The 56,099-nt window shown below is 70.2% G+C and carries 50 protein-coding genes (2 of these 50 running past the window's edge); 16 read left to right on the forward strand and 34 right to left on the reverse strand.

Annotation, left to right across the window (positions count from 1 at the left end; translation table 11 throughout):
• Both ASF45_RS26010 and ASF45_RS26015 read right to left on the reverse strand, forming a co-directional pair.
• Positions 1-1,200, reverse strand: partial view of an MFS transporter gene (locus ASF45_RS26010; RefSeq protein ID WP_056670335.1) — the 5' portion only. The gene continues 396 nt to the left of window position 1, outside the view; 1,200 of the gene's 1,596 nt are visible here — the first part of the coding sequence; it begins with the start codon at positions 1,198-1,200; its stop codon lies off the left edge, out of view.
• A 53-nt stretch (positions 1,201-1,253) separates the two neighbouring features.
• The gene (locus tag ASF45_RS26015) at positions 1,254-1,676 is read right to left on the reverse strand and encodes a hypothetical protein (protein WP_056670337.1); all 423 of its coding nucleotides are present in this window, start codon (positions 1,674-1,676) and stop codon (positions 1,254-1,256) included.
• Positions 1,677-1,809: 133 nt separating this feature from the next.
• On the opposite strand from ASF45_RS26015, the gene ASF45_RS26020 reads away from it, so the two are divergent.
• Positions 1,810-2,634 carry a helix-turn-helix domain-containing protein gene (locus ASF45_RS26020; protein WP_056670911.1) on the forward strand — a complete coding sequence of 275 codons (825 nt, stop codon included), beginning with the start codon at positions 1,810-1,812 and terminating at the stop codon, positions 2,632-2,634.
• Here the strand turns inward: ASF45_RS26020 and ASF45_RS26025 are convergent, their stop codons facing one another.
• From ASF45_RS26025 to ASF45_RS26060, 8 genes are all read right to left on the reverse strand, one after another.
• Positions 2,635-3,072 carry a type II toxin-antitoxin system VapC family toxin gene (locus ASF45_RS26025; RefSeq protein WP_162244059.1) on the reverse strand — a complete coding sequence of 146 codons (438 nt, stop codon included), beginning with the start codon at positions 3,070-3,072 and terminating at the stop codon, positions 2,635-2,637.
• Positions 3,069-3,389: an Arc family DNA-binding protein gene (locus tag ASF45_RS26030; RefSeq protein WP_200932213.1), complete on the reverse strand. Its 321-nt coding sequence runs from the start codon at positions 3,387-3,389 to the stop codon at positions 3,069-3,071. The genes ASF45_RS26025 and ASF45_RS26030 overlap by 4 nt, the downstream gene beginning before the upstream one ends.
• 43 nt (positions 3,390-3,432) lie before the next feature.
• Complete coding sequence (locus ASF45_RS26035) at positions 3,433-4,851, reverse strand: efflux transporter outer membrane subunit (protein ID WP_056670346.1); 1,419 nt, start codon at positions 4,849-4,851, stop codon at positions 3,433-3,435.
• A gap of 2 nt (positions 4,852-4,853) precedes the next feature.
• A complete protein-coding gene (locus ASF45_RS26040; RefSeq protein ID WP_056670349.1) occupies positions 4,854-5,756 on the reverse strand; it encodes an HlyD family secretion protein in 903 nt (300 codons plus the stop codon).
• A complete protein-coding gene (locus ASF45_RS26045) occupies positions 5,753-5,971 on the reverse strand; it encodes a DUF1656 domain-containing protein (protein WP_056670352.1) in 219 nt (72 codons plus the stop codon). Before ASF45_RS26045 ends, ASF45_RS26040 begins: the two co-directional genes overlap by 4 nt.
• Complete coding sequence (locus tag ASF45_RS26050) at positions 5,968-8,016, reverse strand: FUSC family protein (protein ID WP_056670914.1); 2,049 nt, start codon at positions 8,014-8,016, stop codon at positions 5,968-5,970. Before ASF45_RS26050 ends, ASF45_RS26045 begins: the two co-directional genes overlap by 4 nt.
• On the reverse strand, positions 8,013-8,495 hold the full coding sequence (locus tag ASF45_RS26055; protein WP_369802177.1) for a MarR family winged helix-turn-helix transcriptional regulator: 483 nt from the start codon (positions 8,493-8,495) through the stop codon (positions 8,013-8,015). Before ASF45_RS26055 ends, ASF45_RS26050 begins: the two co-directional genes overlap by 4 nt.
• 285 nt (positions 8,496-8,780) lie before the next feature.
• Positions 8,781-9,848: a type II asparaginase gene (locus tag ASF45_RS26060; RefSeq protein WP_056670359.1), complete on the reverse strand. Its 1,068-nt coding sequence runs from the start codon at positions 9,846-9,848 to the stop codon at positions 8,781-8,783.
• A gap of 197 nt (positions 9,849-10,045) precedes the next feature.
• On the opposite strand from ASF45_RS26060, the gene ASF45_RS26065 reads away from it, so the two are divergent.
• The 3 genes from ASF45_RS26065 (at position 10,046) to ASF45_RS26075 (ending at position 13,863) form a co-directional block, all read left to right on the forward strand.
• Entirely contained in the window at positions 10,046-10,966 is a 921-nt protein-coding gene (locus ASF45_RS26065) for a heme-dependent oxidative N-demethylase subunit alpha family protein (RefSeq protein WP_162244060.1), read from the forward strand.
• A gap of 69 nt (positions 10,967-11,035) precedes the next feature.
• Complete coding sequence (locus ASF45_RS26070) at positions 11,036-11,359, forward strand: hypothetical protein (RefSeq protein WP_056670366.1); 324 nt, start codon at positions 11,036-11,038, stop codon at positions 11,357-11,359.
• 134 nt (positions 11,360-11,493) lie between these two features.
• Complete coding sequence (locus ASF45_RS26075) at positions 11,494-13,863, forward strand: glucose/quinate/shikimate family membrane-bound PQQ-dependent dehydrogenase (protein ID WP_056670370.1); 2,370 nt, start codon at positions 11,494-11,496, stop codon at positions 13,861-13,863.
• Between the two features lie 3 nt (positions 13,864-13,866).
• On the opposite strand, the gene ASF45_RS26080 is transcribed toward ASF45_RS26075, so the two are convergent.
• Positions 13,867-14,094, reverse strand: a complete 228-nt coding sequence (locus tag ASF45_RS26080; protein ID WP_056670917.1) for a hypothetical protein — start codon at positions 14,092-14,094, stop codon at positions 13,867-13,869.
• A 64-nt stretch (positions 14,095-14,158) separates the two neighbouring features.
• On the opposite strand from ASF45_RS26080, the gene ASF45_RS26085 reads away from it, so the two are divergent.
• Positions 14,159-14,464 (forward strand): DUF6172 family protein, encoded by a 306-nt coding sequence (locus tag ASF45_RS26085; RefSeq protein WP_056670373.1) that lies wholly within the window; start codon positions 14,159-14,161, stop codon positions 14,462-14,464.
• Positions 14,465-14,468: 4 nt separating this feature from the next.
• On the opposite strand, the gene ASF45_RS26090 is transcribed toward ASF45_RS26085, so the two are convergent.
• The 7 genes from ASF45_RS26090 to ASF45_RS26120 all read right to left on the reverse strand — a co-directional run bounded on the left by ASF45_RS26090 (position 14,469) and on the right by ASF45_RS26120 (position 26,348).
• Positions 14,469-15,605, reverse strand: coding sequence for an iron-containing alcohol dehydrogenase (locus ASF45_RS26090; protein ID WP_056670376.1), 1,137 nt, complete (start codon positions 15,603-15,605; stop codon positions 14,469-14,471).
• A gap of 94 nt (positions 15,606-15,699) precedes the next feature.
• The gene (locus ASF45_RS26095) at positions 15,700-16,740 is read right to left on the reverse strand and encodes a VWA domain-containing protein (protein ID WP_235581040.1); all 1,041 of its coding nucleotides are present in this window, start codon (positions 16,738-16,740) and stop codon (positions 15,700-15,702) included.
• Between the two features lie 164 nt (positions 16,741-16,904).
• Positions 16,905-18,992: an Ig-like domain-containing protein gene (locus ASF45_RS26100; RefSeq protein ID WP_056670379.1), complete on the reverse strand. Its 2,088-nt coding sequence runs from the start codon at positions 18,990-18,992 to the stop codon at positions 16,905-16,907.
• A 97-nt stretch (positions 18,993-19,089) separates the two neighbouring features.
• Entirely contained in the window at positions 19,090-20,088 is a 999-nt protein-coding gene (locus ASF45_RS26105) for a tripartite tricarboxylate transporter substrate binding protein (RefSeq protein ID WP_056670383.1), read from the reverse strand.
• 26 nt (positions 20,089-20,114) lie between these two features.
• Entirely contained in the window at positions 20,115-22,574 is a 2,460-nt protein-coding gene (locus ASF45_RS26110; protein WP_369802169.1) for a CoA transferase, read from the reverse strand.
• A complete protein-coding gene (locus ASF45_RS26115) occupies positions 22,571-25,879 on the reverse strand; it encodes a carboxyl transferase domain-containing protein (protein WP_056670387.1) in 3,309 nt (1,102 codons plus the stop codon). The genes ASF45_RS26110 and ASF45_RS26115 overlap by 4 nt, the downstream gene beginning before the upstream one ends.
• Before the next feature lie 34 nt (positions 25,880-25,913).
• Positions 25,914-26,348: a PaaI family thioesterase gene (locus tag ASF45_RS26120; RefSeq protein ID WP_056670390.1), complete on the reverse strand. Its 435-nt coding sequence runs from the start codon at positions 26,346-26,348 to the stop codon at positions 25,914-25,916.
• A 114-nt stretch (positions 26,349-26,462) separates the two neighbouring features.
• On the opposite strand from ASF45_RS26120, the gene ASF45_RS26125 reads away from it, so the two are divergent.
• Positions 26,463-28,100 carry a sigma-54-dependent Fis family transcriptional regulator gene (locus ASF45_RS26125; protein WP_056670394.1) on the forward strand — a complete coding sequence of 546 codons (1,638 nt, stop codon included), beginning with the start codon at positions 26,463-26,465 and terminating at the stop codon, positions 28,098-28,100.
• Here ASF45_RS26125 and ASF45_RS26130 read toward each other — a convergent pair.
• From ASF45_RS26130 to ASF45_RS26165, 8 genes are all read right to left on the reverse strand, one after another.
• A complete protein-coding gene (locus ASF45_RS26130) occupies positions 28,046-29,092 on the reverse strand; it encodes an amino acid ABC transporter permease (protein WP_056670397.1) in 1,047 nt (348 codons plus the stop codon). The two genes, ASF45_RS26125 and ASF45_RS26130, sit on opposite strands and share 55 nt — an antisense overlap.
• Before the next feature lie 14 nt (positions 29,093-29,106).
• Positions 29,107-30,096: an ABC transporter permease subunit gene (locus ASF45_RS26135; RefSeq protein ID WP_056670399.1), complete on the reverse strand. Its 990-nt coding sequence runs from the start codon at positions 30,094-30,096 to the stop codon at positions 29,107-29,109.
• A 268-nt stretch (positions 30,097-30,364) separates the two neighbouring features.
• Entirely contained in the window at positions 30,365-31,396 is a 1,032-nt protein-coding gene (locus tag ASF45_RS26140; RefSeq protein WP_056670402.1) for an amino acid ABC transporter substrate-binding protein, read from the reverse strand.
• A gap of 218 nt (positions 31,397-31,614) precedes the next feature.
• Positions 31,615-33,567 carry a PhoX family phosphatase gene (locus ASF45_RS26145; protein ID WP_056670926.1) on the reverse strand — a complete coding sequence of 651 codons (1,953 nt, stop codon included), beginning with the start codon at positions 33,565-33,567 and terminating at the stop codon, positions 31,615-31,617.
• 279 nt (positions 33,568-33,846) lie between these two features.
• Complete coding sequence (locus tag ASF45_RS26150; RefSeq protein ID WP_162244061.1) at positions 33,847-34,422, reverse strand: PEP-CTERM sorting domain-containing protein; 576 nt, start codon at positions 34,420-34,422, stop codon at positions 33,847-33,849.
• Between the two features lie 132 nt (positions 34,423-34,554).
• Positions 34,555-36,375: an IlvD/Edd family dehydratase gene (locus tag ASF45_RS26155; protein ID WP_235581041.1), complete on the reverse strand. Its 1,821-nt coding sequence runs from the start codon at positions 36,373-36,375 to the stop codon at positions 34,555-34,557.
• A gap of 17 nt (positions 36,376-36,392) precedes the next feature.
• Entirely contained in the window at positions 36,393-37,409 is a 1,017-nt protein-coding gene (gene denD, locus ASF45_RS26160; RefSeq protein WP_056670410.1) for a D-erythronate dehydrogenase, read from the reverse strand.
• A complete protein-coding gene (locus ASF45_RS26165) occupies positions 37,406-38,200 on the reverse strand; it encodes a FadR/GntR family transcriptional regulator (RefSeq protein WP_235581042.1) in 795 nt (264 codons plus the stop codon). The genes denD and ASF45_RS26165 overlap by 4 nt, the downstream gene beginning before the upstream one ends.
• Before the next feature lie 170 nt (positions 38,201-38,370).
• Here ASF45_RS26165 and ASF45_RS26170 point away from each other — a divergent pair, with 170 nt between their 5' ends.
• From ASF45_RS26170 to ASF45_RS26190, 5 genes are all read left to right on the forward strand, one after another.
• Positions 38,371-39,444, forward strand: coding sequence for an ABC transporter ATP-binding protein (locus ASF45_RS26170; RefSeq protein ID WP_056670416.1), 1,074 nt, complete (start codon positions 38,371-38,373; stop codon positions 39,442-39,444).
• Positions 39,445-39,474: 30 nt separating this feature from the next.
• Entirely contained in the window at positions 39,475-40,809 is a 1,335-nt protein-coding gene (locus ASF45_RS26175; protein ID WP_056670419.1) for an ABC transporter substrate-binding protein, read from the forward strand.
• A gap of 67 nt (positions 40,810-40,876) precedes the next feature.
• A complete protein-coding gene (locus ASF45_RS26180) occupies positions 40,877-41,776 on the forward strand; it encodes a carbohydrate ABC transporter permease (protein ID WP_056670422.1) in 900 nt (299 codons plus the stop codon).
• Positions 41,776-42,651, forward strand: coding sequence for a carbohydrate ABC transporter permease (locus ASF45_RS26185; protein WP_056670425.1), 876 nt, complete (start codon positions 41,776-41,778; stop codon positions 42,649-42,651). Before ASF45_RS26180 ends, ASF45_RS26185 begins: the two co-directional genes overlap by 1 nt.
• Before the next feature lie 136 nt (positions 42,652-42,787).
• A complete protein-coding gene (locus ASF45_RS26190) occupies positions 42,788-43,843 on the forward strand; it encodes a sensor domain-containing diguanylate cyclase (protein ID WP_056670428.1) in 1,056 nt (351 codons plus the stop codon).
• A 141-nt stretch (positions 43,844-43,984) separates the two neighbouring features.
• On the opposite strand, the gene ASF45_RS26195 is transcribed toward ASF45_RS26190, so the two are convergent.
• The 3 genes from ASF45_RS26195 to ASF45_RS26205 form a co-directional block, all read right to left on the reverse strand.
• On the reverse strand, positions 43,985-44,539 hold the full coding sequence (locus ASF45_RS26195; RefSeq protein WP_056670431.1) for a lipocalin family protein: 555 nt from the start codon (positions 44,537-44,539) through the stop codon (positions 43,985-43,987).
• A gap of 160 nt (positions 44,540-44,699) precedes the next feature.
• On the reverse strand, positions 44,700-45,395 hold the full coding sequence (locus ASF45_RS26200; protein ID WP_056670435.1) for a hypothetical protein: 696 nt from the start codon (positions 45,393-45,395) through the stop codon (positions 44,700-44,702).
• 9 nt (positions 45,396-45,404) lie between these two features.
• Positions 45,405-46,424, reverse strand: a complete 1,020-nt coding sequence (locus ASF45_RS26205; protein WP_056670438.1) for a TRAP transporter substrate-binding protein — start codon at positions 46,422-46,424, stop codon at positions 45,405-45,407.
• A 108-nt stretch (positions 46,425-46,532) separates the two neighbouring features.
• On the opposite strand from ASF45_RS26205, the gene ASF45_RS26210 reads away from it, so the two are divergent.
• Positions 46,533-47,369: an IclR family transcriptional regulator gene (locus ASF45_RS26210; RefSeq protein WP_056670442.1), complete on the forward strand. Its 837-nt coding sequence runs from the start codon at positions 46,533-46,535 to the stop codon at positions 47,367-47,369.
• Between the two features lie 180 nt (positions 47,370-47,549).
• On the opposite strand, the gene ASF45_RS26215 is transcribed toward ASF45_RS26210, so the two are convergent.
• The 4 genes from ASF45_RS26215 to ASF45_RS26230 all read right to left on the reverse strand — a co-directional run bounded on the left by ASF45_RS26215 (position 47,550) and on the right by ASF45_RS26230 (position 52,000).
• Entirely contained in the window at positions 47,550-48,911 is a 1,362-nt protein-coding gene (locus ASF45_RS26215; protein ID WP_063887801.1) for a phospholipase D-like domain-containing protein, read from the reverse strand.
• A gap of 24 nt (positions 48,912-48,935) precedes the next feature.
• Positions 48,936-50,042 carry a 5-methyltetrahydropteroyltriglutamate--homocysteine S-methyltransferase gene (locus tag ASF45_RS26220; RefSeq protein WP_056670448.1) on the reverse strand — a complete coding sequence of 369 codons (1,107 nt, stop codon included), beginning with the start codon at positions 50,040-50,042 and terminating at the stop codon, positions 48,936-48,938.
• Between the two features lie 132 nt (positions 50,043-50,174).
• Positions 50,175-51,071 (reverse strand): aldose 1-epimerase, encoded by an 897-nt coding sequence (locus ASF45_RS26225; protein WP_056670451.1) that lies wholly within the window; start codon positions 51,069-51,071, stop codon positions 50,175-50,177.
• Complete coding sequence (locus ASF45_RS26230) at positions 51,068-52,000, reverse strand: SMP-30/gluconolactonase/LRE family protein (RefSeq protein WP_056670453.1); 933 nt, start codon at positions 51,998-52,000, stop codon at positions 51,068-51,070. The genes ASF45_RS26225 and ASF45_RS26230 overlap by 4 nt, the downstream gene beginning before the upstream one ends.
• Before the next feature lie 88 nt (positions 52,001-52,088).
• On the opposite strand from ASF45_RS26230, the gene ASF45_RS26235 reads away from it, so the two are divergent.
• Positions 52,089-52,874 carry an SDR family NAD(P)-dependent oxidoreductase gene (locus ASF45_RS26235; protein WP_056670456.1) on the forward strand — a complete coding sequence of 262 codons (786 nt, stop codon included), beginning with the start codon at positions 52,089-52,091 and terminating at the stop codon, positions 52,872-52,874.
• On the opposite strand, the gene ASF45_RS26240 is transcribed toward ASF45_RS26235, so the two are convergent.
• Positions 52,875-53,822 (reverse strand): LysR family transcriptional regulator, encoded by a 948-nt coding sequence (locus ASF45_RS26240; RefSeq protein WP_056670459.1) that lies wholly within the window; start codon positions 53,820-53,822, stop codon positions 52,875-52,877.
• A gap of 157 nt (positions 53,823-53,979) precedes the next feature.
• Between ASF45_RS26240 and ASF45_RS26245 the strand changes: the two genes are divergently transcribed.
• The 3 genes in view from ASF45_RS26245 to mmsA are tightly spaced (at most 39 nt apart) and all read left to right on the forward strand, a layout consistent with a single transcriptional unit that may run on beyond the window.
• On the forward strand, positions 53,980-54,945 hold the full coding sequence (locus ASF45_RS26245) for an ABC transporter substrate-binding protein (protein WP_056670462.1): 966 nt from the start codon (positions 53,980-53,982) through the stop codon (positions 54,943-54,945).
• Positions 54,946-54,984: 39 nt separating this feature from the next.
• A complete protein-coding gene (chvE, locus tag ASF45_RS26250) occupies positions 54,985-56,049 on the forward strand; it encodes a multiple monosaccharide ABC transporter substrate-binding protein (protein ID WP_056670464.1) in 1,065 nt (354 codons plus the stop codon).
• A 22-nt stretch (positions 56,050-56,071) separates the two neighbouring features.
• Positions 56,072-56,099, forward strand: partial view of a multiple monosaccharide ABC transporter ATP-binding protein gene (gene mmsA / locus ASF45_RS26255; protein ID WP_056670466.1) — the start only. 1,520 nt of this gene lie beyond the right edge of the window; 28 of the gene's 1,548 nt are visible here — the first part of the coding sequence; the start codon lies at positions 56,072-56,074; its stop codon lies beyond the right edge, outside the window.

The raw sequence follows: 56,099 nt of genomic DNA on the forward strand, positions 1-56,099 counted from the left end.
GCCCAGCAGCAGGCCGGCGGCCATGGCCGCCGCGGCCGCCACCAGCGTGAAGGTCAGGCCCGTGATGTCGGCCATGGCGCCCCAGAAGGCCGAACCCAGCGCGAACGAGCCCAGCGCGCACAGCGTGTGCATGGCCACCGCGCGCGAGCGCACCCAGGGCGGCACGCTGGTCTGGGTGGCGGTGTTGAAGGTGGACATCACGGCCATCCAGGCCGCGCCGCCGGCCACCAGCGAGAGGTAGACCAGCGCCGGCCAGGGCGCGAAGGCCGCGATCAGGTTCACCAGGGCATAGACCACACAGCCGATGGCGACGAGTTTTTCCAGGCCCACGCGGTGGCGCAGCTGCCCCACGACCAGGCCGATCAGCACGGCGCCCGTGCCCAGGCAGCCCATCAGCATGCCGTAGCCGGTCGCGCCCAGGCCCAGCTTCTGCGCACCGATGGTGGGCAGCAGCGCCCACAGCGCAGACCCGGCACCGGCATAGGCCACGGTGCGCACCAGTTGGGCCAGCACGGTCTGCGAATGCCAGGCAAAGCGCAGCGCGGCCATCATGCCGCCCCACAGCCGTTCGGCCGGCAGGCGCGAGGGCGGGTGCGGCTTGGGCGGGTAGCGCCGGATCGCCAGCGCCATGACCACCACGGCGACCACGGCCAGCGCGAAATTCCAGGCGCCGCCCACCAGCGTGAACACCAGGCCGGCCAGGGCCGGGCCGACCGCGCGCGCCGCGTTGTAGGCAATGGACACGCAGGTGATGGCCTGGGGCAGGTCCGCGCGCGTGACCGAGTCGGCGATGGTGGAATTCCAGGCCGGCGACAGCAGCGCCGTGCAGCAGCCCGCCACGAAGATCATGAACAGCAAGGTGCCGGGCCCGCCGATGCCGGCCAGCAGCAGCACGGCCATCAGCGTGCCGGCAGCGGCCTGCACCACCAGCGCCGTCAGGATGAGCCGGCGCCGGTCCGTGATGTCGGCCATCACCCCGGCCGGCAAGGACAGCAGGAACATGGGCAGGAACACGGCCGTCTGCACCAGGGCCGCCAGGAAGGACGAGCCGGTCAGCTCGACCATCATCCAGGCGCCAGCCATGGTCTGCATGGCGTTGCCGATGAAGTAGATGCCGCCGCTGCTCCACAGGGCGCGGAACTGCGGGTAGCGCAACGTGGCCCAGATGGAGGGGTTGTGGGGCAGGGGCGTGGCGCTCATGGCGCGCAATTGTCCATATTTAAACCCCCTGCCCGCGGGGGATTGGCGCGATTTCAGGCCGAAGTGGCGAGGCCGGCGCGCGGCTGCCGCGTGGCGCGCAAGCCCATCCACTGGGCCTCGGCCAGCAGCACCACGGTCACGGCCTGGGCGACGACCCAGGCCGTGCCCAGCGCCGTGACTGGGAACAGGCCGCTGGCCAGCAGCGCGGTGCAGGCCGCGGCCCAGCCGAAGTTGCCGACGGCGACCAGGCCGATCAGGGTGCGCGGCGGCGTGGCGCGGCCGGCCATGGCCGCGGCCGCCGCGGCGTAGGCCAGCAGGAACAGGCCCGTGCCCAGCAGCAGGCCACCGGGCAGGCCGGTGAGCCGGGCCAGCGCGTCGGTGAAACCGATCTGCAGGGCGCCCGTGGCGGCGCACGAGGCTGTGTCGACCCACATCACGCGGGACAGGAAACGGGGCGAGGCGAAGAACGAGGACATGGCGTAACTCCTTTGGGTTGCACGCCCTGGGACCATCCCCTGGCGTTGGAACGCATGGTTCCGCAGGCGGTGCCGCGAAGCCATGACCTCGCAGGTCATGGGCACGCGCGGCCCTGGCGCCAGAATCGGCGCCATGCCCAGTCCATCCCATGCCCTGCGCCAGCCCGGCGCCCGCGATCCGTTCGGCCTGCACCTGCGCCACTGGCGCCAGCACCGGCGCATGAGCCAGCTGGACCTGGCCAACGAGGCCGAGATCTCCACGCGGCACCTGAGCTACGTGGAGACCGGCCGCGCCACGCCCAGCCGCGAGATGGTGCTGCGCCTGGCCGAGCGGCTGGAGGTGCCGCTGCGCGAGCGCAATGCCTTGCTGGTGGCGGCGGGCTTCGCGCCCATGTACCGCCAGCGCGGGCTGGACGATCCGGCCCTGGCGGCCGCGCGGCGTGCCGTGGACCTCGTGCTCAAGGGGCACGAACCCTATCCCGCGCTGGCGGTGGACCGGCACTGGCAGCTAATGGCGGCCAACGCCATCGTGCCTCTGCTGATGGCGGGCGCGGCGCCCGAGTTGCTGCAGCCGCCCGTCAACGTGCTGCGGCTCTCGCTGCACCCGCAAGGGCTGGCCAGCCGCATCGCCAACCTCGCGCAGTGGCGCGCCCACCTGCTGGAACGGCTGCAGCAACAGATCGCGGCCACGGGCGACGCCGTGCTGCAGGCGCTGCACGACGAGCTGGCAGCCTATCCGGTGGGCGACGCCGGCCATGCGGCCACGGCGGGAGGCGGGGAACTGTCCAGCGTGGTCGTGCCGTTCCAGCTGCGCACGGAGGCCGGCGTGCTGAGCTTCATCAGCACCACGACGATCTTCGGCACGCCCGTGGACGTGACCTTGCAGGAGCTGGCGGTGGAGTCGTTCTTTCCGGCCGATGCGGCGACGGCCCAGGCGCTCGCGGCGTTGAAAGCCTGATCAGTCCAGGCTGGCCAGATGGGTCTGGGCCGCTGCGCCCAGCTTCGCATCGAAGGTGGCCAAGGGGGCTTTGAGCTCTGCGGCCAGCCAGAGGTAGGCGGCGTCGTAAGCACTCAACTGGTAACGCACGGCCAGGTCCAGCACCGGCGCGGGTTGCACGTCGTGCAGCGTGAGCTGCAGCTGGGAGAAAGCACTCAGGCCGTCCTGGGCCACTTCTGTTTGGCCTTGCTTGTACTTCTTGAGCGCCACGCTGGCGATCTCCAAGTTCAGCAGGTGTGGCGCATGCAGGGTCCGGCCTTCCATGGCGACCTGCGCCTGCGCTTTCCACTCTTCCTGGAACACCCGGCCAGCGACGACGCTGCAGTCCACCACCAGCGGCGGCTGCACGAGGTAGTGGGCTGGCGGCTCCGCCACATAAGGCGGTGGTGGCGCGCTCACCGCGCGTCCCGCTCCGCCCGGATGATGTCCACGCCCCTGGATACCCCGGTAACCGGGTTCGGGTACTTGGCATCCAGTTCGGCCGCAATCTGAGCGACCGTCTTCCATCCCTGGACACGACCGCTTGTCGACACCGTGGCATGTGGCATGGCCACCGGCGTGGTGCCCATCACGGCGTTTTCAAGGATAGCCATCAGTTCGCCTTGCAGCGAGCGGTGGTTGCGCGCGGCACGCTGGCGTAGCGCCTCAGCCCAGACCTCGGGCACGTCCTTGACAGACAGATTTGGCATATTGGCTCCAAAATGGATCGGTTCCATTTTGGATCTTTGGACGGTGTGCGTCAAGCGAATGCAAGGGCCGCTACCACCCTCCGCCCAGCGCCAGGAATACGCCCACCTGGTCGTCCGCCAGCTGCGCGTCCGAGGCCGCGAGCGCCGCTTCGCTGGCCGCCATCACGCGTTCGGCGTCCAGCGCGTCGAGGTAGCCGGTCTTGCCGTTCTGGTAGAGCTGGCGCGCCTGCGCGGCCACGCTGGCGCTGTCGTCGCGCGCGGCCTGCAGGGCCGCATGGCGGTCGAGCTCGCGGGCGTAGACCACCAGCGCGGTCTCGGTCTCGCGCAGCGCCGTCAGCACAGTGCCATCGAAGCGGGCCAGGGCCGCGCGCGTGCCGGCCTCGGCCTGGGCGATGCGGGCCTGGGCCACGCCGGTGTTGGGCACGGTCCAGGAGATCAGCGGGCCCAGGCTCCAGCTGAAGGTGTCGCCGCGCGCGAAGCCCGATGCCGCGCCGACCGAGCCGGCCGACAGGCCCAGCGTGACCTTGGGGTACAGATCGCCGATGGCCACGCCGATGCGCGCCGTGGCCTCGGCCAAAGCGCGCTCGGCCTGGCGGATGTCGGGCCGGCGGCGCAGCAGCGCGGCGCCGTCGCCCACGGGGATCGCGCCCGCGACCTGCGGCGGCGTGGCGCAGCCGGCCACGTCGCGCGGAAAGTCCTGCGGCAAGGCGCCCGTCAGCGTGGCGAGCCGGTACAGCGCGCCCTGGCGCTCGGCCTGCAGCGGCGGCAAGGCCGCGTTCAGTTGCTGCAGCTGGGCGCGGGCGCGTGCGGCGTCGATGCTGCCGGCGCGGCCGGCCTGTTGCAGCCGCTCGGTCACGCCCAGGGCCTCGCGTTGCAGTTGCACCGACTTTTGCGCGGCCTGCAGCCGCAGCCCGCTGGTGCAGGCCTGCGCATAGGCGCGCGCCGTGGCGGCGGCCACGTTCACGCGCACGAGGTCCACGGCGGCCTGCGCGCCGGCCGTGCCGGCCTCGGCCGCCTCGATCGCGCGGCGGATCTGGCCGACCCAGTCGACCTGGTAGGACAGCGACGCATTGGCGCCGTAGTGCACGGCGTTGGGCGGCACCTGGTCCTTCTGCAGCAGCGACAGGCCCGAGACATGGCCGTACGAGGGGCCGCCGCTGAGGCCGATGCCGGGCCTGGTCGCGCCGCCGACCTCGGCCTCGACGGCCTGCATGCGCTCCAGGTTGGCCACGGCCTGGCGCAGGTCGGTGTTGTGCGTGAGCGCCTGGCCGACCAACCGGTCGACCACAGGGTCGTGCCACAGCCGCCACCAGTCCTGCGGCAGCGGTTCGGCCGAGAACGGCGCGGCCTGGGCGCCCGCGAAGGGCCCGGCGGCCGCCGGCTGGCTGGCCAGCGCCTCGGGCGGCTGGTGGTAGTCGGGGCCGACCGGCGCCGTGCTGCAGGCGGCCAGCGCCAAGGCGAGGGTGAGAGGGGCGAGGGCGCGGGCCATGCTCAGCTCCTGGGCGCGGCGGCGGCCTCGACCACCTGCACCGTCACGGTCTGTCCGGCCACCAGGTGGGTGCCTTCGGGCAGCGGGTCCAGGCGCACGCGCACGGGCACGCGCTGGGCCAGCCGCACCCAGTTGAAGGTGGGCGTCACGCTGGGCAGCAGGTTGGCGCTGGTCGAGCGGTCGCGGTCGGCGATGCCGGCGGCCAGGCTCTCCACCGTGCCGCCCAGCACGCCGCCGCTCATGGGCGTCACGCGCACGCGGTCGCCGATGTGGATGCGCGGCAGCTTGGTTTCCTCGAAGTAGCCCTCGACATACAGCGAGGCGGCATCGACCAGGGCCAACGCGGGCCGGCCGGCCGTGGCGTAGCTGCCCTGGCGCAGGTCCAGGTTGGTGATGAGGCCACCCACCGGCGCCCGCACCTCGGCGCGCGTGAGGTTGAGCTGCGCGGTGTCGCGCGTGACAGTGGCCTGCGCCACGCCGGCCTGGGCCTGCTCGACGCGCATGCGGGTCTGCTCGCGCACCTCCTGCGAGACCAGGTTGCCGAGCGCCTGGTTGCGGGCATCCTCCCGCCGGGCCTGCGACAGCGCGACCTGCTGCGCGCCGAGCGCGGCCTGGGCCTGGCGCAGCGCGAGCAGGAAGCGTGCACGGTCGACCTCGAACAGCAGCGTGCCGCCGGCCACGGCCTGGTTGTCGGCCACCGGCACGGCCGTGACCAGGCCGGAGACGTCGGGAGCGATCTGCACGATGTTGGCGCGCACGCGGCCATCGCGCGTCCAGGGCGCGACCTCGTAGTGGTCCCACAGCCGCAGGGCGGCCCAGACGGCGGCAGCCGTCACGAGCAGGGTCAGCAGTACGCGGGCGGTGCCCACGGTCCAGGGATGCTTGAAGAAGGGGGCGGTTTTCATGGTGAACCTGTTTGCAGAAGGTAGGCGGCCTGGCTGAGCCCGTAGAGCAGCAGCACGTACAGCGCCACGTCGAACAGCGCCGGATGCCAGATGTGGCGGTACAGGCCGGTGGCGGCCAAGAGGCGGCGCAGGCCCCACAGCACGCCCAGCGCGCCGAGTGCCAGCGGCATCAGCCAGGGCATGTACAGGCCGTAGAAACTCAGCTCGCCGATCATGGTGTGGCTCCTTGCGCGAGTGGCTCTGCGCGGGGGAAGAGGTTGCGCCGCAGGCCGACCAGCGCGGCCACGGCGGCGTGCCATTCGGGCGCTGGATGCGACGTGGGGTGCGGTGCGGCCAGCGTGGCCTGCAGCGTGTCGTCCAGCGCCGGCAGCAGGGCGGAGGGCACGGGCGCGGCCGGGCCGCGGCTGCGCGCGCCGAAGAACGCCGCGATGGCGCCCAGCAGCTGGGCCGTCGCCGCCGCGGGCAGATGGGCACGGGCCTGCTGCAGCGTGACGATGTCCTTGCCCACGCGCAGGTCGCGCAGCGCGTCGTTGGTGGTGGCGTCCTTGCGGCCGTCGGCGGTGGTGATGCGCAGCGCCAGGAGGCCGATGCGGTCGAGCACGCGCACCGTGTAGCCATCGTCTTGCGGTGCGCGCGGGGCGGCGGCCATCTCGCCGAGCTCGCGCCAGATCGCGCGCTGGATGCGGCGCGCGCTCCAGTCGGTGCCGACCGAGCGCATCAGGCCCGTGACGCGGGCCGCGGCCACGGCGCCCAGCGTCTGGGCCAGCGTGGCGTTCAGGAAGCCTACGATGTCGGCGTTGCCGGTGTCGTGCATGGCCAGCGTGCCGCCCAGTCCGCCCATCAGCATGGCCATGGCGGCCAGGAAGGTGGCCGGGCGCGCCATGTAGCACCCCAGCACCAGGAAGGCCGGCGCGCAGATCAGCACCAGCATGCCGAAGTCCTGCACCAGTGGCATCAGCACCAGCACATACAGCGCCGACAGCGGAATGGACCACAGCGTGTACTTGAGGAAAGCGTTGATCGCGGGCGCCGGGTCGTCCATGGTCGCGAAGAAGCAGCAGAGCACCGCGGCCATCATGGTGGCCACCGAGCCCGAAGGCCAGCCGGTCAGGATCCAGAACGCGCTGCAGAGGCAGACCACCAGCACTGCGGCCGCGCCCGACCACAGCGCCATGCCCACGTCGCGGTGCAGCACGCGGTGGCCCAGCGCCTGGTGGCGTGCCGGTGCGGCGCCCTGGAGGCCGGCGTCGATCTCCTGGCGCAGCGCGGTGCAGGCGGCCCAGCCGTCCACCAGCTCGCCCAGGCGGCAGGCCAGCGCGATGCGCAGGGCGCGCTGCCAGTCGCTCGCCGGGGTGTCCGCCAGGGCGTCGATGGCCGGGCGCAGCAGCGCGGCCGGGGCCGCGTGGGGCGCCTGCAGCCAGGTGCCGATGCGCGCCAGCAGCGCCGTCACGTCCGCGGGCAGCGCACCCGCGTCCTGCTCCAGCGCCTGCAGCCGGTCTTCCACGGCCGACAGCAGCGGCGTGAGCGCGGCCACGCGGTCCTGCATCGCGCCGATGGCTCCGGCGGTCCAGCGGAAGTGGGTGGTGTCGAACGGCACGTGGGTCGACAGCAGGCGCAGCTGCGTGATGTCGGCCGCGAGCCGGCGGCGGTCCAGGTCCAGCGCCTGGCCACTGCTTTGGCCGTCCTGGCGCAGCAGGTCGCCTAGCCAGCGCCGCGCGTCGTGCAGCGTGTTGTCCAACAGGCCCAGCACGCTGGGCGCCAGGCTCTGCGGCAGCACGATGCTGTGCACCAACGTGGCGCAGACGATGCCGATCCAGATCTCCTCCACGCGCAGCGTGGCCGTGTCGAACAGGGTCTGTGGGGTCTCCACCGAGGGAAAGCCGATCAGCGCGGCCGTGTAGCCGGCCAGCATGAAGACATAGGAGGCCGGCGAGCGGTCCAGCAACGAGAAGAACAGACAGGTGCCGACCCACAGCGCCAGCGCCAGCGTCAGCAGCTCGGGCGCGGAGGACAGCGCGGGCACCAGCAGCAGCGTGGCGGTGCAGCCCAGCAGCGTTCCGAGGAAGCGGTAGATGGCCTTGGAGCGCACCGCCCCGGCCAGCGGATTGGCCACCACGTAGGCCGTCAGCAGCGCCCAGAACGGGCGCGGCAGGCCGGCCCGGCTGGCGCAGTACATGGCCAGCATGGCCGCGACGAAGCTCTTCAGCGAGAACACGAATTCCCCGCGCGTGAAGCGCGGCAGCGCGGGCAGCAGCCTCATGGTGCAGGCCGAGGGGAGGCCGGTGCGCGGCTGGGCATCACGCAACCCAGGCGCTGCTCCAGCGTGGCGAACACGCGCAGGCAGGCGGCCAGGTCTTCGTCGGGCACGCCCTCGAACAGACTGGCCCGCAGGTCGTGCAAGGTGGCCTCGATCTGGGCGCGCGCCGTGGCGCCGGCCGGGGTCAGGTGCAGGGTCTTGGCGCGGCGGTCGGCCGGGTCTTCGCGGCGCTCCGCGAGGCCGGCGGCCACGAGCTGGTCGAGCGAGCGCACCAGCGAGGCGGCCTCGATGCCCAGCAGCTCGGCCAGCTGGACCTGGCGCACGCCGTCGCCCTGGCGGCCGATCATCACGAGCGGCCAGGCCATGGTGGCCGAGACGCCATGGTGGGCCACGGCCTTGTCGGCCGTGGACTTGTAGGCCCGCTGCAGCACCGACAGCAGCATGGTGGCCGCCATCAGCGCGGTCTCGCGCTCGGGCGGCAGACTCGGCGGGTGTTCGGACATTTCGTTAGCGCTCTATTAATTAGCTTGCTAACGATTATAGGGGTTTACCCTTTTTCTTGCAGGGCACCCCGTGGGCGGAGGTCGTGGCGGACCAACGTGTGGGGCCGTTCAGCGCCGATCGACCCGGCTGGCACGCCGCGGTTCTGGTGGCCGCGGAGCAGGCCATGCCAGTGCACCCGCGGGGCCGGCTCTGCCGGACCGCTGGGTGCGCCCCTTGAGGGGGATGGGCCGGCTACACGCAGTGAGCCGGCCAAACGGGGTGGTTCAATATTCCCAGAACACGCGCTGCAGGTCGGCTGCGCTCAGCGGCTTGGTGAGTGCGACCATGGCCAGGATGCGGGCCTTCTGCGGGTTCAGGTCGTGCGCGACCACCCAGTCGTACTTGTCGTCGGGCTGCTCGGCGTTGCGCAGCACGAAGCCACCAGTGTTCACGCGCGAGGAGCGGATCACCTGCACGCCGTCGGCACGCAGCTTCTGCAGCGCGGGCACCACGCGGTCGGCGACCGAGCCGTTGCCGGTGCCGGCGTGGATGATGGCCTTGGCGCCCTTGCCGATGGCCTCGACGGTGGAGGCCGGCACGTTGCCGTAGCCGTAGGCGATGTCGACCTGCGGCAGCGCCGTGATCTCGTCGATGTTGAACTCCGATTGCGTGGTGTGGCGCTTGACCGGTGCGCGGAACCAGTAGTTCTTGCCTTCCACGATCATGCCCAGCGGGCCCCACTGGCTCTTGAAGGCCTCGGTCTTGATGTTGATGGCCTTGGCCACGTCGCGCCCGCTCTGGATCTCGTCGTTCATGGTGACCAGCACGCCCTTGCCCTTGGCGTCCTTGCTGGCGGCCACGTTGACGGCATCGAACAGGTTCAGGGCGCCGTCGGCCGACAGCGCGGTGCCCGGGCGCATGGAGCCGACCACCACGATGGGCTTGTCGGTGCGCACCACGAGGTTCAGGAAGTAGGCGGTCTCCTCCAGCGTGTCGGTACCGTGCGTGACCACGATGCCGTCCACGTCGGACTGCTTGGCCAGGGCCGAGACGCGCTTGGCCAGCACCAGCAGGTTGTCGTTGGTGAAGCTTTCCGAGGCGATCTGGAAGGTCTGCTCGCCCTTGACGTTGGCGACCTTGGAGATCTCGGGCAGGCCGGCGATCAGCTTGTCCACGGGCACCTTGGCGGCGGCGTAGGTGGCGCTGTTGGCGGCCGAGGCGCCGGCACCGGCGATGGTGCCGCCGGTGGCGAGGATCACCACATTGGGCAGTTGCTGGGCCTGGGCGATGGCGCTGGCCGCGAGCAGGGCTGCGCCGGCCGCGAAGGCGCGGATGCGGGAGGGGAAGTGCATGAGGAAAACTCCTGGAATATTGGCTTTGTCGCCCGGCCCGGCGCCGCGCGCCGCCATGGTTTGGTGCATGGCGGCCGTGGGGCCGGCCAGGGCGCGGCGGAAGATACAGGAAGCGTGCCCGCCCCGGTCTGCGGTTACATGCTGTCTCCGCATGGGGTGATGCAGGGGGCTGGCCTGGCATGTGCCACCATGGCCGCATGCCCTTCGATTTCGAAGCCGCCGTGCAGGCACCGTTCCGCATGCAGCCGGGCCTGCGCCGGCTGGCGGCCGGTGCCGCGCAGCTGAGCCCGGTGCGGCCGGGCAGCGCGCACTGGCGCGCCAAGCTGGCCGTGCTGTCGGCACGCGCGCCGCAGGCCTTGTGCGCCGCACCGGGTTTCGATGTGGCACCGGCCCTGCAGGCCTTGTGCCGCCACGCCGCCGCGGAGCATCCTGCGGCCTGGACCTGGGACGGCGCGCGTGCCCAGGCGTCCGCGCTGGGCCTGGCCGTGGCCGGCGACGCGGTGCAGCCATTGGGCAGCGCGGCCGACCCCGAGACGCTGGCCTGCCTGCGGGCCCTGCCGCCCGGCTGGCGCCTCGCCGGCCTGCTGAGCCTGGCCTTCGCCGAGGACTTCGCCGTGCTGGACGCCGCCAGCACCGCCATCCCCTGGCTGGCCGTGGCCCTGCCGTCGCATTGGGCGCCCGAGCTGAAGGTCGGGCGCCCGTTCGCCGCCGTGCATGCGCCGGTGGCCGACAACGCGCTGCTGCTGCAGGCGGCGCAGGGCTTGGCCCGGCTCGTGAGCGGCGCGGACCATTGGGAGCGCTTCGTCTGGACCGTCTCCCCACACAGGGGCCTGGCTGCACATCCGGCGCACCTCCCTGCGGGTGGTTGGGAAGGCTTGGCGGTGGCCGACGCCTGGTGGCGCACCGAGCGGCAGACCTTCCTCCCGGTGCCCGGGGCGGCGCAGGCCGTCTTCACGATCCTGGTCGAGGTGCAGCCCCTGGCCCAGGCCATCGACAGCCCGGCCCGGGCGGCGCGCCTGCACGCGGCCATCGCCAGCATGGGCGCCGAGGTGCTGGCCTACCGCGGCCTGGCAGATGTGCAGGGCCGCCTGCTGGCGTGGCTGGCCGCGCGGTGCTGAGGGCTGCGGTGTGATGCGGCTGTCACATGCGGCCCGCACCATGGCTGTCTTTCAACCCAGGAGCCTTCGATGCAGCACGCCCCCAGCTTCGCCCAGATCCTCGCCGCCGCCGACCTGGCCGACGGATTCATCGCCGAGATCCTCGACGCCGATCCGGCCCTGCTGGTCGGCAAGGTGGCCGACCAGGACAACAAGGACATTGCCAAGGCCGCGCGCAAGCTGGCCGAGTTCCGCAAGCACCTGATCGACGCGCTGGCGCTGCAGCCACTGGGCGGCGTCGATGTGGACGATGACTACGCCTTCGAGGAGGGCGAGGAAGAAGACGAGGAGGACGACGAAGAAGTCCAGGACGCGCAACCGGCCCCGGCCAAAGCCCGCGGCAAGCGCGCCTGAACACGGCCGCCCCTGTCGCCAAGGCGGTCTCCATGGCAGTGATTAAGGGTTAACCCTCGGTTTTGCGAGAATGCCGGGCTCGCCGCAGCGGCCGCAACGCGCCGCTGCATGCCTTGCAAGCACCCGACTTCTCGATGACAAACACCGAACAACAACCCCGGCGCCGCTGGCCCCTCGTCGCGCTGGGCGCGCTCACGCTCCTGATGGGCGCATTTCTGGCCGTCGGCGGCGCCTGGCTCGTCGGCCTGGGCGGCAGCTGGTACTTCGTGCTGGCCGGCATCGCGCTGCTGGCCTCTGGCTTCCTGGTCGTGCGCGGCAGCCCGGCCGGGGCCTGGCTGTTCGCGCTGACGCTGCTGGCCACGGCCTTCTGGGCGCTGGTCGACGTGGGCCTGCGCTTCTGGCCCCTGGTCTCGCGCCTGATGGCCTTCGGCGTGCTGGGCCTGCTGATGGCGCTGGCCTATCCGGCGCTGGTCCGCGCGTCCGGTGGCAAGCCCGGCAAGGGCGCCTATGCCGTGGCCGGCCTGCTGCTAGCCGCCCTGGTGGCCACGGGCGGCTACGCCTTCGTGCCCGCGCCCGTGGTTGCCGCGCAGAACCCCGGCCAGCCAGCCACCCCGGTGGCACCCGGCAGCGAACAGAAGGACTGGCTGCACTGGGGCAACACCACGGCCGGTAGCCGCTTCGCCGCGCTGGAGCAGATCACGCGCGCCAACGTAGGCCAGCTGCAGGTGGCCTGGACGGCCCACACCGGCGACATTCCGCAGAGCACGGGCTCGGGCGCCGAAGACCAGAACACGCCGCTGCAGGTGGGCGACACGGTCTACGTCTGCACCGCCTACGGCCGCGTGCTGGCGCTGGACGCCGACAGCGGCGCCGAGCGCTGGAAGTTCGACCCGCAGGCCAAGGCCCCCAACTGGCAGCGCTGCCGCGGCCTGGGCTACTTCGACCAGGATGCCGAGGCGCCGGTCGCGGCTGCACAGCCGGCCGCCGCCTGCCGCCAGCGCCTGTTCCTGCCCACGCTGGACGCGCGCCTGATCGCGATCGACGCCAGGACCGGCAAGCCCTGCGCCGACTTCGGCAAGGACGGCACGGTCGACCTGTCGGTCGGCATGGGTGAGATCCAATTCGGCTGGTACCAGCAGACCTCCACGCCGCTGGTGGCGGGCCGCCTCGTGGTCGTGGGCGGCCGCGTGGCCGACAACTGGTCGGTCGACGAGCCGCCCGGCGTGGTGCGCGCGTTCGACGTGGTCACGGGTGAACTCACCTGGGCCTGGGATTCGGGCAACCCCGCCATCACCAAGCTGCCGCCCGAAGGCCAGACCTACACGCGCGGCTCGCCCAACGTCTGGGCCGCCATGTCCTACGACGCCAAGCTGGGCCTGGTGTACCTGCCCACCGGCAACGCCACGCCCGACTTCTGGGGCGCGCACCGCACGCCCGAGGAGGAGAAGTACAGCTCCTCCATCGTCGCGCTGGACGCCGCCACCGGCCGCGTGCGCTGGCACTTCCAGACCACGCACCACGACCTGTGGGACTTCGACCTGCCGGCCCAGCCGCTGCTGATCGACGTGCCCAACGCCCAGGGCGGCACCGATCCGGCGCTGGTGCAGACCACCAAGCAGGGCGAGATCTTCATGCTGAACCGCGAGACCGGCGTGCCGCTGGCCGAGGTGCAGGAAAAGCCCGTGCCCCAGGGCAATCTGCCGGGCGAGCGTTACGCGCCCACGCAGCCGTTCTCGGTCGGCATGCCGTCCATCGGCAACACCACGCTGGTGGAGTCCGACATGTGGGGCGCCACGCCCTTCGACCAGCTGCTGTGCCGCATCAACTTCAAGGGCATGCGCAGCGAGGGCGTCTACACGCCGCCGGGCCTGGACCACGCGCTGCAGATGCCGGGCTCGCTGGGCGGCATGAACTGGGGCAGCGTGTCGGTCGACCCGACGACCAGCACCATGTTCGTCAACGACATGCGCCTGGGCCTGGCCAACTACATGATCCCGCGCGAGAAGATGCCCAAGAACGCGAGCGGCATCGAGATGGGCGCCGTGCCGCAGGCCGGCACGCCCTACGGCGCGATGCGCCAGCGCTTCCTGTCGCAGCTGGGCATCCCGTGCCAGGCGCCGCCCTTCGGCACCATGTCGGCGATCGACCTCAAGAGCCGCCAGCTGCTCTGGCAGGTGCCGGTCGGCACGGTGCAGGACACCGGCCCTCTGGGCATCAAGATGCACCTGCCGATCCCGATCGGCATGCCCACGCTGGGCCCCTCGCTGGCCACGCAGTCCGGCCTGGTGTTCTTCGCCGGCACGCAGGACTACTACCTGCGCGCCTTCGACAGCGCCAGCGGCAAGGAAGTCTGGAAGGCCCGCCTGCCGGTCGGCAGCCAGGGCGGCCCGATGACCTATGTGTCGCCCAAGAGCGGGCGCCAGTACGTGCTGATCACGGCCGGCGGCGCGCGCCAGTCGCCCGACCGCGGCGACTACGTGATCGCCTACGCGCTGCCGAAGTAAGGCTCAGGGCGCGCGGTGCAGCCGAGGCGCCGAGAGCAGCGCCAGGTTGTCGGTGATGGCCGCATCCACGCGTGGATAGCGGCCTTTCATCTTCGAGATGGTCATGATGGTCTGCAGCGCCTGCAGGTCCTTGAGCGTGGGGGCGACCTTGATCTGCGCGATCGCTGCGCTCTGGTTGCCCCCGTTGATCAAGGCCATCAGCTTGCTGGACCAGTCGTTTGCGCGTGCCATGTCGTTCACCTGTCTTCGTTGAGGGCGCCGACTGTACGGCGCTGTGCCCACGTTAGGATCACCCATGAGAAAAACATTCCAGCTTCAGGTCGAGGGCAAGCACCCCGACCGTCTTCTCGACGCCATCAAGCACGAGATCCGCAAGTACATCAAGCGCGAACGTGGCCGCGCGCTGCCCGAAGGCGCGGACTTCTGGGACTTCGACTGCCGCTTCGGCGCGGACGAGGCCAGCTCCGGCATCGTGCACCTGTCCGACATCACCGGTTGCATCGACGGCGTGGTGAAGGAGGGCGGCAAGCAGTTCTACATCGAAATCCTGGCCAAGCCCGCCAAACGCCGGCCGCGGCCGGCGGAGCCGGCCGGCGCCTGAGCCCTCACATCGCGCTGTCGAGCATGGCGCGGTAGTCCTCGCGCGAGGCCAGCCGCGGATTCGTCTTGTGGCAGTGGTCGGCCATCGCGCCGTCGATGATCTGCTCGAACTGCGCGGCCGTCACACCCACTTCGGCCAGGCCCCCGGGCAGGCCCAGGCGCGCGTTCATGTCGCGGATCGCCTCGCCGATGTCGCCGGGGCCATCCAGGTGCATGGCGCCGGCCATGCGCTGCAGCCGCGCCTCCTTCTGCACCGATTCCGCACCCGCATTGAACGCCACCACGGCCGGCAGGAACAGCGCGTTGAGCGTGCCATGGTGCAGCCGCGGATCCACGCCGCCCAGGCTGTGCGAGAGGCTGTGCACGCAGCCCAACCCCTTCTGGAACGCCATGGCGCCCTGCATCGAGGCGCTCATGAGGTTGAGCCGCGCCTCGCGGTCGCTGCCGTCCTTCGTTGCACGCTCGATGTGGCCCCAGGCGCGCTCCAGGCCGTCCAACGCGATGCCATCGGCCGGCGGGTTGAAGGCGGCCGACATGAAGGTTTCCATGCAGTGGGCGATCGCGTCCATGCCAGTGGCGGCCGTGAGCTTGGGCGGCAGGCCCAGCGTGAGTTCTGGGTCGCAGATGGCGGCCTTGGGCATCAGCGACCAGCTGTGGAAGCCCAGCTTGCGGTGGTCGTCCACGATGATGATGGCGCCGCGCGCCACCTCGCTGCCGGTGCCGCTGGTGGTCGGCACGGCGATCAGCGGCGCGGTCGCCTCGGTGATGCGCGGCGAGCCGCCTTCGATGGTGGCGTAGTGCTTGAGCGGGCCCTCGTGCGTGGCGGCGATGGCCACGCCCTTGGCGCAGTCGATCGATGAGCCGCCGCCCACGGCGATCAAGCCGTCGCAGTTGCCCTTCCTGTACAGCGCGACGGCGGCGCGCACGGCGGCCTCGGTCGGGTTGGACGGCGTTTCGTCGAACACCGTGACGGGCAGCTCGCCCAGCGCGTCGAGCGCCTTCTGCAGGATGCCGACGGCGCGCACACCGGCATCGGTCACGACCAGCGGGCGGGTGATGCCGATGCGTTGGCACTCGGCGGCCAACAGGCGGATCGCGCCGAAATCGAACTGGACTTGGGTCAGGTACTGGATCAGGGCCATGGCATCAGCGTGGAGCGTGGAAGACCGGGCAATCTAGCAAAGCCGGCCTGCTGCACGCATAGCACCATCCCTTGGTTTGTCGTCCAGGCGACCGTCAGGCCACGCGTTGGAACCACAGCAGCGACAGCAGCGCCGCCCCGGCCATCAGCAGCAGCGCGCCCAGCGCGAGCGGGCCCGCCAGCTCGGTCTCGCGCATCTGCACCTGCAGCCGCGCGCCCATCTTCTCGTAGACCTGCAGCAGGCTCTCGGCGCTGCCGGCGCGGAAGTAGTCGCCGTGCGCGATGCCGGTCACCTGGCGCAGCATGTCCTCGTCCAGCTGCAGCACGATGGACCAGTCGTCCTGGTCGGCACCGGGCGTGTCGACGGTTCCGAGCCCGACCGCGTGGATGCGCACGCCGCGCGCGGCCGCCATGTCGGCCGCCTGCAGCGGGTGCACGCCGAAGTTGCTGCGCCCGTCGGTCAGCAGCACGATGGTGGCGGCCGGCCCGGCGTCCGTGGCGGGCGGCCGCGGCACCGGTTTGGGCGTGGCGCGCGGCGCGTGCGCGGTCAGCGGCATGAAGGCGGCCTCGCCCAGGTCCAGGGCCTCGTTGGGAAACAGTTCGGCCAGCGCGGCCACGATGCCGCTGCCCATGGCCGTGCCGTGCTGCAGGTGCAGCGCGTCGATGGCCGTGAGCAGCTTCTCGCGGCTGTAGGTCGGCGGCTGCACCACCTGGGCCGTGCCCGCGAAGCTGACCACGCCCACGCGGGCGCCGTCGGGCAGCTGGCGCACGAAGGCCTTGGCGGCCTCGCGCGCGGCATCCAGCCGGCTCGGCTTGATGTCGTCGGCCTGCATGCTGAGCGAAACATCCACTGCCAGCATCACGGTCGCCTGCCCGGTCGGTAGCGGCAGCGCCGCCTGGGGCCTGGCGGCGGCGAACAGCAGCACGGCCAGCGCGGCCAGCAGCAGCGCCGGAGGCAGGTGGCGGCGCCAGACCCGCCCGGGCTGCAGGGCCTGGCGCACCAGGGCCACGTTGGCGTAGCGCAGGGCCGGCTGGCGCCGGCTGCGCAGCAGCCACACATAGCCCAGAACGAGCACCGGAATGGCCCACAGCAGCCAGAGCAATTGGGGCCAGAGGAAGTGCAAGGGCTGGATCATGGCAGGCTCCTAGGGTTTACCCTTGAAGCCAAGCAAAAATCTTGCCTATCCTGGCGCGTCCGGTTGCTGGATGAAATCGAAGATCTTTGACCGCTCCATCCGCGCGGCCCATGAAAAAAGGGGGCCAACCGCCCCCTGTGCTGCACGGCGCCTGACGCCGCATGTCACTGCAGCTTGTAGCTCCCGAACTTTTTGCTCACTTCGACCTGCTTGGGGCTGCGCGCCCACAGTTCGATCATGTTGATCGTGGTGCCCACGGCGTAGCGGCCCTGGCCGCCTGCGTCGCAATGCATGTCGTTCACGGTCTGCGCGGAACACAGGATCGTGACCTTGCGCGCTGTGCTGGCGATCGATGCCGTGTCGTTGAAGCGCAATCCCTGCTGGCCCGTGGTCGTGCTGCCGAACGGCGCCCGGCCGAAGGCGCTGGCGGAGGTTGGCGCCAGCGCTCCGACGGGAACCGTCCAGCCGTCGCCACCGTTGGTGTCGATCAGCAGGGTGTCGGGCGTGCCGAACCAGATGTATCCGTTGGCCTGGGTCTCTTCGATCATCCCGGCCCGTCCGGCCGGCAGCAGATCCGGGAACACGCGGGTGTTGCGGATTTCACCGATCGTCTCGGCCCGGCGCACCGTACGGTAGTACTGCACGACGTTGGCCACGCTGGTGTCTGCATGGAAGAACTCGATGGTCCAGACGCCGTTGTTGTCGAGCATCCTGATCTGGTCCTCCGTGTATTGCGGCGTGCTGTAGACCAAGCCTGGCTCCTTCTCCTGCGGGTTGCCGGACAGTGCCGTGTTGCGGTAGGCCGCAGCCAGCCGCAGCACCGGCGAGCCAGTGGGTGTCACACCGTCGGGTGCAATCACCAGGTACGACAGGCCGGCGGTCGGCAGCATGGTCAGCGCCGATCCGAATGGCGGGGTCACGACCACTTTGCTGAAGACCGGAGATCCGTTCGATGTGCGGTTGTCGATCTGGATGTTGTAGCCCGTGGTGTAGTAGCTGAAGGCCGGCGTGTTGACCAGGTCGCGGTCTTCGGAGAACGGCCGGATCGTCACCGGGTAGGTGTTGCTGTTGCCCACGAGGCGCAGGGTGCCGTCGGCATCGGCGTGCGCGGCGATGAGGTCGAAGTCCTGGTTGCCGGCGCTGTCCACCCACTTGTAGCTGATGATCATGTCGCCGTTGCCGCGGAAGAACTCCACATCGCCCGCGGTCCATTGCAGGCCCGTGGCGCCTGAGCGGAACATGCTGGCGAAGGCGCCGCCGTTGTTGGCGTTGCGGCCCACGCCCACCTTGTTGGAGACGAAGGTGCCCGGGTCGCTGTTCTGGAACAGCCCGCGGCAGACCGCGGCCTTCACGTTGCTGGCGGTGCCGGTGGCACTGGTCGTGTCGCTGGTCGCGCTGTCGACGCGCTGCGTCAGCGGCAATGCGTAGCAGGCATTGAGCCGCGCGAACAGGTCGGCCACCTTGGACGGCGCGGGCACCGGCGCCAGCGCCGCGACGGTGGTGGTGGAAACCGTCGGCAGGGTCGCGTCGCTGCTGCTGAACTTGAGCGGCTCGGGCTGCGCGCCCGCGCTGGTCGGGATGGTCTTGACCGTTACCTCGATGTTGGCGGCCGTGCCGCTGGGCTGCACGGACACGGAGATGCTGTCGAGCAGTTTGTCCTGGCCGGTGCCGTCGGCCGTGAGCGCCCCTGCAATGGGATCGATCGTGAGGCCCAGTGCGGTGAGCAGTGGCTGCAGTGCGGCCAGCAGGGCGCTGGACTGGGCCTGCAGCGCGTCGGCCGTGATCGACTGGGGCGAGGCGGCCAGCTTGGAAGGATCGCCATTGGGCGCCAGGCGTGCGGCGATGATGGTCGTCAGCGGCGTCACGTTGGCGCGCGTGTCGCCCGCGGCCGCCGTGGCGCTGTAGAGCATCTGGTCTTCCTTCACGGCGCGCAGTACGAGCGGCCGCGCAGCAGTGGGCGCCAGCGTGCAGCTGAAGCTGCCGTCGGCGGCGGTGGTGGTGTCGCAGACGGTTGCGCCGGAGGCATCGGTCACCTGCAGCGTCGCACCGGCGAACGGTGCGCCGGTGGCCGCCGTGCCGCTCAGCGTCGTGGCGACGGGTGCCGGCGGTTCGGGTTCTGGCGCCGGGTCGTCGCCGCCGCCCCCGCCGCAGGCGGCCAGCGCCGCCGCCGCACCGAGGCTGGTCAAGGCCCAGCGCAGGCGGCTGGGCGAAGGGCTGCGGTGTGCAGCTTGTGTGGAAACACCGTTCGTCATGGTCACTCCTCCTCGCATGGTTGTTGCAAAGCGTGACGGAGTGTGCGTGGGGCCGCCGTGGCGGCGCATCATGCAAATGAACGATGGCGTGCAGGCCTCAATCCAGTGCGATGCCCTCGGCCTGGATCACCGTGCCCCAGGCCGGCACCTCGGCCGCGATGCGTTTGGCGAAGTCCGCTGGCGCGCGCATCGTGAGTTCGCCCTGCGCGCCAAGCGCGGCCTTGGCCTTGGCATCGTTCAGGAGGCCCTGGGCGGCCGAGTTCAGCTTGGCGACGATCTGCGTCGGCGTGCCGGCGGGCACCAGCAGGCCGATCCAGAAGGCCACGTTGAAGTCGGCAATGCCGGCTTGTTCCATGGTCGGCACATCGGGCAGCTGCGCGATGCGCTGGGGCGAGGTCACCGCCAGCGCCTTGAGCTTGCCGGCCTGGATGTGCGGCACGGCCGTCAGCACGTCGAAGGAGCTGTTGAGCTCGCCCGCGATGGTGGCCAGTTGCGCCTGCGCCGTGCTCTTGTAGGGCACGTGCGTGGTGCTGATCTTGCTGCGGTTGTTCAGCATCGCGTAGCTCAGGTGGGCGATGTTGCCCGCACCCGGCGAGCCGTAGCTGATGGCGCCCGGGTTGCGGCGCGCGTACTGCACGAGGTCGGCCACGGTGGCGATGTTGTTCTTGCTCGCCCACTCGGGGTTGGCCGTGAGGATGAAGGGCGCTTCCAGCACCATGGTCACGGGCGCGAGGTCGCTGGTCTTGTAGCTGAGCTTGCGGTAGAGCTGCGGGTTGATCGTGATGCTGCTGGAGTTGGTCAGCAGCAGCGTGTAGCCGTCGGGCGCGGCACGCGCGGCCTCGGACACGCCGATCACGCCGTTGGCGCCGACCTTGTTCTCCACGACCACGGGCTGGCCCAGGGAGCGGCTGAGGGTGTCGGCCATGACGCGGGCCACGGTGTCCGTGAACGAACCGGCCGGGAAGGGCACGACCATGCGGACCGGTTTGCTGGGCCAGGCGGCGTCCTGGGCCTGGGCCGGCAGCGCAGCGGCGCAGGCCAGCGCGAGCGCCAGCTGCAGTGTCTTGCGGCGGGAAGGGAAGGGGGCTTGTCTCATCTCGGTCTCCTTGGGTGTGTGGTCTGTCATGCCGCGTTGCGGCTGGTCTTGGGCCGCGCGCTGCGGCCCGTGATGCCCTGCTGTTCCAGTGCGTCGACTTGCGCGGGCGTGAGTCCCAGCCGCTCGGCCAGCACCTGGGCCGTGTGCTCGCCCAGCGTGGGCGCCACCTGCCGGATCGGCAGCGGCCGGCCGTCCTGGCGGAACGGCGTGCTGCCGCTCAGATACCGGCCCACGTGCGCGCGCTCCATCTGCTGCCAGAAGCCGCGCGCCCGCAGGTGCGGGTCGTCCATGAGGCGCGGGATGGAGCGCACCACGCCGGCGCTGACGCCGGCCTGCTGCAGCTGCTGCATGGCCGCATCGGCGTTGCGCGTGGCGGCCCAGGCCGCCACCGCCGCGTCGAGCCGGTCCTGCTGCGCGCGCCGGCCCTGCGCCTGCGCGAGGCCGGCATCGGCCGCGAGGTCCGGCCGCTCGAGCACGCCGCACAGCGCCTGCCACTGGGCATCCATGCGCACGCTCACGACGAGCCAGTCGTCCGGTCCCGCGCAGCGCCAGCAGCCGTGTGGTGCATCCAGCGGGTGGCGGTTGCCCGCGCGCGTGGGCACGCGGCCGTGCACCGACTGCGCGAGCACGAAGGGCGTGGCCATGGGCAGCATGGCCTCGACCTGCGAGAGATTGAGCTGCATGCCGCGTCCGGTCTCGCGCTGCACGTGGAGCGCCAGCAGCAGAGCCGCGCCCGCGTTGAGCCCGCCGACCGGGTCGCCGTAGGCGTAGGAGGTCATGGCCGGCGGCCCGTCCGCATGGCCGGTGTACAGCGGCAGGCCCGTGGCCTGCTCCAGCGTGCCGCCGTAGGCCCGTGTGTCGCTCCAGGCATTGCCGAGGCCGAAGGCCGGCATGGAGACCATGACCAGGCGCGGATTGACCTGGCGCAGCGCGGCGTCGTCCAGCCCCAGCTTGGGCAGCACCTCGGCCGAGTAGTTCTCGATCACCGCATCGGCCTGGGCCACGAGCTGCAGCAGCAGCTGCCGGCCTTCGGCGCGCGCCAGGTCCAGCGTGATGCCGTGCTTGTTGCGGTTCATGAGGTTGAAGTTGGAGTTCTTCTCGTACAGCCGCTCGCGGTAGAACTCCTCGGTGAAGTTGGCGCCGCGCCACCAGTCCGGGTAGACCGTGCTCTCGACCTTGATGACCTCGGCCCCCAGATCGGCCGCCGTGCGTGCGGCCAGCGGGCCGGCCCAGCCCATGGTCAGGTCGACGATGGTGGTGCCAGCCAGAGGCAGGCGCTGCGCCGGGCCGGCCGCGCGCGCCGGCTGGTGCATCAGCCCAGCGCCACGGTAGTGCGCGTCGTCGGCGCCGCGTGCGGGCGCCGCGCCACCGCGCAGCGGGCCGGCCGCGCCCAGGCGCAGCGGCACGATGGGGCCTTCGCAGCGCGCCGCGCCCACCGTGACGGGCACGAAGGCATGGCGCTGGCGGTGCACCTGCTGCACGAGCAGCTCGGCCATGGTGGGCACCAGCACCGTGGGGTGCTTGCGCGCGCCCAGCTCTTCGAACCACTGCTGCGCCGTGCGGGTCCGCAGCGCCGCGCGCAGCATGGCGTCGATCTCGTCGGCGCGTGCCATGCGTTCGGCGCCGTTGGCGTAGCGTGGGTCGTGCGCGAGTTCGGGCCGGCCGATGGCCTCGCACAGCGCCACCCACTGGGGCAGCGTGTGCGTGAAGATGCCGATCCAGCCCTGGGCCGTCGCATAGATGCCGGTCGGGTGCGTGCCGCAGAAGCGGTTCACGCCCAGGCGCGGCGCGTGGCGGCCGTCCTGCACCATGCCGGCTTCCATCTCCACCGTGTGGAACACCGCCTCGTGGACGCTGAGCACGTAGCGGCGGCTGCCGTGCGCGCGGCCCATCCAGGCCGCCACCGCGGCGGAGAAGGCCGCCAGGCCGGCGGCGATGCCGGTCTGCAGCGGGTGCGGCATGTGCGGCGGGCCTTCGATGGGGCCGCTGTTGAACACGGCGCCCGACAACGCACGGCACACGGCTTCCGAGCCGGCGTAGCCGCTGTAGGGGCCATCCTCGCCGAACCAGGTGAAGACGATCTCGACCGGGGCCGGTGTCGCGCCCGCGATGGGCCGCTCCAGGACCGACAGGCCTGCGTCGAGCGCGCGCGCATCCAGCACCACGTCGCAGGTCTGCGCCAGCTGCTCCATCCAGCCTGCGTCCGCGACCGGGTCCGCCGTCACGCTGCGCTTGTTGGTGTGCAGCCAGGCCCACAAGGCGCTGCGCGGCGCCACCTCCGGCAGCAGCGGCGGCATCTGCTCCCAGGGGTCGCCGCCCGGCGCCTCGACCTTGACGACCTCGGCGCCGAAGTCCGCGAACAGCTTGCCCGTGTAGGCCAGCGCCGGCCCCGTGCCGATCTCCAGCACGCGCAGGCCGCGCAGCGCCAGCTGGGCCGGGTCCGGCGCGCGGTCGATGCTGTCTCCCTGCATCGCCACCGCGCTCACCACGCGTCCACGAAGCCGCGGCGCGCGCGCTGGCCGCGCAGCGCGGCCGAGGCGATGCCCTTGGCGATCCACTGGCGCGTCTGCGCCGGGTCGATCACAGCGTCGATCTCCACGGCCGCGGCGGTCGAGATCGCGTGGCCGCGCTCATAGGCCTGGGCCACCAGGCTGTCGTACAGCGCGCGCCGCTCGGGGCCGTCGGGCACGGCCTGCAGCTCCTTCTTGAAGCCCAGCGTGATCGCACCCTCCAGCCCCATGGGCCCGAATTCGCCCGTGGGCCAGGAGACCGTGAAGCTGGCAGAGCGGAAGCCTCCGCCCGCCATGGCCATGGCGCCCAGGCCGTAGCCCTTGCGCAGCGTCACGGCCAGCAGCGCCACGCGCAGCTTGGCGGCGACCAGGAACATGCGCGAGACATGGCGCACCTGGGCCCGGGCTTCGACCTCGGGGCCGACCATGAAGCCGGGCGTGTCGATCAGCGAGACGATGGGCAGGCCGTGCGCATCGCACAGCTGCATGAAGCGCGCCGCCTTGTCGGCCGCGTCGGCGTCGATGGCGCCGCCCAGATGGTGCGGGTTGTTGGCCATGATGCCCACGGGCTGGCCTTCCACGCGCGCCAGCGCCGTGTGGATGCCCAGGCCGAAGCCGCCGCGCAGCACCAGCACGCTGCCGCTGTCGGCGATGCCCTCGATGGCACGGCGCGTGTCGTACACCCGTAGCCGGTTCTCGGGCACGACCTGGCGCAGCTGCAGCGGATCGGGCGCGCTCCACTGCTTCAGCGGACCCTGGAACATCGACAGGTAGTGCTTGGCCGCCTGCACCGCCTGGGCCTCGTTGTCGACCAGCACGTCGATCACGCCATTGGCGTACTGCACGGGCGCCGGTCCCACGTCCTCTGGCTTGTAGATGCCCAGGCCGCCGCCTTCGATCATGGCCGGGCCGGCCATGCCGATGTTGGCCGAGCGGTCCGCGATGATCACGTCGCAGCAGCCCAGGAAGGCCGCGTTGCCGGCGAAGCAGCGGCCCGACACCACGCCGACCACGGGCACCTGGCCCGACAGGTCGGCAAAGGCGGCGAAGGAGGGCTGGTACAGGCCCGAGACCGAGGGAAAGTCCACGTCGCCGGGCCGCCCGCCGCCGCCCTCGGCCAGCAGCACCAGCGGCAGCGCGTCGCGCAGCGCCACCTCGACGATGCGGTCGGTCTTGATGTGGTTGCGCTTGCCCTGGGTGCCGGCCAGCACGGTGGCGTCGTAGGCCATCACGGCGCTCTGCGCACGGCCCTTGTCGACGAGCGCCCCGTTGATGCTGCCAATGCCGGTGATGAGGCCGTCGGCCGGCGTGTTGGCGATCAGGTCGGCCTGGCTGCGGCGGCTGGCCTGGGCGGCCAGCGCGAGCGCGCCGTACTCCACGAAGCTGTCGGCATCGACGAGGTCGGCGAGGTTCTCGCGCGCCGTGCGCTGGCCGCGAGCGCGCCGGCGCGCCACGGCTTCGGGGCGGGCTGCGTCGTAGAGCGGAGCATGGCGGTCCAGCACGCGCTGCAGGTCGGGGCGGATGGCGGTGGGGTCGATGGCCTCGGTCGTCTGGGCTGCGGCTGCATCGCCTTCGACAGGTTCGAGCAGCACCAGGATCTGGCCCTCGGCCGCCTGCGCGCCGGGCGCCAGCTGCACGGCCAGCACGCGGCCGCTGGCCGTGGCGGCGACGCTGTGCTCCATTTTCATGGCGTCGAGCACGGCCACGGTCTGGCCCGGCTGCACAAGGTCGCCGGACGTCACCGACAGTTCGACCACGCGGCCGCTGAGCGGCGCGCGCACGGCAAGCAGGCCGGCGGGCGCGGCCTGCTCGGCGGCAGCAGCGGGCACGGGCGTGGCAGCCGTTGCCAGGCCCAGCGCGGCATCGCGTGCGCGCTCGGCCTCGGCGATGGTCGCCGCTGCGGCCAGCAGCTCGGGTGCGATGGCCTCGAAATGGCGCGTGTGCACGTCCTGCGCGGCGAAGTCGGGGCGGGCCACGAGGGCGCGCAGCAGGTCCAGGTTGGTCGCGATGCCGGCGATGCGGAACTCCGCCAGGCTGCGTTGCAGCCGCCGCACGGCATCGGCGAAATGGTTGCTCTGGCTGGTCACGATGAGCTTGGCCAGCAGCGTGTCGAAGCTGGGCGGCGGTGCATAGCCGGTGGCGCCGTGGGTGTCCACGCGCACATCCGGGCCGGCCGGCAGCTCGAAGCGCTCGAGCCGGCCGTGTGCGGGCCGGGCCTGGCCCTGGGCGTCGCTGGCCTCGGCGTTCACGCGCACCTGGATCGCGAAGCCGCGCGGCTGCGGCGGCGCGGCCGGGTCCAGGCCCAGTTCGCGCAGGCTGCGGCCGCCCGCCAAGCCCAGCTGCAGCGCGACCAGGTCGACCCCCGTGACCTGTTCGGTGACCGTGTGCTCGACCTGCAGCCGCGGGTTGGCCTCGATGAAGACGAAGCCGGTCTGCGCGCCGGCCGCGTTCTCCTCGACCAGGAACTCGAAGGTGCCGAGGCTTTGGTACCGCACGCGTTGGGCCAGCAGCTTGGCCGCGCCGACGATGCGCTCGCGCAGCGCGGGCAGCAGCACCGGGCTGGGTGCGATCTCCACGAGCTTCTGGAAGCGCCGCTGCAGCGTGCAGTCGCGCTCGCCGAGCGCCACGACCTGCTCGCCGTCGCCGGCGATCTGCACCTCGATGTGGCGCGCACGGGCCACCAGCCGCTCGGCATAGAGTGCGTCCACGCCGAAGGCGCTGGCGGCCTCGGAGCGGCAGCGCGCGTAGGCCTGTTCCAGGTCTTCGCGGCGGTTGACCACGCGCATGCCGCGCCCGCCGCCCCCGCCCACGGCCTTGATCACGATGCCGGTGCCGCCCTGGGCGTCGAAGAAGGCGGTGATCTCGTCCAGGGAGGCGGCACCGGCCGTGGCCGGCATCACGGACACCTCGCAGCTGCGCGCCAGCGCCAGCGCGCGGCCCTTGTCGCCGAACAGCGCGAGCTGCTCCACCGTGGGGCCGACGAAGCGGATGCCGGCATCGGCACAGGCCTGGGCGAAGTCGGCGCGCTCGCTCAAAAAGCCGTAGCCCGGGTGTACGGCGTCGCAACCCGTGGCCTGGGCCGCCGCCAGCATGGCGGCGATGTCGATGTAGGCGGAGGGGCCGCTGCCGGCCAGCGCGCAGGCTTCGTCGGCCAGCAGGCGGTGGCGCGTGGCGGCGTCGTCCTGTGCATAGACGGCCACGCTGGCGATGCCGAGGTCGCGCGCCGCGCGTTGCACGCGCAGCGCGATTTCGCCGCGGTTGGCGATGAGCAGTTTGTTCAAACGAGTCTCCGGTGTTGTTGTGATTGGGGGCAGGTCAGGCGGGCTGGCGCACGACCAGCTTGAAGACGGCGCGCGCGACCGCCACCACGGTGCCGGCCGTGTCGACGATCTCGCCCTCGCAGAAGGCCAGCGACCTGCCGCGCCGCGTGCAGCGACCGATCACGGTGAGGTCGGTGCGCGCCGGTTCGTAGAAGTGGGTGGTCATGTCCACCGTGATCACGCCCAGGCGCTCGGGGTCGTGGGCGCGCGCGGCCCCGCTCAGCGTGAAGTCGAACGCGCTCATGAGTGTGCCGCCATGGATGTCGCCACGGCTGTTGACGAGGTCGGGCCGCATGGCCAGCAAGGTGTGGCAGCTGTCCTGGTCCAGCAGCAGCGGGCGCAGGCCGATGTGCTGCATGAACGGCACTTCAATGCCGAAGTAGCTGATCGCGTCGGACGACGAGGGCGGAGATGGCGGAGTGCTTGTCATGCATCCAGCATTGCAGCGACCGTGCCAGGGTGTCCAGGCCGCACTGTCGCCCGTGTTGCTCGCGAAAGTGTCGTTGCTGGCTACAGTTCTCTGTCCTTGCTGTGTCTGCCGTGTATGCCTGAAGAACAGATTTCCAGCGCGCCCCTGGGCGTGTTCGTGCGGCGCCAGGGTGCCGTGGTTGCGGCGCTGGGCCTGGCGGCCGGTGCGGCCGTGCAGCAAGCGCTGGCGGTGGCACTCGCCCGCGCGGGCGACCGAACGCTGTTCGAACTGCCTTTGCCCATGGGCCCGGGCATTGCCACCGCGCTGCGCGCGGACGGCCTGGAGATCGTGCTGCTGCGTCCGGCGGACAGCGGCAGCACGCTGCTGGACTTCGTCGCCGCCGTGCCTTTCGCCTTCGACATCTTCGAGCAGATCCTGTCCGACCCCTACCAGGGCATCACCGTGGCCGACCACACCGGCACCATGCGCTACGTGAGCCCCGTGCACGAGAAGTTCCTGGGCCTGCCGCCCGGCGGCGGCGCGGGCAAGCCGGTGGAGCAGGTGATCCGCAACTCGCGCCTGCGCGCCGTGGTCGCGTCGGGCAAGGCCGAGATCGGCCAGCCGCTGTCCTTCGGCGATGCCGTCACGCGCGTGGTGAACCGGCGGCCGGTGCGGCGCGATGGCCAGGTCATCGGCGCCGTGGGCCAGGTCATGTTCCGCGACACCGAGGCCGTGGCCCAGATGGCGGCCGAGATGCAGCAGCTGCGCACGCAGCTGGAGTTCTACCGCCGCGAACTCGATGGCCTGCGCGAGACGCGCGGTGCCATGGCCGAGCTCGTGGGCGACAGCCAGGCCATGCAGCGGCTGCGCCAGGAGGTGCAGGCCGTGGCCCGGCTCGACGTGCCCGTGCTCGTGCAGGGCGAGAGCGGCACCGGCAAGGAACTCGTGGTGCGCGCCATCCATGCGCTGGGCCGGCCCGGGCAGGCGCTGGTCAGCCTGAACCTCGCGGCCGTGCCCGGCAGCCTGGTGGAGTCCGAACTCTTCGGCCATGCGGCCGGCGCCTTCACGGGCAGCGCCAGGCAGGGCCGCGCGGGCAAGTTCGAGATGGCCAACGAGGGCACGCTGTTCCTCGACGAGGTCGGCGACATCCCGCTGGACGTGCAGATCAAGCTGCTGCGTGTGCTGGAAGAACGCGTGGCCGAGCGGCTGGGCAGCCATGCGGCCAAGCGCCTGAGTTTTCGGCTGGTGTCGGCCACGCACCGCGACATCGGTGCGCTGATCGCCAGCGGCGCCTTCCGCCACGACCTGTTCTACCGCATCAGCGGCGTGACGCTGCAGGTGCCACCGCTGCGCCAGCGGTTGGAGGACATCCCGGCGCTGCTGGCGCATTTCGTCGCGGCGTTCTGCCTGCGCAACGGCCGCACCGCGCCGCAGATCGACGCGGGGGTCGCGCGTTATCTGGCGGACCAGCCCTGGCCCGGCAACCTGCGCCAGCTGCGCCACCGCATCGAGGAGGCGCTGGTGTTCTCGCCGCCCGAGCGGCTCACGCTGGAGGCCTTCGGCCGCGGCACGTTGCTGCAGGCCGAGGCTGCGCCGCTGCGCGAGGCGCCCGCGCGGCTCGAGGACCACGAGCGTTCGGCTGCGCTGCAGACGCTGGCCGACTGTGGCGGCAACAAGAAGCGCGCGGCCGAGCGGCTCGGCATCTCACGCTCCTACCTCTACAAGCTGTTGGGCGAATCCGCGGCCAGCCGCCGCTCCAGCCAGGCGCTGTAGCGCGACAGCCCGAAGCACAGGCACCAGTACACGAGTGCGACGAACAGGTAGCCCTCCAGGTAGAACGGCCGCCAGGTCGGATCGCCGCCCAGCGCCAGGCTGAGCGCCCCGGTCAGCTCGAACAGGCCGACGATGGTCACGAGCGAGGTGTCCTTGAGCGTGCCCACGGCGTTGTTGGTCAGCGCCGGCACCACCATGCGCAGCGCCTGCGGCAGCACGATGTGGCGCTGCACCTGCCAGCGCGAGAACCCCATGGCCATGGCCGCGTCGACCTGGCCGCGGGGCACGGCCTGCAGGCCGCCGCGGATGATCTCGGCCAGGTAGGCCGCCACGAACAGCGCCAGCCCGGCCAGCACACGCAGCAGCACGTCGGGCCGCCAGCCGGCCGGCCACAGCAGCGGCAGCAGGTAGGAGGCCATGAACAGCACCGAGATCAGCGGCACGCCGCGCACGAGCTCGATGGTGCCGGCCGAGAGCAGCCGCGCCGGCCACCAGGACGCGCGCCGCGCCAGCGCCAGCGCCAGCGCGAGCGGAAAGGCCAGCGCCAGGCCCACCACGGCCAGCCCGATGGTCAGCGGCAGCCCGCCCCAGCGGTTGGTCGGCACGTGGGCCAGGCCCAGCGCGCCGCCGCCCATCAGCAGCACGGTCAGCGCCAGCACGACCAGCCACAGCGGCGCCAGCCACCAGCGCCAGCTGCGCGGCCAGGCCGACAGCAGCGTGGTGATGGAGAGCAGCGCCGTGGCCAGGGCCGGGCGCCATTGTTCCTCGAACGGGTAGCGACCGAACAGCAGCGGCCGCCACTTCTCGGCCACCACGCCCCAGCAGGCGCCATGCTCAAGTGCGCGGCAGGCCGCGGCATCGGGCCGGAAGATGGCCTGCAGCAGCGCCCAGTTCAGCGCGTGCCAGCCAGCCCAGGCCAGCAGCGCGAGCAGCACGGCCGTGACCAGCGCGCGCGCCGGCGAGCCGAACAGTTCGGCCTTCCAGCCGTTCATGGTGCCTGTCCCGCTCACCGCCAGCCCCGCAGCGCGACGCGCGCGTTGTAGACGTTCATCGCGGCCGAGATCAGCAGCGAGAGCACGAGGTAGACCGCCATCACGATGGCGATGCACTCGAAGGCCCGGCCCGTGGAGTTCAGCGAGGTGTTGGCCACCGACACCAGCTCGGGATAGCCCACGGCCACGGCCAGCGAGGAGTTCTTGACCAGGCTCAGCAGCTGGTTGGTCAGCGCCGGCACGATCACGCGCAGCGCCTGCGGCAGCACCACCAGGCGCAGCTGCTGGCCCGGCTGCATGCCCAGGGCCTGGGCCGCGAGCTTCTGGCCGGCCGCCACCGAGCCGATGCCGGCGCGCACGATCTCGGCCACGAAGGCCGCCGTGTAGAGCGCCAGGCCCAGCACGATGGTGAGGTACTCCGGGCTCAGCGCGGCGCCGCCGATCACGTTGAAGGCCGTGGGCTCGGGCCAGTCCAGCCGGCTGGGCCAAAAGGCGCCGTCCTCGCGCACCGGCCAGGGCAGCGACAGCCCGCCCTTGCTGAGCCACCAGCCTGGCAGCAACTGCACGGGCTCGGTGGAATCGGGCAGCAGGTGCGTGAGCGCGAAGTACAGCATCAGCAGTTGCACCAGCAGCGGCACGTTGCGCAGCGTTTCCACATAGGCCGTGCAGAGCGCTCGCACGAGCAGGTGCGAGGTGAGCCGGCCGACGCCGAGCAGGGTGCCCAGCACCACGGCCAGCAGCGCAGCCGGCACGGCCGCGCGCACGGTGTTGACGAGGCCGGCCATGAAGGCACGCGCATAGCTGTCGCCCGAGTCGAAGGCCAGCCAGCCCTCGGCAATGCCGAAGCCGGCCGGCTGCTGCAGGAAGCCGAACTGGGCGGCCAGCCAGGCCCACAGGCTGCTCACGCCGGGCACGGCACGCAGCAGCCACAGGGCGATGGCCGCCACCGTGAACGCCAGCAGCGCCCACAGCGCTGCGGGCACGTTGACCCGCGCGGCCTGCATCAACCGTTCGTCGTGCGACGCGACAGAAATGGCCGCCAGCAGCGGCCCAGTGGCAGCGCTGCAAGAGGCCGCGGAGCAGGCCATGCCAGCAGACGCTTTGGCCCGGGCTCTGCCCGGCCGCTGGCGTGCCTTGCAGGCCGCAGCAGTGCCAGAGGCACTGCTTCCTCGGGCTGTCCAAGCCTGCGCAGGCAGGCTTGGAGCCGCAGCCCTCGGCCCCTGGAGGGGGATGGAAAGGCTACACGCAGTGAGCCATTCAAACGGGGTAGGTTCATCTCACCGGCATGGCGTACAGCAGGCCGCCCCTGTTCCACAGGTTGTTGAAGCCGCGCGGCAGCTGCAGGGCCGACTTGGGACCGACGTTGCGCTCGAACATCTCGCCGTGGTTGCCCACGGCCTTGATGGCGTGGTAGGACCAGTCCTTGTCCAGGCCGAGCAGCTTGCCCAGATCGTCCCCCGTGCCGACCAGCCGCTGCTGCGCGGGGTCCTTGCTGTTGCTGCGCAGCTGGTCGATGTTGGCCTGCGTGATGCCGAGTTCCTCGGCTTCGATCAGCGCATTGGGCACCCACTTGACGATGGCGAACCATTCGTCGTCGCCGCGCTTGACGGCCGGGGCCAGCGGCTCCTTGGAGATCAGGTCGGGCAGGATGAGGTAGTCGTCGGGGTTCGGCGCTTCCTTGTTGCGCAGGCCCGCCAGCGCCGAGGTGTCGGTCGTGAAGGCCTGGCAGCGGCCCGAGAAGAAGGCCTTGAACGAGGCCTCGAAGCTCTCGAAAACGACGGTCTTGACCGGGATGCCCTGGGCCTTGGACCACTCGGCCACGTTTTTCTCGTTGGTGGTGCCGGCCTGGGTGCAGATGGTTGCGCCCTTGAGCTGCTTGGCGCTCGTGACCTTGATCTTCTTGGGCACGAGGAAGCCCTGGCCATCGTAGTAGTTGATGGTCGTGAAATTGAGGCCCAGGGATGCGTCGCGCGTGAGGTTCCAGGTGGTGTTGCGCGTGAGGATGTCGACCTCGCCGGCCTGCAGCGCGGCGAAGCGCTGCTGCGAGTTCAGCGGCACGAACTCGGCCTTCTTCGCATCGCCCAGCACGGCAGCGGCGATGGCGCGGCAGGTGTCCACATCCAGGCCCGACCAGTTGCCCTGGGTGTCGGGGGCCGAGAAGCCGGCGACGCCATTCGTCACGCCGCACTTGACGGTGCCGCGCGCCTTGACGGCGTCCAGCGTCTTGCCGGCCTGGGCGGTGGTGGAGGCCAGGGCCAGCAGCAGGGCGCCGGCGGCCAGGGCCACGGGGGGGAGCTTGCGCATGAGTCGATTCCTCGTCGAAGGGAAAGGCCGGCGACGTCGCCAGCCGGATGGCGCGGCAGTTTACGTGGCGCGCAGCCTCGACGTCGGAGCAGTTTCGCGAGCGGCCGGCCGGCCAGGGCGGTCGCGGTCGAGACCGGATTGCCATCCCGAGACAAAAAAGCCTGCCCCGGCGGATGCCGGGACAGGCTTTTGGCGTATGCGCCCGAAGGCGTTCGGGTTCAGTCGCCCAGCTTGGGCTGCAGCGGCGTGGCCGTCAGGTAGCCGACGGCGGCGCTGTGCTTGTTGTCGTAGTTGGTGTTGATGAGCGCGTCGATCTGGTTCTTCAGCGTGGCGTTCAGTGCCGGGAAGCGGTTCCACTCGTCACCGGCGTGCTGGAAGTTGCTCATGATGTAGGTCCAGCCGTTGATCTCGTCCACCGCGTGCAGGCCGGTCGACTCGGCGCCGGCCGGGCAGGACAGCAGCCGCTCCAGCGCCTTGGTGTCCACGTTGTAGGCCCACAGGAAGTTGTTCAGGTGGTTGCCGCTGTCCTCGCCGATGAACAGGGTGCGCAGCTTTTCGGAGAACTTGAGGTTGTCCGGGCTGGCGACCTTGGCCGGGTTGGCGGTGTTGCCCAGGCTGTCGGCCGCGATGTCCTCGCCGCGCAGCAGCAGGCGCGATTGCGTCGGCACCCACTCGCTGTTGATCGCGTTGCCGCCCTTGTCCTTCTGGCCCGCGGCCATGTCGTGCGCCAGCACGCCACCGGCCACGATCTTCGGGAAGGCCACGTTGTTGGCTTCCACGTAGCCCGAGCCACCCACGACCATGGAGTCCTGGATGTTGGCCAGGGCCGAGTAGGCGACCTTGTCCTTGGCGTTGGCCGTCGTGCCTTCCATCTTGGTGAAGGCCATGCTGCCGCCCATCAGAGCTGCATAGCGGTGCGTCTCGAGGAACGCGGCGGCCTTCTCCTGGACGGCCTTCAGGCGCACCCAGGCGGTCTTCTTGTTCAGCACGATCTTGGTGTAGCTCGCGTCGCCCGGATCGGTCGTCGTCGAGTCCATGATGTCGGTGGGCTGGATGTTCGTCACGTTCACGAGATCCTCGATCTCCTTGCTCGTGGCGTGGCCCAGCTTGATCCACTGGATCCTGGCGGTCGAGGTGTCGGTCAGCTTGTCCAGGTACTTGGCCACGTACAGCGTGCCGGCGGACAGGTCGCGGGCGGTGTCGGCCACGAACATGAAGAAGCCGCCGTTGGTGGCGTCGTCGCCCATCAGCGCGGTGCGTTCGTCGGGCAGCACATGGATCAGCTCGTGCGAGATGCGGCCCAGGCAGAAGTGCTTCTTGATCGTGGCCGTGCCGTCGGCCTTGACCGTGACCTCGGGCAGGTGGCCGTAGTTGTAGGCCTTCGCGCTGGTCTCGTTGCCGTAGACGTTCTTGCTGTAGGCCTTGAGCGTGGCCAGGCTCTGGCCGGCCAGGCCCTGGTTGAAGGCATCGGGCTCGTACTCTTCGCTGGACAGGTGCGTGCCCCAGGGCGACAGGCTGGCGCCGCAGGTGATCCACAGGCCGTGCACGGACGACGTGTCGACGTTGTGGTACTTGTCCAGGCTCAGGTGGCCGTTGGCGGGGTCCTGCTTGAGCGTCAGCACGGCGATGGGCGAGGGCAGCGTGCCGTAGGCGCTGGCACCGGACAGGTCGGCCGTCGTGTACTCGAACTGGACCACGGCGAACACCGTGTTGGCCGGCGCGCCCGCCACCGTCAGCAGCGAGGTGCCGTCCGGGCAGTCGGAGAAGAACTGGCGTTCCTGGCCCGGAACGCTCTTGTCGATGATGGGCTGGTTGTTGATGTCGTAATAGCCACCGGCGACGACCTTGGCGCCGCTGGTGCCAGTGACCTGCTGACCCGTCAGGAAGAAGGGCTGGTAGGCCAATTGGTAGGTGGTGCTGGTGCCGTTGCCGTAGTTCACCTTGAGGCTGGAGCCCACCGTGGTGGTGGCCAGCGCGGCCGGGTTGCTGGCCGCGGGCGCTGCCATGCCCGTGAACATGGCGGAAGAAAAGCGCAGCTCGTCGTCGTCACCACCGCCGCAGGCGGCCAGCGTGGAGGCGAGCAGGCCGCCGGTACCCAGCGGCAGCATGGGGGCGCCGGCCAGCAGTTGGAGCATGCGGCGGCGTGACGTGACGGGGGTCGTGGAGGGCATGGACATCGATCTGGTGGCCCGCAAGGAGCCTGTTGTAGTGGTCGTGGATGCAGCACGGCGTGTGCGCGGCCAGATCGTAGAAGCGCGGTGTGACAGTTCCGTGGCAGGCGGATGGCGGCCAGATGGCAGTCGGCAGCACAGCGGCGGGGCCGCGGCGCCCATCTCGGCCAGGTCGGCGTGGGATGCGCATGCCCTTGCGCTTGGGGGCATGGAAGCGGCGGGCTGTCGTCGCCGCCGGCCGGGCGGTGTTCGGTGGCGGCGTGCCGACGCACGCGCGCGTCAGCGCGTTGCGTGCTCGCGGCGCCGGCGCGTCTGCCAGGCCAGGCCGGCCAGCCCCAGGCCGAGCAGGACGGCGCTGGCCGGCTCGGGCACGGTGCCCGTCACCGGATGGCCATCGTAGAGCGCGTAGCGGATGTGCAGGTCGTAGTACGCACGGTCTGCGACACCGTTGTCGTAGCCGGTCACGATGGCTTTGACGTAGTTGCCCTGCGTGGTCTGCACGGCGAACACGTCGTCGACCTGCAGCAGGCTGCCGGCGGCGGGCGGGCCTTCGATGGGATCGGCCGTGTACACCAGCGCCATGAGCTGGCTCTCGGTGATGGCGTTGAAGTCGACGCTGCCGAACGCGTACAACCGGGCGCTGCTGCTCGGGTAGCCGGTGTTGAGCGAACGGGCCGTGTTGCTCAGTTGGTTCCAGAACACGTCGGCGTCGTTGAACATCACCTCGACACCCGCGTCGAAGTCGTACTGGAAGGTGCCTCGGATCTCGGCATCGGCCGTGCGCACCAGCGTGGCATGGGCGCTGCCGGCCAGTGCAATGCCGCACAGCATCGCGGCGGTAATTGGTGGCTTCATGGTCATTTCTCCTGCGGCGTTCCCGATGCGGGAACGGATTGGCGCAGAACGGAGATTGCCATGAAGCAGGCGCTGCGCACCGGTGCGCGGCGGACAGGGTGACCGGGGTCACCCCGTGCGCCGGGGCGCTTCTCAGTGGTTGTCGCGCGGCACGCCGAAGGTGGCGTGGATCTTCTGGTACTTCACGGCCGGCTTGAGCACCATGCCGTCCGCCAGCTCGCCGACCACGGCGCGCTGGATCTCCTGCCACGGGGTCTGGCTCGGCGGGAACCGGTAGCCGCCCTGGGCCTCCAGCGCCGCACGCCGCTTGGCCAGTTCCTCGTCGGAGACCAGCATGTCGGCACGCCGCTTCTTGAGGTCGATGCGCACGCGGTCGCCGGTGCGCAGCAGCGCCAGGTTGCCACCCGTCGCGGCCTCGGGGGAGGCGTTCAGGATCGACGGCGAGCCCGAGGTGCCCGACTGCCGGCCGTCCCCGATGCAGGGCAGGGCCGTGACGCCCTTCTTGAGCAAATAGCTCGGCGCACGCATGTTGACGACCTCGGCGGCGCCCGGATAGCCCACCGGGCCCACGCCGCGCATGAACAGCACGCTCTCGCCCGTGATCTTGAGCTTGGGATCGTCGATGCGCGCGTGGTAGTCCTCCGGCCCGTCGAACACCACGGCCGGACCTTCGAAGGCCATCGGGTCGGCCGGGTTCTCCAGGTAACGCTGGCGGAACTCGGGCGTGATCACGCTGGTCTTCATGATGGCCGAGTCGAACAGGTTGCCCTTGAAGTTCAGGAAGCCCGCGTCCTTCTTGAGCGGCTTGGCGAAGGGCAGGATCACGTCGCGGTCGCTGCTGAACTTGCCCGTGCAGTTGTCGATCAGCGTCTTGCCGTTGGCTGTGATCGCGGGCTGGATCTTGTCCTTGGCGATGAGCTCGGCCACCACGGCCGGCAGGCCGCCCGCGCGGTAGTAGTCCTCGGCCAGGTACTTGCCCGCCGGTTGCAGGTTCACGATCAGCGGCACCTTGTAGCCGTGCTTCTCCCAGTCGTCGTTGGACAGCGGCACGCCGATGTGCTTGGCGATCGCGTTCAGATGCACCGGCGCATTGGTCGAGCCGCCGATGGCCGAGTTGATGACGATGGCGTTCTCGAAGGCCGCGCGCGTCATGATGTCCGAGGGCTTCAGGTCCTCGCGCACCATCTCGACGATGCGCTTGCCCGTGAGGTAGGCCATTTCCTGGCGGTCGCGGTAGGGCGCCGGAATCGCGGCGGCGCCCGGCAGCGTCATGCCCAGGGCCTCGGCCAGCGCGTTCATCGTCGAGGCCGTGCCCATGGTGTTGCAGTGGCCCGTGGACGGCGCCGAGGAGGCCACGAGCTTCAAGAACTCCGGATAGCCGATCTCGCCCGCGGCCATGAGTTCGCGCGCCTTCCAGACGATGGTGCCCGAGCCCGTGCGCTCGCCCTGGAACCAGCCGTTCAGCATCGGGCCGCTGTTGAGCGCGATGGCCGGGATGTCCACCGTGGCCGCGGCCATGAGCTGGGCCGGCGTGGTCTTGTCGCAGCCCGTGGTCAGCACGCAGCCGTCGATCGGGTAGCCGTACAGGATCTCGACCAGCGACAGGTACTGCAGGTTGCGGTCCAGCGAGGCGGTGGGGCGCTTGCAGGTCTCCTGGATCGGGTGGATCGGAAACTCGAAGGCGATGCCGCCCGCGTCGCGGATGCCTTCCTTGACGCGCTCGGCCAGCACGATGTGGTGGCGGTTGCAGGGCGCGATGTCCGAGCCGGTCTGGGCGATGCCGATGATCGGCCGGCCCGACTGCAGCTCCTCGAACGACAGGCCGAAGTTCATGGTGCGCTCGATGTAGAGCGCCGTCATGTCGGCGTTGGACGGGTTGTCGAACCATGCCTGCGAGCGCAGCCGCTGCGACGCTTTGCCGGCGGCCTTCCTGGCGGCCTTGTTCTTCTTCATCGTGGATTCCTTCTTGCTCATTGCATTCCCTTGAGGGTCTCTGCCGCGTTGGGGCCGGCCTGGCAGTCGGCGATGTACTCGCGGATGATCTCGGCGAACTGGGTGTAAGGTTTCAGGCCCAGCTTCTCGGCGCGCTTGGCGGTGCCGCCGCTGGGCCAGTTGGCCACGATGCCGGCGATGCGCTCGTCGCGCTCGAAGCGCACCAGCGCGCGTACCTTGGGGCCGGCCACCTCCTCGAGCGCGGCCAGCATGTCGGCCACGCGCACGTTCAGGCCCGGCAGGTTCAGCGCCAGGCGGCCGCCCATCTGCGCGCGCGTGGCCTCGTAGACCGTGATCAGCCCGTTCACGGTCTGCGAGGGCGAGGACATCGGGTGCGAGACCTCGGGGTCCACCGGGCAGACCGATTCAACGCCGGCCAGCGGCTCGCGGATGATGCCGCTGAAGAACGACGAGGCCGCGCCGTTGGGCTTGCCGGGCCGCACCGTCACCGTCATCAGGCGCGCGCTGCGGCCGTCCAGGTAGCCCTTGCGCGTGTAGTCGGCGATCAGGTACTCGCACATCAGCTTGTGCGTGCCGTAGGAAGTCTGCGGCGCGGGCAGCGTGTCGTCGGCCACGGTGCCGGGCCAGGCGAAGGAGGGGTCGGGCCCGAACACGGCGACCGAGCTGGAGAACACGAAACGCGGCACCTTGCCGGTCTTGGCCGTGCGGGCGCGCAGCGCGTCGAGCAGCGCGCGCGTGCTGTCCAGGTTGGAGCGCAGGCCCAGCTCGAAGTCGAGCTCGCACTCGCCCGAGACGGCCGAGGCCAGGTGGAACACGCCGTCGAAGTCCTCGCCCTGGAACGCCTCGGTCTGCGACAGCAGCGTGCCCGTGCGCGCCTGCACGCGCGCATCGGCCAGCAGGTCGGCCGGTGGCGGCGCGATGTCGGTCAGCACCAGGCGTTCGATCTGTTGGCCGTCGAGCTGGCCGCGTGCCAGCAGCGTGCGCGCCAGGCGCGCGCCGACGAAGCCGCCGCCGCCGGTGATCAGGAGTTTCATGGGGGTCGTCCTTGTGAGGGGGGTTGGGAAGTCTTCTTGCGCCGGCCGGCGATCACGCCGCCTTCGACCAGCCGCTGTTCGCCGTGCAGGATGTGGTCCACCGCGCAGCGCCGCGCGGCGGCCGGGTCGCGCGCGGCGATGGCATCGACCACTGCACGGTGCTCCAGCTGCACGGCCTGCATGAAATCGAGGCGGCGCGCCTCGTTGCCGCGCGTGATGCGCATGCCCTCGCGCAGGTACTGTTCCAGGAAGCCCAGCAGCAGCCGGAACTGTGGGTTGCCGGTGGCCTCGCCGATCAGCCGGTGAAAGCCCAGGTCCTCGGCGACGCCGTCGCGGCCTTCCGCCACCGCGAGGTCGATGGCCTTGAGCTGGCGGCGCATGCCGGCGATCTGGCTGCGCGTGGCGCGCTCGGCCGCCAGCGCGGCGATCTCGCCTTCGAGCACGCGGCGCACCTCGACCACATGGACCACGGCCTCCACCGAGCCCAGCACGCGCGGATCGAAGACCAGCGGCTGGTGGGCCGGCGCCGTGGCCACGTACACGCCCGAGCCCTGGCGCGAGACCACCAGCGACAGCGACTTGAGCTGGTGCACGGCCTCGCGCACCACGGTGCGCGAGATGCCATGGGTCTGGGCCAGCTGCTGCTCGGTCGGCAGGCGGGCGCCGGGCTGCAATGCGCCGGTGGTGATCTGGCGGGCCAGGCGCTGGGCCAGCCGGTCGGACAGCCGATCCGCCTCCTGCCGCAAGGGTTCGGCCGCGGGTGGGGCGGGGACGGCGAGACGGTTGGACACGTTCGGACGCTCTGAAAGGCGCTGTACTGTAATCGGGTCATCATACAAATTGCCGGGTTTTCGCCTACCTGATTTCCCTGATGCCAAGCAGTGGCGGCGTGCCGATACTGCGCGGGCTTCGGAGCGTCCGACGGGCGCTCGTTCCCCCAACCAACAACAGAGCGCAGCGCATGGCCAGCGTCACGATCCAGGGTGTGAAGAAGAACTTCGGCGATGTGTCCATCCTGCACGGGGTGGACATCGACATCCAGGACGGATCCTTCACCGTCCTGGTCGGGCCGTCTGGCTGCGGCAAGTCCACGTTGCTGCGCATGATCGCGGGGCTGGAGCAGATCAACGGCGGCGAGATCCGCATCGGCGACAAGCGCGTCAACGACCTGCCGCCCAAGGAACGCGACATCGCCATGGTGTTCCAGAACTACGCGCTGTACCCGCACATGACGGTGCGCGACAACATGGCCTTCTCGCTGGCGCTGGCCAAGACCGACAAGGCCACCATCGACACCAAGGTGCAGCGCGCCGCCGAGATCCTGGCCCTGGTGCCGCTCCTGGACCGCTACCCGCGCCAGCTGTCGGGCGGGCAGCGCCAGCGCGTGGCCATGGGCCGGGCCATCGTGCGCGACCCGCAGGTGTTCCTGTTCGACGAGCCGCTGTCCAACCTGGATGCCAAGCTGCGCGTGGCCATGCGCAGCGAGATCAAGGAGCTGCACCAGCGGCTCAAGACGACCTCGGTCTACGTCACGCACGACCAGATCGAGGCCATGACCATGGGCGACAAGATCGTCGTCATGCGCGACGGCCGCATCGAGCAGACCGGCAGCCCGCTGGAGCTGTACGACCGTCCTGCCAACCAGTTCGTGGCCGGCTTCATCGGCTCGCCCGCGATGAACTTCCTGCCCGGCACGCTGCGCCATGCCGGTGGTGGCGTGGCCGAGGTCGAGTTGCGCGACGGCACGCGGCTGCCGGCGCCGCTGGGCAGCGGTGGCCAGAACGGGCAGAGCGTGGTCTACGGCACCCGGCCCGAGCACCTGACGCTGGGCAGCACCGGCATCCCGTCCAAGGTGGCGGTGCTGGAGCCCACGGGCATGGACACCTTCGTCGCCTGCCGGCACGAGGGCACCGAGCTGTCGGCGGTGTTCCGCGAGCGCCACGACTTCGCCCCCGGCACGCTGATCCATCTGCAGCCCGATCTCGCGCGGGCCCATCTGTTTGACGCGGGCACCGGCCAACGGCTGGTGGCATGAGCTTTTTCCGACCAACGCAAGGAGACAGGCATGAGTGAGTTCCAAGGACGCAGGCGCAGCATTCTCAAGGGCTCGGCCGGCGCGGCCGCCGTGGCATCCATCGGTGCCGGTGGCGTGCTGTTCTCGCCGTTCGCGCGGTCGCAGACGCTCAAATTCACGCCCGAGAAGGGGGCCAAGCTGCGCGTGCTGCGCTGGAGCCGCTTCGTGCAGGGCGACATCGACGCCTACATGGCCAATGTCAAGAAGTTTACCGAGGCCACCGGCGTCGAGGTGCGCGTGGACAACGAGGGCTGGGAGGACGTGCGGCCCAAGGCCGCCGTGGCGGCCAACACCGGTGCCGGCCCCGACATCATCCTGTCGACCAACGACGACGCCAACCTGTACCCGGACAAGCTGCTCGACGTGACCGACCTGGCCGAGTATCTGGGCAAGAAGTACGGCGGCTGGTACCCGGCCGTGCAGCAGTACCTGCGGCCCGACGGCAAGCGCTGGCTGGGCCTGGGCCTGGGCGCCTCGGGTTCGATGATCGTCTACCGCGAGAGCATGGTGAAGGCGGCAGGCTTCGACAGCTTCCCCAAGGACACGGCGGGCTTCCTGAAGCTGCACCAGGCCCTCAAGGAAAAGGGCACGCCGGGCGGCTACGCGCTGGGCAATGCCACCGGCGACAGCCTGTGGACCAACTGGCTGATCTGGTCGCACGGCGGCAAGCTCGTCGACAAGACCAACAAGGTGGTGATCGACAGCCCGGAAACGCTGAAGGCGCTGGAGTACGCCAAGGAGCTGTACGCCACCTTCATCCCCGGCACGCTGTCGTGGCTGGACCCGAACAACAACAAGGCCTTCCTGGACGGGCAGATCAGCGTCACCAACAACGGCATCTCGATCTACTACGCGGCCAAGAACTCGCCGGACCCCAAGATCAAGGAGATGGCAGCCGACATCAACCATGCCTCGTTCCCGATCGGGCCGGCCGGCGTGCCGACGGAATCGCACCTGTTCTTCAACCAGATGGTCATGAAGTACACCAAGTTCCCGAATGCGGCCAAGGAGTTCCTGCGCTTCATGATGGAACGCGAGCAGTTCGACGCCTGGCTGATCGGCGCGGGCGGCTACATCGGCCAGCCGCTGGCGGCGTACGAGTCCTGCCCGATCTGGACCTCGGACCCCAAGCACACGCCGTACCGCGACTGCGTGAAGAACATGCGGCCGAGCGGCTACGAGGGCAAGCTGGGCTATGCGTCCGCCGGTGCCGGGGCCGACTTCATCGTCGCCAACATGGTGGCCGAGGCCGCCAGCGGCTCGAAGACGCCCAAGGAAGCCGCCGAACGCGCCCAGAAGCGCGCCGAGCGTTACTACAAAGTCTAGGCAACTCCCCGCGTTCCGGCCGGGCATGTGTCCGGCCGGGGTTCCATGGCTCCTGTCTAGGGTCTGCATGCTTGCCCGACTGCAAAACAGCCGCAACGGTCTCGGCTTCCTGTTCATGCTGCCAGCGGCGGTGCTGCTGCTGCTGTTCCTGACCTATCCGCTGGGCCTCGGCACCTGGCTCGGCTTCACCGACACCAAGGTGGGCCGGGCTGGCGTCTGGGTGGGCCTGGAAAACTACATCTACCTCTGGAACGACTCGGTCACGCGGCTGGCCCTGTTCAACACCCTGTTCTACACGGTGGTGGCCAGCATCCTGAAGTTCGGCCTGGGCCTGTGGCTGGCGCTGCTGCTGAACAAGCACATCCGCTTCAAGACCTTCTTCCGCGCCGTCATCCTGTTGCCCTACATCGTGCCGACTGTGCTGTCGGCCATCGCGTTCTGGTGGATCTACGACTCGCAGTTCTCCATCATCAGCTGGGCGCTCGTGAAGATGGGGCTGATCGACCACTACATCGACTTCCTGGGCAACGAGTGGAACGCGCGCATCGCGGTGATCATCGCCAACGTCTGGCGCGGCGTGCCCTTCGTGGCCATCACGCTGCTGGCCGGGCTGCAGACGATCTCGCCCTCGTACTACGAGGCCTCGGCCATCGATGGCGCCTCGCGCTGGCAGCAGTTCGTGCATGTCACGCTGCCGCTCTTGACGCCCATCATCGCCGTGGTCATGACCTTCTCGGTGCTGTTCACCTTCACCGACTTCCAGCTCATCTACGTGATCACGCGCGGCGGCCCGCTGAACGCCACGCACCTGATGGCCACGCTGTCGTTCCAGCGCGCGATCTCGGGTGGCGCACTGGGCGAGGGCGCGGCGATCGCGATCGCGATGGTGCCGTTCCTGCTGGCCTGCGTGCTGTTCAGCTTCTTTGGTTTGCAACGCCGCGCCTGGCAACAAGGGGGGAAGGACTGATGGCCAACAGTGCAGATGTCGACACCGTCGGCATGTCCTACCTGGACTCGATCCCGCGCAAGGCGGTGACGGTCTACCTGCCGCTGGTCGTCTTCCTGATCGTGCTGCTGTTCCCGTTCTACTGGATGGTGATCACCTCGATCAAGCCCGATGCCGAACTGCTCTCGCGCGACGGCAACCCGTTCTGGGTGGTCAAGCCCACGCTGGCGCACTTCCACAAGCTGCTGTTCGAGACCACCTACCCGCAGTGGTTGTGGAACACGGTGCTGGTCTCGGTGGTGTCGACCTTCGTGTCGCTGGTGGCCTCGGTGCTGGCGGCCTACGCCATCGAGCGGCTGCGGTTCAAGGGCTCCAAGCATGTCGGCCTGTCGATCTTCCTGGCCTACATGGTGCCGCCGTCCATCCTGTTCATCCCGCTGGCCAACGTGGTGTTCAACCTGGGCCTGTTCGACACGCGGCTGGCACTGATCCTGACCTACCCGACCTTCCTGATCCCGTTCTGCACCTGGCTGCTGATGGGCTACTTCCGGTCCATTCCCATGGAGCTGGAGGAGTGCGCGCTGATCGACGGCGCCACGCGCTGGCAGATCCTGATCAAGGTGGTTCTGCCGCTGGCCGTGCCGGGGCTGATCTCGGCCGGCATCTTCGCGTTCACGCTGTCGTGGAACGAGTTCATCTACGCGCTGACCTTCGTGTCCTCGTCCGAGGTGAAGACGGTGCCCGTGGGCGTTGTGACGGAACTCGTGCAGGGCGATGTCTACCAGTGGGGACCGCTGATGGCCGGCGCGCTGCTGGGCTCGCTGCCGGTGGCCTTCATCTACTCGTTCTTCGTCGAGTACTACGTGTCGGGCATGACGGGGTCGGTCAAGGAGTGAAGACGGGGCGGCACGCCGCCGCGCCGACCGCCCATCGCTTCCCGGGGACCGCAGGGCGGCTGGCGCTCGCCCTCTGCGTGGCGCCGCCATAGACTTTCGCGCCCCTTTCCCACGGAGAGCCCACGCACTGTCCCGCATGGCCGACGACTTCCACCGCTTGCCCCGGCTCGTGTACCCACTGCGCGTGATCGGCATGGGGTTGGGCGCCGTGGTGGCCATGGTCGTGCTGTACGAGCGCAATGCCGCGCCGGCGGTCTGGGCCCTGGTGGTCTGCGGCGGTTTCGTCTGGCCGCACCTGGCCTGGTGGCTGACACGGCGCAGTCGCAATCCGCAGCGTGCCGAGGTGCGCAACCTGCTCGTCGATTCGGCCATCGCGGGCGCCTTCGTGCCGCTCATGCAGTTCAACCTGCTGCCCAGCGTGCTGCTGGTCACGCTGACCATGGTGGACAAGATCAGCACCGGCATCCGCCTGCTGTGGCTGCAATCGCTGCCCGGCATGCTGGCGGCGGGCCTGCTCGCCGCCTGGTGGATGGACGCGCCCATGGTGCCCGAGAGCAGCATGCGCGTGGTGCTGGCCTGCCTGCCCATGCTGGTGATCCACACGCTGTCGGTCAGCGTGTCGAGCTACCGCCTGATCCGCCGCGTCTCGCGCCAGAACCGCCTGCTCGACGAACTGGGCCGCATCGATCCGCTGACGGGCCTGTACGGCCGGGCCTACTGGGAGCAGCAGGTGCGCGAGGCGCAGCGCCGCCATGCCGAGACCGGCGAGCCGGCCTGCCTCCTGATGCTGGACATCGACGGCTTCAAGCAGATCAACGACGGCCTGGGCCACACCGTGGGCGACGACGTGATCTGCACGCTGAGCCGCATCGTGCGCGACTGCGTGCGTTCCAGCGACTGCGCCGGCCGCTATGGCGGGGACGAGTTCGCCATCCTCCTGCGCGGGGCAGACATGGAGCAGGCGCAGGAGATCGCCCAGCGCATCCGCGCCGAGGCCGAGAACCACCGCTTCCGCGACCACCCGGAACTGCGCTTCACGAGCAGCATCGGCATCGCTGCCTTGCAGAAGCACTATGCGAGCACGCGCGACTGGGTGGCCGCAGCCGATGCCGCGCTCTACCAGGCCAAGCGGGCCGGGCGCAACCGGGTCGAGCTGCGCCCGCCGAGCCGGCGCGCGCCCTTGTCGGCGTGAGCCAGGGGCCGCGCGGCAGTGACTGGCCGTGGCGCGGCGTGCAGCAGTGCTGCCGATCAACGATTGCCATGACGGCACCACCCGGCAGGTGCAGCGCAGGCCGTGCACCGGGGCGCTGCAGGGGGGACCGCCTGCGCTCGGTCAGCGGCCGGCGGCGCCCTGCGGCACGCGTTGGAGTCGCGCGGTGTCGTAGCCCATGGCCCCGACCTGCTGCACCATCGCGTCGTATTCGGCCTGCGGCAACGTCGGCGTGCGCGCCATGATCCACACATGGTCGCGCTTCTCGCGCGCCACGATCACCCGGCTGTAGTCGGGCGCAAGCCAGGCGATGCGGTAGTCGGCCCGGATCGGCCAGATGAACTGCACGCCCCAGACGGCGTTGTTGCCCGGCTCGACGAACCCGCGCGACCCCAGGGCCTGCTCGGATTCGCCCGCGCCGCGCCGGTAGCGGAAGTCGATGTCCACGCTGCCGTCCGGACGCAGCGTGTAGTTCTCTGTCGCGTCGACGGCCCCGCGTTCGGGCAAGGTCGGGATGCTGCCGATCACATACCAGCGGCCCATGTAGCGCGGCAGGTCCACGGCGCCGGCTTGGGGCAGGGGTGGTGCCGGTGTGCGCCGTGCCATGTTGCTGCAGGCGGCCAGTGCCACGCCGGCTGCAGCGGCGCCCAGCAACAGCGCGAGGGGGCGACGTTTCATCGGATTGCCTTCGAGTGGAAAGCACCCATGTTCGGGATGCGGCTGTACGCCGGGGTTCGGCGCCCACGCCGTCCGCAGGTCAGCCAGCGCGCTGCGGCGGTGATGCGGCCGCGCATGGCGGCGGCAGCGACCGCGGGCTGTCCGGCCATGCGCCGCCGGTTCAGGCCACGGTGTCCGCCACGTCGGTGGGTACCGCGCAGTAGGCCAGCGTGTACAGGCCGTGCGCGGTGCCGGGCGCCGCGCCCAGTTCGGCCAGGCGCGTGCCGGACAGCGCGGTGTCGGTCAGGGCGGCGAGCGCCGCCGCGTCGTAGCCGCAGGCCAGCAGCACCCAGTCCGCGTACTGGTCGCCTGCGCCGCGCAGCTTCTGTTCGGTGGTCTGCGCGATGGCGGGTGTCTCGTGGCGCAGCAGGTGCAGACCGGCCAGGCCCGGCTGGGCGGCCAGCTCGGCGGCCAGCGCCCGCAGCGTACTGCGCAGCGCCTGGTCGCGGCCGGGGGCGGGGGACAGGCGCACGGTCAGCGCGTGCCCGGCCATGCTGCCGCCGCGGCTCTCCAGCACGCGGCACTGGCTGCGCACCATGTTCCGGTGCTGCGGCATCAGGCGGGTGGACCAGGGCGTGGGCGCGTTGAGCCGTGCCAGATAGGAAGGCGACGACAGCACGCCGTGGTCTTCCAGTTCGTACAGAACGAACACGCCTTCGCCACCACCGGCCGCGCGCCAGCGCGAGGCACGGCGAAAGCCCGGGATGCCGAGCCGCTCGGGGAAATGCTCGTGCGCATGCCAGTGCTCGAAGTCCGCACGCGCTGCGGGCGCCATGTCCCACCACATGGCCAGCGCGGCCTTGCCAAGAAGCGCCAAGGTGGGCTCCTACTGGCCGCCGCGCAGGCGCGCGAGCTCGGCGTGGACCTGCTGCACGAGCGGCTCGCCGACCTCGCGTGCGAACTTGTCCGTGACCGCCTGCACCTTCTCGCGCAAGCGCTTGATCTCGGCCGCGCTGACCTCGTTGACCTGCATGCTCTTCCTGAGCGCGTCGATCGATTCGCCCTCCTTGCGCTGCACGGCCTGGCGCTCGAACTGCTTGGCCTCGTCGGCGGCCTCGCGGATCACCTTGCGCTCGGCCTCGTTGAGCGCGTCCCAGGTCTTCTTGCCCATCATGAAGGGCATGCCGGTGTAGACATGGCGTGTCAGCGAGAGGTACTTCTGCACCTCGGCGAACTTGGCCGACTCGATCACGCCCAGCGGGTTGTCCTGACCGTCGATGGCGCGCGACTCCAGCGCGCCGTAGACCTCGCCGAAGGTCATGGGCACCGGGTTGGCACCCAGCGCGTTGAACAGGTCCAGGAAGATCGGCGAGCCGATCACGCGGATCTTCAGGCCCGCGATGTCCTCGGCCCGCGCGATCGGCCGCTTGCTGTTGGTCATGTGGCGGAAACCCAGGTCCCAGATGCCCAGACCGACGATGCCGTGCGGGGCCAGGTCGGCCTGCAGCTGCGTGCCAGCCGCGCCGTCGGCGATCGCATAGGCCTCCTGCGGCGTGTTGAACAGAAAGGGCAGGTCGAACAGCATGAAGCGCTTGTCCAGCGAGGCCACGATGCCGGTGGCCATGGAGGTGAAGTCCAGCGTGCCGCCGCGCACTGCCGACAGGTTCTGCATGTCGCTGCCCAGCACCGCGCCCGGAAACAGGTTCACGCGCAGCTTGCCGCCGCTGCGCTGGGCCACGCTGTCGGCGAACCTCTGCGCGCCCAGGCCCAGCGGGTGGTCCTTGGCCAGGCTGAAGGCGAAGCGCAGCTGGCGTTCGCGGATGTCCTGCGCGTGCAGGGCCGGGGCGGCCAGCAGCGCGGCGGTGCCGGCTGCGAAGGCTCGGCGGGACAGGGATGGGTGTGGCATGGGAGTCCTCGTTCGAAAAAGCGGGCGGATCATTGCAGAATGCTGAACGTCTTCCAAATTTTGGAAGGCGTTCAAAATTTGAACATCGCAAGTCCTTGAAAGCACAGCATGAGTGGCGCCCTCGAAAAGTCCTTGGCCATCCTGGAGTACCTGATCGCCCACCCCGACGGGGTGGCGCTGGCGCAGATCGCGACCGAGCTGGGCCAGCTGCGCAGCGGCTGCCACCGCACCTTGCAGGAGTTGATCCGCTACGGCTATGTGCGCCAGTTGCCGCAGCGCGGCGACTACGCGCTGACGACCAAGATGGCCTCCATGGGCCTGAGCTTCCTGTCCAAGTCGGGCGTGGTCGACATCGCCCAGCCCGTGGTCCAGCGGCTGGCGCAGGCGACGGAGGAGCTGGTGCGCCTGGCCATCGTCGACGGCGAGCGGCTCACGCTGGTGGCCAAGGCCCAGGGCGCGCGCTCGGGCCTGCTCTACGACCCCGACATGGGCATCGACCTGCGGCTGTCGTGCAGCGCGGCCGGCCAGGCCTGGCTCATGACGCTGCCCGAGGACGCGGCCATCGCCTACGTCACCCGCCAGGGCATGGGCCAGCCGAAGCATTTCGGGCCCAACGCGCCGACCTCGTTCAAGGCGCTGCTCAAGCTGCTGGACGAGCACCGGAGGCGGCGTTTCAGTGTGATCGAGGAGGCCTATGCGCCCGGCATGAGTTCCATGGCCGCGCCGGTCCAGCGCCAGGGCGAGCCGGCCACGGGCGTGCTCGTGATCGCGGGGCCGTCGGCGCGGCTCACGGCTTCGCGCATGCAGCAGTTCGGGCCGGCCTTGCTGGCCGCTGCCGCCGAACTGGCCACGACCGGGCAGGCCTCGGCGCTGCTCAAGTCGGCCAACGTGGGCACCTGGGGCAATGTGCCCGAGAAGGCGGCCGGGCGCAGGCGCGCCGGTTGAGCCTCAGCGTCGGCTCGGGCTCTTGCCGGCCTTGCGGCCATCGAGGAACTGGCGCACGAGCTTGTAGACCACGATGACGATGAAGACGGCGAACAGCAGCCAGTTGATGGGTTCCATGGGCAGGGCGGGGCGAGCGGGGGCGCAGCTTAACGCGGCGGCCGGACGTTGCTGGAGATGGGCCTACAGCTGGAAGGCCACTGCGAGCAGCAGGCCTTCGGCGATGTCGCGGGCCAGCCCCGGCGTCTTGGCCTGGTAGGGCTGGCCCAGTGCGCGCTGGTCCTCGATCCACCGCGCGAGCCAGCCGATCTCGGCCGCGCCGTAGAACACCACGCCGGCCTCGTGGTTGAGCAGCAGGCTGCGCAGGTCCAGGTTGATCGAGCCCGCGAGGGCCAGTTGTTCGTCCACCACCACGGCCTTGGCATGCGACATGGACGGCAGCAGGTGGAAGGCCACGCCGGCCTCGGCCAGGTCGCGCATGGCGCGGCTGCGCGCGAAGTCCGCGAGGCGGTGGTTGGACTCGCCCGGCAGCACGATGTCCACGGCCACGCCGCGGCGGGCGGCGCGGCGCAAGGCATCGCGCAGCGCGTCGTCGGGGATGAAGTAGGGCGTGGCGGCCAGGATGCGGTGCTCGGCCCGGTAGCAGGCATCGATCAGCAGCGCATGGGCCGTGTCTTCGGCCTGGTCGGGCCCGCTGGGCAGGAACTGCGCGGGCGCGCCCGGCGCCATGGGCGGGGTCGGCGCCACGGTGCGCGGCTTGGTCTGGCGCACGGCGCTCCAGTCGCGCTCGAACTGCCAGGCCGCGGCGCTGGCCACCGGGCCTTCGATGTCGAAGGACAGGTCGGTCCAGGCCACGATGCCGGCATCGCCCTCGAAGTACTCGGCCGCCAGGTTGCGCCCGCCACTCCACAGCCGATGGTCGTCGGCAATCGCCAGCTTGCGGTGGTTGCGCAGGTTGCGCGGGCCGTTGTTGCGCAGGCTCAGCAGCGGGCGGAACACGGCCACCTCGCCGCCGGCGGCGCGCAGCCGGTCGAAGTGCCGGCGCGGCAGCTGCAGTGCGCCGAAGCCGTCCAGCAGCACGCGCACCCGCACGCCGGCGCGCGCCTGCTCCACCAGCCGGTCGACCACGGCATCGCCGAAGGCGTCGCGGCCGATGATGAAGGTGCTGATGTCCAGCCGGTGCCGGGCGCCGGCGATGAGTTCCCACAGCGCCTCACGCGCCTCTGTGCCATCGGCATGGAAGCGCGCGCGGTTGTCGCTGGGCGGGGCCAGGTCGAAACCGTCCAGCAGGTCGGCCGCCCAGTGCATGAAGCGCGTGGGGCGGCTGCCGCGCAGCCGCGGGCGGCCCAACGGGCGCAGCTTGCGCCGGCCGAACAGCAGGAACAGCGGCAGCACGAAGTAGGGCAGCAGCGCCAGGCCCATGACCCAGGCGATGGCCGTGGTCGGCGCACGCGGCTGGCGCCGCGCCCGGTTGGTCAGGATGTAGACGAGGACCGCCAGCGCGCCGAACAGCAGGTGCTGCGAGACGCTGGGCAGCCAGGCCATCAGGGCATGCGCCACCGGTGAGGTTCAGCCCCAGACGTCCTGGGCGGTCTCGACGACCAGGCGCAGCTTGTCGCGCTGGGCCTGCACGGCGATGTTGTTGCCGTGCACCGTGCTCGAGAAGCCGCACTGGGGCGACAGCGCCAGCTGCTCCAGCGGCGCGTAGCGCGCGGCCTCGTCGATGCGGCGTTTCAGCGCGTCCTTGCTCTCCATCTCGCCGAACTTGGTCGTCACGAGCCCCAGCACCACGGTCTTGCCCTTGGGCAGGTAGCGCAGCGGGCGGAAGTCGCCCGAGCGGTCGTCGTCGTACTCGAGGAAGTACGCGTCCAGGTCCATCTCCTTCAGCAGGGCCTCGGCCACGGGCTCGTAGTTGCCGGCGGCCGCGTGCGTGCTTTTGAAGTTGCCCCGGCACAGGTGCATGGCCAGCAGCATGCCGGCGGGTTTCTGCGCGACCACCTTGTTGATGAAGGCCGCGTAGCGGTGCGGCAGCTCGTTGGGGTCGTCGCCGCGCTGGCGGGCGGCCTCGCGCATCTTCTCGTCGCACAGGTAGGCGAGGTTGGTGTCGTCCATCTGCACGTAGGTGCAGCCGGCCGCGGCCAGCGAACGCAGCTCATCGCCGTAGGCACGGGCCACGTCGTCGTAGAAGTCGGGCTCGAGCTCGGGGTAGGCGGTCTTGCTGATGCCGGTACGCCCGCCGCGGAAGTGCAGCATGGTGGGCGAGGGGATGGTGACCTTGGGCGTGAGGCCTGCCGCCACCTGCGTCTTGAGGTATTGGAAGTCGGCCAGCTGGATGTCCTTGGCGTGGCGCACCTTGTCGATCACGCGCATCACGGGCGGGGCCAGTTCCTCGCTGCCGTCGGGCTTCTTGACCGTGACCGGGATGTCGGTCTTCACGCCGCCGAGCTGCTCGAGGAAATCGATGTGGAAGTAGGTGCGGCGGAACTCGCCGTCGGTGATGCTCTTGAGCCCCACATCCTGCTGGAACTGCACGATCTCGGTGATGGCCTGGTCTTCGACCTTGCGCAGCTGCTCGGGCGTGATCTGGCCCTTGGCCTTCTGTTCACGGGCTTCGAGCAGGTAGGCGGGGCGCAGGAAGCTGCCGACATGGTCGTAGCGGGCGGGCAATGGATGCATTGTTTCCTCCGTTGTAGGCGTGCATGGCGCAAGCGCCCCGTGGCGGATGGCGGGCCTGCGGGAGGCGCTTGCGGGGAGGCGCAGTGTAGTGCGCCCCCTGCCATGGCCTTGGGCGCCGTGGGTGCTTGGGGCTCAGGCGTCTTCCAAGCGCCACTGCACGTGCAGGCGCAGCGTCTCGCCCTGCGCGAGCACGCGCAGGCCGGGGCGGCCCGGCAGGTGGAAGGCGTCGATGGGGTGCGTGATCGGCTCGAAGCACAGCGCCGGGCCATGGCCGGGCCGGTACACCAGGCAGCACGGCGCGGAGGCCGCGGGGTCGGGCGTGGTCAGCGTGAGCCGCAGCCCGTGTTCGGGCCAATCGATGCGGGCCTGGCCCTGCCAGCCGCCGTAGCCGTTGTCGATGAAGCTGCCGTGCGCGGGGATGCCGGTGTTGAGGTCCCAGTCGGCCGGCAGGTCCCGGGTGTAGCCGGTCGGGATCGGGTCGTCGCCGCTGAGCCACACGCCGTCGACGCCGGCCTGCACGCGCATGGCCGGCGTGCGCGGGAACCAGGGGTGCAGGCCCAGGCCGTAGGGCAGTGGCGCAGCGCCCAGGTGCTGCACTTCGACGCTCTGGTCGAGCCCGCCTGGCACCAGACGGAAGGTCTGCGTGGCCGCGTAGTCGTAGGGGTTGCCGCCGAAGTGCTGCGAACGCAGCGCCAGGCGCAGTTGGTCGTCCGCTGGCTGCGTGAGCGTCCAGGCCTGCAGCCAGCCATCGCCATGGATGGGGTAGGGTTCGCCCGCGCGGTTGGTCTGCATGGCATGCCAATGCCCGTCCTGCGCGAAGCCGCCCTGGCTGATGCGGTTGGACCAGGGCAGCATCGCGAACGAGGCCAGCTGGTAGAGGTCGGCGGTCTGGCCGTCCCAGGGGCGCCAGAGGTCGAGCAAGCTGCCGTCCGGCCGCGCGCAGCGCCAGGCCGCGACAGCGCCGCCCAGCGAAGGCACGAGGCCGAGTTCCTGGCCGGCGTGGCGTAGCCAGACGATGGAGTCGTTCATGCGCTTCCTGCGTGGCTTCCGAAGCGGTGCGCCGGCAGGCCCGGGCTGTCCATTGTGACGGCGAACAGCGCTCCGGCCAGCGGCTGGGCGGCGCGGGCGCTGGTGTCCAGGCCGGTGGCGGCGCTGGTGATGAACAGCGTGCGCAGGTCGGGCCCGCCGAAGGCGCAGCTCGTGATCTGGCGGGCGGGCAGGGCGATGCGGCAGAGTTCGGCCGCGCTGTCCGGGTCGTGGCAGCTCACGCAGCCACCGCCCCAATGCGCGATCCAGATGCGGCCGGCGGCGTCGGTGCACATGCCATCGGGCACGCCGTCGTCGGCGGCCAGGCGCAGCCAGGGCCGGCGCGCGGCGATGCGGCCGGTGGCAGCGTCGAAGTCGTAGGCCAGCACCTGGCCTTGCACCGTGTCGTTGAAGAACAGGGTGCGGCCGTCGCGCGACCAGGTCGGGCCATTCGTGACGGCGAAGCCCGCGTCGTGCCGCGTGCAGCGGCCGTCGGGGTCGAAGCGGTACAGCGCGCCCGTGGGTGCGGCGCAGTCGAAGTCCATGCTGCCGGCCCAGAAGCGGCCTTGGGCATCGCACTTGCCGTCGTTGAAGCGGTTGTGCGCGGGCTCGTCCGCGACCCGGTGCAAGGGCGTGAGCCGCCCGTCCTCGGGATCGAAGGCGAAGAAGCCGTGGCGCAGGGCCAGCAGCAGGCCGGTGCCGTCCGCGCGTTCGGCCACGGCCGAGATTTCTTCAGCGAAGTCCCAGTGCGCGTGCGTGCCCAGCGGCCATTGCCAGCGGTACAGCCGCCGGCCGAGGATGTCGACCCACCACAGCGCCTGTGTGCGCGGCGACCACAGCGCGCCTTCGCCGAGTTGGGCGCCAGCATCCCAGACGCATTGCGCCTCGGACAGCGCGCGCGGAGCGCCGGGAGCGGGGGAGGTGGCTGGCATGGGGCGGGGGCTTGACGCGGCGCATCGTATCAAGGCACATTCATATTGGAAAGAAATGATTTTGTTGTTAATAGATAGCAAATTGAATATGTCAAATACAAGCCCCGGAGACAGCCGTACCTCCTACCCCAGCCTGCGCGGCCGCAACTGCTTCGTGACGGGGGGCGGCAGCGGCATCGGCGCGGCCATCGTCGCGGCGCTGGCGGCCCAGGGCGCGCACGTGGCCTTCGTCGACGTGGCCGAGGCGCCCAGCCGTGCGCTGGCCGACGGCATCGCGCAGGCCGGCCAGGGCACGGTCTGGTGGCGGCGCTGCGACGTGCGCGACATCGCCGCCCTGCAGGCGGCCATCGCCGACGCGCAGGCCGTGCTGGGCGACTTTTCCGTGCTCGTCAACAACGTGGCCAGCGACGACCGCCACACGCTGGAGTCGGTCACGCCGGCCTACTACGACGAGCGCATCGCGATCAACGAGCGGCCGGCCTTCTTCGCGATCCAGTCCGTGGTGCCGGGCATGCGCCGGCTCGGCGCGGGCTCCATCGTCAACCTGGGCTCCACGGGCTGGCAGGGCAAGGGCACGGGCTATCCCGTCTATGCGATCGCCAAGTCCTCGGTCAACGGGCTCACGCGCGGCCTGGCGCGCACGCTGGGCGCCGACCGCATCCGCATCAACACGGTGTCGCCGGGCTGGGTCATGACCGAGCGGCAGATCCGGCTCTGGCTCGACGCCGAGGGCGAAAAGGAACTGGCCCGCAACCAGTGCCTGCCCGACAAACTGGCACCGCAGGACATCGCCGCCATGGTGCTGTTCCTGGCCTCCGACGACGCGAAGATGTGCACGGCGCAGGAGTTCACCGTGGACGCAGGCTGGGTCTGATCAGGCTTCCATGCGCTTGCCATAGGCCGAGAACGCGGCCGTGCGCAGCGCCTGCAGCAGCAGCGTGGCCCCGGGCGAGAGCAGCCTGTCGCTGCGCGTGATGAGGCCGAAGTCGTCCATGTGGCAGGGCATGTCCAGCGGCAGCACGCTGACGATGCCGTGCGCCGCGTAGTAGCGCGCCACCTCGGTCGCCACCACGCAGAGCATGTCGCTCTGCTGCAGCATGCGCGTGATGAACAAAATGGCCGCGCTCTCGATCACGTTGAACGGCGGCTCCAGCCCGGCCTCCTGGAACATCAGGTCGAAGCGATGCCGCAGCACGCTGCCGGCCGGCGGCACGATCCAGCCGGCCTGCACCACGTCCGCGAGCGTGAGCCCGCTCGCGCCGGCCAGCGGATGGCCCGGCCGCGCCACGGCGCAGACCGGCTCGCCCGTCACGGGCTCGTAGCGCAGGTTGGTCTTGTCCTCGCCCGCGAAGAAGCGCGCCACTGCGATGTCCAGCTTGCCCTGGCGCAGCCGCTCGAGCAGCGGCGGGCTGTTCTCGATCTCCAGCACCACGCGCAGGCTGGGCTGTTCGCGCTTGACCATGGCGATGGCGGGCGGCAGCAGCGCCAGTGCGGGCGAGGTGATGGCGCCCACGGCGACCTGGCCAAAGCGCCCGGCCTTCAGCGCGCTGAGCTCCTCGTGCGCCTGGTTCAGGCTGGCCAGTGCCTGGCGCGCATGGCGGATCATGGTCTCGCCGTACCAGGTCGGGCGCATGCCACGCGGCAGCCGCTCGAACAGCGGCACCTCCAGCACATCCTCCAGGTCCTTGAGCAGCTTGGAGGCGGCCGGCTGCGTCATGTTGAGCTGGCGCGCGGCGCCGTGGATGTTGCCTTCCTCGGCCAGCGCGGAGAGCAGCAACAGCTGGCGCGTCTTCAGCCGGGCCTGCAGAAACCAGTGCGACATCGGGTTTTCCTGATGATTGAATTGATATCGGTTTTGTCAAAAAAACGATTGGATTGATACATTTTTCATTCTTACACTGGCGCCCGGCCTCGGCAAGCCGCGTTGGGAATAGCAAGACGCGGATACCGCCTCACCCAAACCCGCAGGAGACAACGCCATGCAACAGAACCGCAGAGACCTCATTGCCGCCGCCGCGGCACTCGCCCTTGCCAGCGCCCTGCCGGGCCAGGCCTTCGCGCAGAAGAAGATCGTGCTGGGCTTCAGCCAGGTGGGGGCCGAAAGCGAATGGCGCACCGCCAACACCGAGTCCATCAAGAGCGCGGCCAAGGATGCCGGCATCGAACTGAAGTTCTCCGATGCCCAGCAGAAGCAGGAGAACCAGATCAAGGCCATCCGTGCCTTCATCGCGCAGAAGGTCGACGTGATCGCGTTCTCGCCCGTCGTCGAATCGGGCTGGGACAACGTGCTGCGCGAGGCCAAGGCCGCCAAGATCCCGGTGGTACTCACGGACCGCGCCGTGAACGCCAAGGACACCTCGCTTTACGTCACCTTCATGGGATCGGACTTCGTCGAGGAAGGCCGCAAGGCCGGCCGCTGGCTGGTCGAGAAGATGAAGGGCCAGAGCGGCGAGGTGCGCATCGTCGAACTGCAGGGCACGGTGGGCTCGGCGCCGGCCATCGACCGCAAGAAGGGCTTCGAGGAAATCATCAAGGCCGACCCCAAGTTCAAGATCGTGCGCAGCCAGACCGGCGACTTCACGCGGGCCAAGGGCAAGGAGGTCATGGAAGCCTTCCTCAAGGCCGAGGGCAAGACCATCAACGTGCTCTACGCGCACAACGACGACATGGCCATCGGCGCGATCCAGGCCATCGAGGAGGCCGGCCTCAAGCCCGCCAAGGACATCGTGATCATCTCCATCGATGCCGTGAAGGGCGCCTTCGAGGCCATGATCGCCGGCAAGCTCAACGTCTCGGTCGAGTGCAGCCCGCTGCTGGGCCCGCAGCTCATGACGGCGGTCAAGGACATCGTGGCCGGCAAGACCATCCCCAAGCGCATCGAGACCGTGGAGAGCATCTTCCCGATGGAGACGGCCGCGGCCGAGTTCCCCAAGCGCAAGTACTGAAGTCGGCCCACAGAACAACGTACAACAAGGAGACCCCTCATGAAGCGCGCATTCCTCAAGAGCATCATTGCCACCGCCGCCGTGCTGGCCATCGCACCCTGGGCTAACGCCCAGGACAAGGGCCTGGTCGGCATCTCCATGCCCACCAAGTCCTCGGCCCGCTGGATCGACGACGGCAACAACATGGTCAAGGTGCTCAAGGAGCGCGGCTACAAGGCCGACCTGCAGTACGCCGACGACGACATCCCGAACCAGCTGGCCCAGATCGAGAACATGGTGACCAAGGGTGCCAAGGTGCTCGTGATCGCGTCCATCGACGGCACCACGCTGTCCAAGGCCTTGCAGAACGCGGCTGACAAGGGCGTCAAGGTGATCGCCTACGACCGGCTCATCAAGGGCTCGAAGAACGTCGACTACTACGCCACCTTCGACAACTTCCAGGTCGGCGTGCTGCAGGCCTCCTCCATCGTCGACGCGCTGGGCTTGAAGCAGGGCAAGGGCCCCTTCAACATCGAGCTGTTCGGCGGCTCGCCCGACGACAACAACGCCTTCTTCTTCTACGACGGCGCGATGTCGGTCCTGAAGCCCTACATCGACAGCGGCAAGCTCGTGGTGCGCAGCAAGCAGCTGGGCATGGACAAGGTCGGCACGCTGCGCTGGGACGGCGCGGTGGCCCAGGCGCGCATGGACAACCTGCTGTCGGCCTTCTACGGCAACGCCAAGGTCGATGCCGTGCTCTCGCCCTACGACGGCCTGTCCATCGGCATCCTGTCTTCGCTCAAGGGCGTGGGCTACTGCACCAAGCAGACCCCGTGCCCCGTGGTGAGCGGGCAGGACGCCGAGGTGCAGTCCGTCAAGTCCATCCTGCGCGGCGAGCAGACCTCCACCATCTTCAAGGACACGCGTGAGCTGGCCAAGGTCGCGGCCAACATGGTGGACGCCGTGGTCTCGGGCAAGACGCCCGAGGTCAACGACACGAAGACCTACAACAACGGCGTGAAGGTCGTGCCGTCCTACCTGCTCAAGCCCGTCACCGTGGACAAGAGCAACTGGGAGGCCGTGCTGATCGGCAGCGGCTACTACAAGGCCTCGCAGATCAAGTAAGCGGACCGTGGCAGGGGCAGGCATGGGCACGCTGCTGGAGATGCGGGCGA

It is taken from the genome of Pseudorhodoferax sp. Leaf265, assembly GCF_001422365.1.
GTDB lineage: Bacteria > Pseudomonadota > Gammaproteobacteria > Burkholderiales > Burkholderiaceae_C > Pseudorhodoferax.

Bases quoted from the DNA above. Each gene is read 5' to 3' on its own strand.
- ASF45_RS26205 (WP_056670438.1), bottom strand. From the start codon at position 46,424: ATGCCACACCCATCCCTGTCCCGCCGAGCCTTCGCAGCCGGCACCGCC.
- ASF45_RS26220 (WP_056670448.1), bottom strand. From the start codon at position 50,042: ATGCATCCATTGCCCGCCCGCTACGACCATGTCGGCAGCTTCCTGCGC.
- denD (WP_056670410.1), bottom strand. From the start codon at position 37,409: ATGAAACTCCTGATCACCGGCGGCGGCGGCTTCGTCGGCGCGCGCCTG.
- ASF45_RS26040 (WP_056670349.1), bottom strand. From the start codon at position 5,756: ATGAAAACCGCCCCCTTCTTCAAGCATCCCTGGACCGTGGGCACCGCC.
- ASF45_RS26090 (WP_056670376.1), bottom strand. From the start codon at position 15,605: ATGGCCCTGATCCAGTACCTGACCCAAGTCCAGTTCGATTTCGGCGCG.
- ASF45_RS26065 (WP_162244060.1), top strand. From the start codon at position 10,046: ATGCCCTTCGATTTCGAAGCCGCCGTGCAGGCACCGTTCCGCATGCAG.
- ASF45_RS26240 (WP_056670459.1), bottom strand. From the start codon at position 53,822: ATGTCGCACTGGTTTCTGCAGGCCCGGCTGAAGACGCGCCAGCTGTTG.
- ASF45_RS26210 (WP_056670442.1), top strand. From the start codon at position 46,533: ATGAGTGGCGCCCTCGAAAAGTCCTTGGCCATCCTGGAGTACCTGATC.
- ASF45_RS26235 (WP_056670456.1), top strand. From the start codon at position 52,089: ATGTCAAATACAAGCCCCGGAGACAGCCGTACCTCCTACCCCAGCCTG.
- ASF45_RS26100 (WP_056670379.1), bottom strand. From the start codon at position 18,992: ATGACGAACGGTGTTTCCACACAAGCTGCACACCGCAGCCCTTCGCCC.
- ASF45_RS26050 (WP_056670914.1), bottom strand. From the start codon at position 8,016: ATGAGGCTGCTGCCCGCGCTGCCGCGCTTCACGCGCGGGGAATTCGTG.
- ASF45_RS26135 (WP_056670399.1), bottom strand. From the start codon at position 30,096: ATGCAGGCCGCGCGGGTCAACGTGCCCGCAGCGCTGTGGGCGCTGCTG.
- chvE (WP_056670464.1), top strand. From the start codon at position 54,985: ATGAAGCGCGCATTCCTCAAGAGCATCATTGCCACCGCCGCCGTGCTG.
- ASF45_RS26120 (WP_056670390.1), bottom strand. From the start codon at position 26,348: ATGACAAGCACTCCGCCATCTCCGCCCTCGTCGTCCGACGCGATCAGC.
- ASF45_RS26060 (WP_056670359.1), bottom strand. From the start codon at position 9,848: ATGCACTTCCCCTCCCGCATCCGCGCCTTCGCGGCCGGCGCAGCCCTG.
- ASF45_RS26150 (WP_162244061.1), bottom strand. From the start codon at position 34,422: ATGAAGCCACCAATTACCGCCGCGATGCTGTGCGGCATTGCACTGGCC.
- ASF45_RS26085 (WP_056670373.1), top strand. From the start codon at position 14,159: ATGAGAAAAACATTCCAGCTTCAGGTCGAGGGCAAGCACCCCGACCGT.
- ASF45_RS26175 (WP_056670419.1), top strand. From the start codon at position 39,475: ATGAGTGAGTTCCAAGGACGCAGGCGCAGCATTCTCAAGGGCTCGGCC.
- ASF45_RS26230 (WP_056670453.1), bottom strand. From the start codon at position 52,000: ATGCCAGCCACCTCCCCCGCTCCCGGCGCTCCGCGCGCGCTGTCCGAG.
- ASF45_RS26015 (WP_056670337.1), bottom strand. From the start codon at position 1,676: ATGTCCTCGTTCTTCGCCTCGCCCCGTTTCCTGTCCCGCGTGATGTGG.
- ASF45_RS26030 (WP_200932213.1), bottom strand. From the start codon at position 3,389: ATGGAACCGATCCATTTTGGAGCCAATATGCCAAATCTGTCTGTCAAG.
- ASF45_RS26190 (WP_056670428.1), top strand. From the start codon at position 42,788: ATGGCCGACGACTTCCACCGCTTGCCCCGGCTCGTGTACCCACTGCGC.
- ASF45_RS26140 (WP_056670402.1), bottom strand. From the start codon at position 31,396: ATGCGCAAGCTCCCCCCCGTGGCCCTGGCCGCCGGCGCCCTGCTGCTG.
- ASF45_RS26020 (WP_056670911.1), top strand. From the start codon at position 1,810: ATGCCCAGTCCATCCCATGCCCTGCGCCAGCCCGGCGCCCGCGATCCG.
- ASF45_RS26125 (WP_056670394.1), top strand. From the start codon at position 26,463: ATGCCTGAAGAACAGATTTCCAGCGCGCCCCTGGGCGTGTTCGTGCGG.
- ASF45_RS26075 (WP_056670370.1), top strand. From the start codon at position 11,494: ATGACAAACACCGAACAACAACCCCGGCGCCGCTGGCCCCTCGTCGCG.
- ASF45_RS26105 (WP_056670383.1), bottom strand. From the start codon at position 20,088: ATGAGACAAGCCCCCTTCCCTTCCCGCCGCAAGACACTGCAGCTGGCG.
- ASF45_RS26155 (WP_235581041.1), bottom strand. From the start codon at position 36,375: ATGAAGAAGAACAAGGCCGCCAGGAAGGCCGCCGGCAAAGCGTCGCAG.
- ASF45_RS26185 (WP_056670425.1), top strand. From the start codon at position 41,776: ATGGCCAACAGTGCAGATGTCGACACCGTCGGCATGTCCTACCTGGAC.
- ASF45_RS26215 (WP_063887801.1), bottom strand. From the start codon at position 48,911: ATGGCCTGGCTGCCCAGCGTCTCGCAGCACCTGCTGTTCGGCGCGCTG.
- ASF45_RS26180 (WP_056670422.1), top strand. From the start codon at position 40,877: ATGCTTGCCCGACTGCAAAACAGCCGCAACGGTCTCGGCTTCCTGTTC.
- ASF45_RS26130 (WP_056670397.1), bottom strand. From the start codon at position 29,092: ATGAACGGCTGGAAGGCCGAACTGTTCGGCTCGCCGGCGCGCGCGCTG.
- ASF45_RS26080 (WP_056670917.1), bottom strand. From the start codon at position 14,094: ATGGCACGCGCAAACGACTGGTCCAGCAAGCTGATGGCCTTGATCAAC.
- ASF45_RS26195 (WP_056670431.1), bottom strand. From the start codon at position 44,539: ATGAAACGTCGCCCCCTCGCGCTGTTGCTGGGCGCCGCTGCAGCCGGC.
- ASF45_RS26095 (WP_235581040.1), bottom strand. From the start codon at position 16,740: ATGATCCAGCCCTTGCACTTCCTCTGGCCCCAATTGCTCTGGCTGCTG.
- ASF45_RS26045 (WP_056670352.1), bottom strand. From the start codon at position 5,971: ATGATCGGCGAGCTGAGTTTCTACGGCCTGTACATGCCCTGGCTGATG.
- ASF45_RS26145 (WP_056670926.1), bottom strand. From the start codon at position 33,567: ATGCCCTCCACGACCCCCGTCACGTCACGCCGCCGCATGCTCCAACTG.
- ASF45_RS26035 (WP_056670346.1), bottom strand. From the start codon at position 4,851: ATGGCCCGCGCCCTCGCCCCTCTCACCCTCGCCTTGGCGCTGGCCGCC.
- ASF45_RS26245 (WP_056670462.1), top strand. From the start codon at position 53,980: ATGCAACAGAACCGCAGAGACCTCATTGCCGCCGCCGCGGCACTCGCC.
- ASF45_RS26225 (WP_056670451.1), bottom strand. From the start codon at position 51,071: ATGAACGACTCCATCGTCTGGCTACGCCACGCCGGCCAGGAACTCGGC.
- ASF45_RS26070 (WP_056670366.1), top strand. From the start codon at position 11,036: ATGCAGCACGCCCCCAGCTTCGCCCAGATCCTCGCCGCCGCCGACCTG.
- ASF45_RS26170 (WP_056670416.1), top strand. From the start codon at position 38,371: ATGGCCAGCGTCACGATCCAGGGTGTGAAGAAGAACTTCGGCGATGTG.